This is a genomic window from Pseudomonas sp. 57B-090624 (genome assembly GCF_003234055.1).
Taxonomy (GTDB): domain Bacteria; phylum Pseudomonadota; class Gammaproteobacteria; order Pseudomonadales; family Pseudomonadaceae; genus Metapseudomonas; species Metapseudomonas tohonis.
Genome location: NZ_QKRU01000008.1, coordinates 1 through 56,718 on the forward strand (window position 1 = coordinate 1; position 56,718 = coordinate 56,718).

The window sequence follows — 56,718 nt, forward strand, 5'->3', positions numbered from 1 at the left end:
CCACTCATCCGCTCGACTTGCATGTGTTAGGCCTGCCGCCAGCGTTCAATCTGAGCCATGATCAAACTCTTCAGTTCAATACTGCTTGGGTTTTGAGAAAACCCTAAACTTGGCTCAGCAATCGCAAATAAACTCTCGAATTCACGAGTGTTACTTGTGTTGCTGATAATCAGTCGACTACCAGTCTTACATCACAAGCACCCACACGAATTGCTTGATTCAAATTGTTAAAGAGCAATTTCGATCAAGCCTTTCGTCTCAACCGAGGCCGCGCATTCTACAGCAGCCTTTCTTTCTGTCAAGCTGTTTTTCGAAGAATTTTTTCTTTCTACTCAACGACTTGCGCCTCAGTGAATCTTTCGCTTCACATCAGCGGGAGGCGAATTCTACAGCGTTTCAACCCGCTGTCAACACCTCCTTTTCAGTTTCTTTCGGAGTCATCCGAACGAAACCGGCGACACCTGAAACCAACCTGGCGCCACCCTTCCACCGCATCGATCAAGCCTTGGCCTGACCACCCTCAAGTTACTCAACCCATTGATTTACAAGAGGTTTTTCTTGGATTCCGCTGTGGAAGTGGTGCGCATTATAGGGATACGAAACGGCACGTCAACACTTTATTGAAATCTTTTCGTCATCTTTTCTGCAGGGCCTGGAAACAGGCGCGGAAGCCTCTTCGAAACCATCGGCACTCGAAGCGCCAGGAGAATGCCCCCAGTGACTGCATAGCCCGCCCATTCCGCCATGTCCGCACGTACCACCCAAAGCATATGCAGCAGGGCCAATCCAAGGATCGGATAGATGAGCCGATGCAGTTGCTTCCAGCGCTTGCCAAGTCGACGAATGCTGAAGCGGTTCGACGTCACAGCCAGCGCAAGCAACATCGTGAAAGTCAGTGCACCAACAATAATGTAGGGGCGCTTGCTCAGATCCTTCGCCAACTGGCCCAGGTCCAGCCCAAGCAGAAACACCGCATAGGCACCGATATGGAAAACTGCATAGGTAAAACACCAAAGCCCCAACTGCCGGCGCACCGAAATCCAACCGCCCCACCCCGTAAATTTCTGCAACGGGGTCATACCCAACGTGATGAGTAGCAGCCAAAGCGCTCCCAGCCCAAGTCGATCGACCAGAGCCTTACCCGGATCAGGCCCCAGATCGAAGATCCAGGCTTGGTAAAGCCATAAGGAAGGCGGAACCATCGCCGACAGGAACACCACGACACGCCACAACCGATAACGCATCAGTAGAACTTCCGTAGGTCGAGACCGCTATACAGAGGTGCAACCTCGTCATAGCCATTGAACAGGCGCGTGGGGATCACATTGGGGCTGAACAACCCGCTAGGCAGTCGCCGCTCATGCGCCTGGCTCCAGCGGGGATGGTCCACTTCCGGATTCACGTTGGAATAGAAGCCGTATTCGTTAGGGGCGATGGTCTCCCAGGTCGTTTTGGGCTGATCGGCCACGAGACTGATGCGCACAATGGACTTGATGCTCTTGAACCCATACTTCCAGGGCACCACAAGACGCAAGGGCGCACCGTTCTGGTTGGGCAACACCCGCCCATACATGCCCACGGCTATCAGGGTCAGGGGATGCATCGCTTCATCCATGCGCAGCCCTTCCATATAAGGCCAATCGATCAGCGAGAACCCGGAGCGCACGCCAGCCATTTCTTCTGGAGCCAAGCGTGTTTCAAAACGCACGAACTTCGCATTGCCGGTCGGCTCCACGGACCGCAGCAGTTCGGCCAGAGGAAAGCCCAGCCAGGGGATGACCATCGACCACCCCTCCACACAACGCAGCCGGTATATACGCTCCTCCAACTGATGGGGCTTAACTAGATCTTCTATCGAGTAGGTGCCAGGCTTGCCGACCTCGCCATCGATCTTCACCTGCCAGGGTTCGACCTTGAGATTGTCGGCATAGCGGGCCGGGTCACCCTTGTTGGTGCCGAACTCATAGAAGTTGTTGTAGTGGGTCGCATCCTTGAACGGCGTCACCGCCTCGCCCCCGGCAGTCATGGCTTGCCAGCGCGCATCCTGCAACTTGCCCGAGAACCAGGCAGGTGCAGCCGCAGGTTCCACATCGGCATAGGCTGATGGGTCGGCGGCATTGATGGGCAGGGATGACAGCAAAGCAGCAGCGCCAGCTCCTGTCATGAAGGTACGACGCGACAGGTAGATGGCTTCAGGGGTGACTTCGTCTTCGCGGGAAGAGGACGCTGCGGGAGTTCGGATCAGCATGACGGCTCCACAGTTAGGACATAGGTTGCCCAGTAGACTGCGGAGCCGTGCGGAAATTACATCACTCGACGCGTTGGCGGCGACGCAGTTGCAGCAAGTATTGCACCGGTCCGGACGCTGCGTAGGCGAGGAAGATCAGCAGCAGGATACGCGGCGGATCACTGAAGACCACGGCGAACGCCAGCACAACGACCAGGATAGCGACGAAGGGTACGCGCCCTTTCAGGTCCAGGTCCTTGAAGCTGTAGTACTTGACGTTGCTGACCATCAACATCCCCGCAGCGGCTACCAGCAGCGCAACGATGAAGGACATGTTCGAGCCCTTGATGCCGAAGTCGCTGAACGCCCAGACGGTCCCCGCAACCACACCAGCGGCCGCCGGACTGGCCAGACCGATGAAATAGCGCTTGTCGGCCTTGCCGATCTGGGTGTTGAAACGCGCAAGGCGCAGCGCAGCCCCGGCCACATAGATGAATGCCACGGTCAGGCCTACGCTGTTGAGCCCGCTCAAGGCCCACTCGAACGCCAGCAGAGCCGGGGCAACGCCGAAGGCGACCATGTCGGAAAGCGAATCGTATTCGGCACCGAAGGCGCTCTGGGTATTGGTCAGACGCGCGACACGGCCATCGAGGCTATCGAGCACCATGGCGACGAAAATGGTGGCTGCAGCGACCGAAAAATTGCCGTTCATTGCGTTGATGATCGCGTAGAAACCAGCGAACAGGTTCGCGGTGGTGAACAGATTGGGCAGCAGGTAGATGCCGCGATGACGGACCTTTCGCCCTTCATCATCGTGCCCTTCTTCGACATGCTCGTCGATCGGCAGCAGGCTTTCGGCGTCAGAAGCCTCGTTAGGCTCTTCGGGACGGTCACTCATGAACAACATCCTTGCGGGGTATGCGAATGAATTTGACCGGGATGCAACTGGCAGGTTCGCGTCACGTCCCCGGTGATCAGGCTTTATACCAGAAGCGGGAGCGCCATGAAAAAACGCGGCCGTAGCCGCGTTTCTTCTTGAGCGTCGAAGACCTTAGTTCTTGGTCTTGTCGACGATCTTGTTCGCAGAGATCCACGGCATCATCGCACGCAGACGCTCGCCAACCTGCTCGATCGGGTGAGCAGCGTTGTTGCGACGGTAGGCGGTCATCGACGCGTAGTTCGAGGCGCCTTCCTGAATGAACATCTTCGCGTACTCGCCGTCCTGGATGCGCTTCAGAGCATTGCGCATGGCCTGACGGGATTCGGCGTTGATGACTTCCGGGCCGGTCACGTATTCGCCGTACTCGGCGTTGTTGGAGATCGAGTAGTTCATGTTGGCGATACCGCCTTCGTACATGAGGTCAACGATCAGCTTCAGCTCGTGCAGGCACTCGAAGTAGGCCATTTCCGGCGCGTAGCCAGCTTCGACCAGGGTTTCGAAACCGGCCTTCACCAGCTCGACGCAACCGCCGCAGAGAACGGCTTGCTCACCGAACAGGTCGGTTTCGGTCTCGTCCTTGAAGGTGGTTTCGATGATGCCGGTGCGGCCGCCGCCTACGCCGCAGGCGTAGGACAGGGCGACGTTCTTGGCATTGCCGGAAGCATCTTGGTAGATGGCGACCAGGTCAGGGATACCACCGCCCTTGACGAACTCGGAGCGAACGGTGTGGCCCGGGGCCTTCGGCGCAATCATGATCACGTCGAGGTCGGCACGTGGAACGACCTGGTTGTAGTGAATGGCGAAGCCGTGGGCGAAGGCCAGGGTGGCGCCTTTCTTCAGGTTCGGCTCGACTTCTTCCTTGTACAGCTTGGACTGGAATTCGTCGGGGGTCAGAATCATGACCAGATCAGCGGCGGCAACGGCTTCCGGCACGCTCTTCACGGTCAGGCCATGGGCCTGGGCCTTGGCGACGGTGGCGGAGCCCGGACGCAGGCCGACGGTCACGTCGACACCGGAATCCTTCAGGTTGCAGGCATGAGCGTGACCCTGGGAGCCGTAGCCGATGATGGCTACTTTCTTGCCCTGGATGATCGAGAGGTCACAGTCTTTGTCGTAATAAACTTTCATGTTCCTGGCTCTTCTAAAACGAAAGGGATGGGGTGCGCGCACCGCGACATGGGCACATTAAGCGATCCTACCCATTGCGTAAAATGATATATTCGCAACGTCATGTGCCGATATTCGAAATACTCATGGACAGCCACGCACTCAGGCTCTTTCTCTCATTGGCAGACAACCTGCACTTCGGCAAGACCAGCCGCGAGCAGCACGTCAGCCCCTCAGCGTTGAGCCGAAGCATCAAGCAACTCGAAGACGAGGTCGGCGCGCCGCTGTTCGTTCGCGACAATCGCTCGGTCCAACTGACCCGCGAAGGGCAACAGTTCCGCGAATACGCCAGTGAGGTCCTCAGCGGCTGGCAAGCCATCCGCCAGCGCTTCATGCAGGATCAGGTCGACCTGCACGGCGAGCTCTCCCTCTATTGCTCGGTAACGGCAAGCTACAGCTTCCTCTATGACATCCTCAGCAGCTTCCGCCAGGACTACCCCCGCATCGAAATGAAGCTGCACACCGGCGACCCCGCAAAGGCGGTCGAGCGGGTGCAACAGGGGCTGGAGGACCTCGCCATCGGCGCCCGGCCCGACAACCTGCCAGCCGGCGTCGACTTCCAGTCGATCACCCGCTCGGAACTGCGCTTCATCGGCCCCCAATCCCCTCAATTGCTGACGGAGGAGCAACTTAAGCAGCCCACGGCGCAAAGCTGGAGGGACGTGCCGATGATTCTTTCGGAAGAAGGCCTGGCCCGTACCCGCACCGAGCGCTGGCTGAAAAGCCACAGCATCAAGCCACGGATCTATGCGCAGGTGGCCGGCAACGAGGCCATCGTCAGCATGGTAAGCCTGGGGTTCGGCATCGGCGTGGTTCCGCAGATCGTGCTCGACAACAGCCCCCTGACAGCGCGCATCCGCATCTACGATATCCAACCGCCACTGACCGCCTACGACATCGGCCTGTTCGCCCTGGAAAAGCGCCTGAAGGATCCACTGATCGCAGCCTTCTGGAATCGCCGCCAGTAACCGAGGCAATAAAAAACCCCGCACCAGGCGGGGTTTCTCATAAGGCAGCAATCAGATGCTCAGCACCTTGTCGCCCCGGGCGATGCCGGTAACGCCACTGCGTACGGTCTCGAGGATCGACGCGGTACCAATCGCCTGGATGAAGCTGTCCAGCTTGTCGGAGGTACCGGCCAGCTGGATGGTGTAAACGCTACTGGTCACATCGACGATCTGCCCACGGAATATATCGGTGGTGCGCTTGACCTCGGCACGCTGGGCGCCAGTGGCCTTCACCTTCACCAACATCAGCTCGCGCTCGATGTGCGCGCTCTCCGACAGGTCGACCAGCTTCACAACCTCGATCAGCTTGTTGAGGTTCTTGGTGATCTGCTCGATCACGTCGTCCTGGCCCACGGTCGTCAAAGTCAGACGCGACAGGGTCGGGTCTTCGGTCGGCGCGACGGTCAGGCTTTCGATGTTGTAGTTGCGCTGGGAGAACAGGCCCACGACACGGGACAGCGCACCGGGTTCGTTCTCCAGCAACAGGGAAATGATGTGTCGCATGGTCAGGTCCGCTCCGTCTTGCTCAGCCACATATCGCGCATGGCGCCATCCCGGATCTGCATCGGATAGACGTGCTCGCTCGGATCCACCTGGATATCGAGGAACACCAGGCGGTTCTTCAGGGCGAACGCCTCTTCCATCTTCGGCTTCAGATCCTTGAGGTCGGTGATGCGCATGCCCACGTGACCATAGGCTTCTACCAGCTTGACGAAGTCAGGCAGCGATTCCATGTAGGAATGGGAATAGCGGCTGTTGTACTGCATGTCCTGCCACTGGCGGACCATGCCCAGCGCACCGTTGTTGAGGTTGACGATCTTCACCGGCAGGTCGTACTGCAAACAGGTCGACAGCTCCTGGATGTTCATCTGGATGCTGCCCTCACCGGTCACGCAGGCCACGTCGGCATCCGGGAAGTTCAGCTTCACACCCATCGCAGCAGGGAAGCCGAAGCCCATGGTGCCGAGGCCACCGGAGTTGATCCAGCGGTTGGGCTTGTTGAAACGGTAGTACTGCGCGGCGAACATCTGGTGCTGGCCCACGTCGGACGCGACGTAAGCATCGCCCTTGGTGACTTCGCACAGCGTCTCGATGACGGTCTGCGGCTTGATGATGCTGCCGTCGCCCATTTCATAGGGGAACAGGCCACGATCACCGCGCCATTCCTCGATCTGCTTCCACCAGCTGGCGACGGTCTCCTTGTTCGGGGTCTCGCCGATTTCCTTGAGGGTGGCGACCATCTCGGTGAGAACGCTGTCCACCGGGCCCACGATCGGGATGTCGGCCTTGATGGTCTTGGAGATCGACGCCGGGTCGATATCGATGTGGATGATCTTGGCGTTCGGGCAGAACTTGCTCGCGCCGTTGATCACGCGGTCGTCGAAACGCGCACCGACAGCCAGGATCACGTCAGCATGGTGCATTGCCAGGTTGGCCGTGTAGCTGCCGTGCATGCCGAGCATGCCGACGAACTGGCGATCCATCCCCGGATAGGCACCGAGCCCCATCAGCGTGTTGGTTACCGGCACGTTGAGCATCTTGGCCAGTTCGGTCAGCGGCTCGGAAGCACCGCCCATGATCACGCCGCCACCGGCGTACAGGATCGGCCGCTTGGCAGCCAGGAGCATCTCGGCCGCCTTGCGGATCTGGCCGGAGTGACCGCGAACGGCGGGGCTGTAGGAACGCAGCTTGACCTTCTTCGGGTAGCTGTACTCGAACTTCTGGGTCGGATCGCCCATGTCCTTCGGGATGTCGACCACGACCGGGCCGGGACGGCCGGACTGGGCGAGATAGAAGGCCTTCTTGATCACTTCGGGGATTTCCGAAGGATGCTTGATGATGAAGCTGTGCTTCACGATCGGGCGGGAGATACCGACCATGTCGGTTTCCTGGAAGGCGTCGGTGCCCACCATGCCGCTCGGCACCTGGCCGGACAGGACGACCATGGGGATGGAGTCCATGTAGGCAGTGGCGATGCCGGTAATGGCGTTGGTCGCGCCGGGGCCGGAAGTCACCAACACCACGCCGGGCTTGCCGGTGGCGCGTGCATAGCCGTCGGCCATGTGGGTAGCAGCCTGCTCGTGGCGCACCAGGATATGGGTGACGTCACTTTCCTTGAACAGGGCATCGTAGATATGCAGGAGGGCACCACCCGGGTACCCGTAGATGTACTTAACGCCTTCGTCACGCAACGAGCGGACGACCATTTCAGCGCCAGATAAAAGCTCCACGTTGATCACCTCTATAACGCCAGTAAACCGCCCGCGACCGGACGGCCTGAATAGGTTTGCTTGCAAGTAGTCACGTGAACGACGGGTAGTCGGACTACGTCAGCTACTGACTGAGCAAGCATCGGGGCGGCCCCTGAGAGTTGTTGCGGGGCTTTCCCACCCAGCGCGAGGTAACGCGTTGCGGGTGTAACAGGTCGGCGCGGGTATGCACCTCATCGACTATGGCAGCTACCGACTTGCGGCCGGCCCACTGACACAGCGAACCGTGGATTCTTCGGATTGGAGAAGGACAAGTCAAGCAATCCGTGCGTGTTTCTTCGATCGCGGTGCTGTGACACGCAGCAGGATGACGATAGGCGGGTTTTGGTTATAGTAATTGCCAGGTCACGATCGATCACAAGGAAACAGCATGCGTCGCATCATTTTCACGGGCAGCCTGCTGCTCGCCCTGGGCAGTTCCGCCATGGCCAGCCAGGTCTACAAATGGGTGGACGCACAGGGCGTCACCCACTTCGGTGCCCAGCCGCCGCAGGGCCAGGACGCCACGTCGATCAGCACCGGCACTGCGCAACCCAAGGAAGTGAAACCCAGTTTCGAGAACCCCTACCCCGTCCAGCCGAAGGCCGAGGAAAAGGCCGAGCCTGCCAAGCCGGCCGCCCCGGCGAACGCCGGCAGCGACGAAAAACAGAAGGCCATCGACGAGAAGGTCAAGGCCGACGTCGCCAAACAGGAAGCCGAGCGCAAGAAGTACTGCGACACCACGCGAACCAACCTCGCGCAGCTGCAGAACAACCCGCGCCTGCGAGTGGAGGAAGGGGGCCAAATGCGTCGCCTCTCCGAGGAAGAGCGGCAGGCCAAGATTGCGGAAGCCAAGAAGGCGATAGACGAAAACTGTAACTAACCGAAGATTGCTGCGGCGCGCCCGACGCCGCAGCAGACCTCATCCGATCAGACGATCGAACTCACCCAGCGCATCCAGCAACGGACGCACCTCGACGGGGCGCTCGCGATAGGCCATCTCGGCCATGGGGCGAATGCCCGACGCTTGCGGCAGATCATGCCCCGACTCCAGGATGAGTTTCATCCGCGGCAGGAAGATCCACTGCAGCCACTGCTCGAAGGCCAGCGTATCGACGCAGAACGGTTCCTGGCTGGAAAGCGCCTCCTCGCTCGGGGGCACCTCCGCCCACCAACCGAGCACGCGCAACTCACGCTCGATCAGCAGCAATTGATCGGCCACATCGGAAAGGCGCGGATCCATCAGGAACTGACCTTGGCCCGCTGGCGTGCCTGGGCGGCACCTGAAGGATCGCCCTGGCGCTCACGGGACTTGGCGACCAGCTCCCACAGGCCAGCCTGCAATGCGGGGCGGCCATTCGAGAGGCTGAGACCACGGCGGGCAAGCTGCTCGGCCTGGGCGGCATCGCCCTGGGCCAGGCGTACCTCGGCAAGACGATAGAGCACCTGCGGCTCGCGCGGCGCGATGCGCTGGGCACGCTCCAGGCTGGAAGAGGCGCCGTTGAGATCGCCACCACTCTGCTGTTGCTGGGCGGTGGTCAGCAACGCCAGGACCGGGCCATCCAGTTGCTCGTCGGCCGCCAGGCTGCCGCCGCTGGGGATACCGCTCGGCGCGGAAGGCATGCTGTAGCTACCGGTGGAGAGAGGTGCGGAGCTCGAAGGCCCCGGAGTGATCGGGCCGGGCGTGATGGGGCCGGTGCTGATCGAGCCACTGATGGGCGCGCTGGGGGCGGGCATCGCCTGGGCGGAACTGCCACTGGCACCCGGCACCATCACCACCACGCCAGCATCCTGGGCGTCGTACTGCGGCTGCTGTGCGGCGACCGGGGGACGATATCCGCCGCCAGCGCCCTCTTCCTGTTCGGACATCGGGCCACCGGAATCGACCACCGGAATGGCGTTTCGCTGGGGAGTCGCACAGCCGGTCAGCATGACCGCAACGGTCAGGACAGGAATCCACCCTTTATTCACTTCAGATCCTCTTGGTTCATTGCATCCAGCCACGGACCCAGTCCATCACCGAGTCCACTGGCGCACCCATTCCACATGGCTGGCCCGGCGCCGGCTCGCTGCCGCGAATATACGGCATCTGCACCGCACCCGGGCAGCTGGAATCCGAGCCCTGGCCACTGTGCGGATCGATCCACGCCTGCACCACGTTATCCGGCATCGGCATGTCCAGGGGTAGCGGATCGGCCTTGCGCATGAAGCTCGTCCACACCTGCAACGCACCGGTGGCGCCGGTGAGCGGCGTCTTGCCGTTGTCGTCACGGCCGAGCCATACGACAGCCAGCAGATCCTGACTGAAGCCGGCGAACCAGCTGTCACGGGAATCGTTGGTGGTCCCGGTCTTCCCGGCCAGGTTCAGCGAGCTGGGAAGCTGGGTATACACCGAGCGCCCGGTCCCCTCGCGCATGACCCGCTGCATGGCGTTCTGCACCAGGTAGATGGCGCCCGGATCGAAGCGCTGCTGGATCTGGAAGGGATAGCGCTTGAGCGGCTCGCCTTCGGCAGTCAGCACACTGCGAATCCCGCGCAAGGGCGTATTGAATCCACCGCTGGCCAGAGTCTGGTACATGGTCGCCACTTCCATCGGGCTCAGCGCACCAGCGCCGAGCAGCATCGACGGGAAGGCCGGCCACTCGCGTGAAACACCCAGCCGTTCGAGGGTTTTGAGCACGTTCGGCACGCCCAGTTCCAGGCCCAGCTTGGCGGTCGACAGGTTGTAGGAGTTGGCGAGCCCCTGATACAGGTAGATGCTGCCGTGCGCCTGGCGGTCATAGTTCTGCGGCGTCCACACCTGGCCGTCCTGCCCCTTCACCGAGAAGGGCTCGTCCTGCACCCAGCTGGTCAGCGTGTACTGGCTGGGGCGCTCCAGGGCGGTGAGATACACCGCAGGCTTGACCAGCGAACCGATCGGGCGCACGGCGTCGATCGCGCGGTTGAAGCCGGCGAAGCGCGGCTGACGACTGCCCACCAGCGCCTGGACCTCGCCCGTTTCCGGGTTGCTCACCACCATCGCGGACTCGACCTCATCGACCCCCTTGCGGCCAGCCAGGCGCTTGAGCGTCTCGTCGAGCGCGGATTCGGCCTTCAGCTGCAGGATCGGGTCGAAGCTGGTGAAGATGCGCAGCCCCTCTTCGGTGAGGTCCTCGTCGCGGTAATCCTGGCGCAGCTGGCGCTTGACCAGGTCGAGGAAAGCAGGGAACGAGCTGTCCGCCAGGCTGCCGCGCTGGGTCACACCCAGCGGCTTGGCCTTGGCCTCGGCCGCCTCTTCCGGCGTGACGATGCCCTGCTCGGCGAGCAGGTCCAGCACCAGGTTGCGGCGCTCCAGTGCGCGCTCGGGATTACGACGCGGGTTGTACTGGGACGGTCCCTTGACCATACCCACCAGTAGCGCGACCTGATGCAGCTTCAGCTCGGACAGCGGCTGGCTGAAGAAGTACTGGCTGGCGAGCCCGAAGCCATGCACGGCGCGCTGCCCGTCCTGGCCGAGGAACACCTCGTTGAGGTAGGCCTCGAGGATCTCGCGCTTGTCGTAGTGCAGCTCCAGCAGCACCGCCATCATGGCTTCGGTGGCCTTGCGGCTGATGCTGCGTTCGTTGGTCAGGTAGAAGTTCTTCACCAACTGCTGGGTCAGGGTACTGCCCCCCTGGCGCAGCTGGCCGGCGGTGGCGTTGACCCAGATGGCACGGGCGATGGACTTGAGCGAGACACCCCAGTGATTGAAGAACTCGCGATCCTCCACCGCCACCAGGGTCTCCACCAGGTAGGCAGGGACCTGGTCCAGCTTGATCAGCACACGGTCCTCGTGGTGGGCGGGGTAGAGACCGCCGATCAGCAACGGCTCGAGGCGCGCCACGGCCAGGTTGCCACCGTTGGCCTGGGTCAGGCCGGCCACGTAGTCACCGGAGAAGCGCACCTTGATCCGCTGTGCAGGCTCGGGGCCTTCGTAGAACTGGAAGCCACGGGTGTTGAGCTCCACGGCGCTGCCCGCAACGGACGCCGACCCCGGGCCATTGGCGGCGCTTTCACGGCGGTAGCCCAGCGCATCGAGCTCCTTGAGGAAGTCATCCTTGGCCAGCTTCAGGCCCACGAACAATTCCAGCGGCCGTGCATAGACCTTGGCCGGAACCGTCCAGCGCTTGCCGGAGAATTTTTCCTGGACGATGGCATCCAGGTAGATGGCGAATCCCGCCAGCACCACCAGCCCCACGAGGCCGAGCTTCAAGCCCCAGCCAAATAGGGTACGGAGGCCGCTGGAGCGGGGCTTTTTACGGGAGCGGGGGGATCGGGAACGGGTCATGGCGGCGCATTATACGCACTTTGTCCACAGCCAGAAGGCGCCTCCTGACGGTTTGCAGAGTGGTGCACAGCGGCCATAATGCCCCGCTCTGCCAGCATCTCCAGCAAGGAAAGACCGTGAGCCAAGCACTGATTGCCGCCCTGCAAGACCCTGCCCTTTATCCGCATCCTGTGGAAGGCTTCACGGTCATCGAAACGCACATTTCGTGGGTCCTGCTCACCGGCCCCTATGCCTACAAGATCAAGAAGCCGGTGAACTTCGGCTTCCTCGACTTCACCAGCCTGGAGGCCCGCGAGCGCTTCTGCGGTGAAGAGGTTCGCCTCAACCAGCGCCTGACCCATGACCTCTACCTCGACGTCCTGCCCATCACCGGCAGCGAGGCGGCCCCGCAACTGGGTGGCGAAGGCCCCGCCATCGAGTTCGCCATCCGCATGGCGCAGTTCCCCCAGGCCAACCTGCTGAGCGAAGTCCAGGCGCGCGGCGAACTGACCCCGGCGCATATCGACGCCCTGGCGGTACAGATCGCCCAGTTCCACCTGCAGTCCCCCCAGGTCGCCGTCGAGCACCCGCTGGGCACCCCGGAAATGGTCATGGCACCGGTGCAGCAGAACTTCGACCAGATCCGCCCGATGCTCAGCAACAAGGCCGACCTGCAACAGCTCGACGCGCTGGAAGCCTGGGCCCGGAGCAGCTATGAACGCCTGCTGCCGCTGCTGGCCGAGCGCAAGAACAACGGTTCGATCCGCGAATGCCACGGTGACATCCACCTGGGTAACGCCACCCTCATCGACGGTGAAGTGGTGCTGTTCGACTGCATCGAATTCAACGAGCCCTTCCGCTTCACCGACGTCTACGCCGACATCGGCTTCCTGGCCATGGACCTCGAGGATCGCGGCCTCAAGTCGCTGTCCCGTCGCCTGATCAGCCGCTACCTGGAAGAGACCGGCGACTACAAAGGCCTGGAAGTACTGAATTTCTACAAGGCCTACCGCGCCCTGGTCCGCGCCAAGATCGCCCTGTTCAGCCTGGCGCACCAGAGTGACGCCGTGCAGCAGGCCGCCACCCTGCGCCAGTACCGCAACTACGCCAACCTGGCGGAAAGCTACAGCGCCATCCCCTCGCGCTTCCTCGCCATCACCCACGGCGTTTCCGCAGTCGGCAAGAGCCACGTCGCCCTGCGCCTGGTGGAGGCCCTCGGCGCCATCCGCCTGCGCTCCGATGTCGAGCGCAAGCGCCTGTTCGGCCAGCAGCAGGACGGACAGAACGACCTCTATAGCGGCATCTACAGCGCCGAGGCGACGGCACGCACCTACCAGCACCTGCATCAGTTGGCGGAAACCGTCCTGCACGCAGGCTTCCCGGTGGTGATCGACGCCGCCTACCTCAAGCAGGTCCAGCGCCAGGCCGCGCAGGACGTCGCCGAACAGGTCGGCACCCCGGTGGTCATCCTCGACTGCCAGGCCCCCGATACCGTCATCGCCGGCTGGCTGGAGCAGCGCAAACTGCAGGGTGGCGACCCCTCCGACGCCACGCTGGAGGTGGTGCATGCCCAGCAGGCGAGCCGCGAAGCCCTGACCGCCGAGGAGCAGACCCACAGCAAGCGCATCGACACCCACGATGCCAGCAGCCTCGACAGCCTGGTCGAACGCATTCGCCAGCACCTGCCCGGCCTCTGATCGGCCGCGTCATCCCCAACGCGGCGAGCAGTGCTCGCCGCGGCTTCTATACTCCCGGTGAATTCTCACCGGATGAGTAGCGATGACCGCACCCCACCAGCTCGACAATCCGCTCTACCGCCTGCTGCACAACGACGATGTGGCCGGCTTCAACGCACAGAAACCCAAGGAAGGCCCGGTCGACATGGCCTCGGGCGATTTCCGCGGCCTCGACCTGCGAGGCCTTGACGCCGCACGCATCGACTTCACCGGCGCCTACTTCCGGGGCTCCGACTTGCGAGGCCTGGACCTGCGCGAGGCCAGCCTCGAAGGCGCCAGCCTCGCCCACGCACAGATATCCGGCGCCTACTTCCCCACCGAACTGGCGGCCGATGAAATCCTCATGTCGGTGAACTTCGGCACCCGCCTGCGCTACAACACCCACAAATAGCGCCACGCACCCGCTGCGGGCCTTACCCGACCGAGGATCGGCCCCCGGCGGGTCGCACCCGCACGGATGCCGTCTACGCTGATACCCGGGCACAGACGCCGCAGGAAACGCAAGACCGGGGCAAGCCGCGATCGGCGCCGGGCAGGGATGCAGTCACCCGGCTACGCAGTATCAGATGGCCGCTACACTTGCTCGAATCGACCGGGACTGATCCTTCGCGCCCCACCATCGCAAGGAGGCTGGATGAACGACGAACTGCAACACCTGAAGAACCTCGGCAAGACCTCGGCACAGTGGCTGCATGCGGTGGGCATCCACAGCGCCTCCGACCTGCGCCGCCTCGGTGCGGTGGGTGCCTACCGGGCCGTCCGCGCCCGCGGGTTCCGCGCCTCCAAGGTGCTGCTCTACGCCATAGAAGGCGCCCTGCTGGACGTGCACTGGAACGACCTCTCACCCGGGCACAAGGCGGAACTGAACGGGCAGCTGGACGCATTGCCACCCAACAACAAGAGCTAGCTCACAACCTGGGCGAGATAGGATTTACTGCGATGGCGATGCGCCCTATTGTTTCAGGGACGTTCGTGCGTCCAAGCCGCCCAGCCAGTTCAAGGAATTACTGTCATGTACCTACTCGGGGAGCAACCTGCTTACGCCGACCAGCTGATCAACCGACTGCAAAGCATTCCCGGCCAGCTGCTCGATGGGCTCGAGCCCTCGGGCCCGCCGCTGCGCCTCGATGCGGTGGAGGACCTGGCCAAGGTGCTGCCCGGCAACCAGCTGTTCCTCATCGAGAACGGCCTGCTGCATGCGCTCGTCGACGAACGCCCGCTGTTCTACCTCCAGGAGGGCGACCTGGTCGGCCTGCGCCAGGGCATCGAGCTGCCCAGCTGCCGCTACCGCAGCGACGAGCCGCTCAGCCTGGTCCCCTACGCCCGTGGTGACGTGTTCAAGCACATCTACGGCAGCGAGAAGGGCCAGGAGCTGTTCATCCAGTACCTGATAGGCCACACCGCCCTGCTCTCCGACGCACTCGCCCGCCTCAAGCAACCCGAGATCCGCCCCGCCACCGGCTTCCAGCATTTTGCCGCCGGCGAGGAACTGATCCACCAGGGCGACGAAGCCGACCACGTGTTCATCATCATCGAAGGGCATGCCGAAGCCTTCGTCGACGGGCAGAAGGTCGGTGACGTGCAGAAGGACGAGATCTTCGGTGCCATGGCGGTATTCACCCGCGAGAAGCGCAGCGCCACCGTGGTCGCCAGCGAGCCCTGCACGGTGATGGTGATCCCCAAGGACCAGTTCCTCAGCCTGATGCAAAGCAACCCGCGCATCGCCCACAGCCTGATCGAGAGCATGGCCCGCCGCATCGACCTGCTGAACAAGGAAGTCACCCAGCAACGCCTGGCCAAGCCGGCGGAGTGACCTCAGGCGTCCCAACGGAAACCCCGGCCAAGTGCCGGGGTTTGTGCTTTACAGCCCACCTCGACGAGCGAGATGAAAATAATTCGCAGAAAGCGTTGACAGTGAAATGAGAATTGTTATTATTACCGCAACTGATCGCGAGATCAGCCGGTAAGCTGGGAGACCAAGCAGTCGGACTCTTCAGATTATCTCCTCATCAGGCTAATCACGGTTATTGACCCGGCACTTTTGCCGGGTCTTTTTTTGCCTGCGAGAATGTGCCGCCCAGCGCGCCCCGCTACTTCTTCGGCGCGCCTTCCGGCAGGTTGGCGTTTAGCAACAGCGCCAGGCGGATACCCGCTTCCTGCACCCGGCGCTCGGCCAGGGGCAGGAATTTCTTCAGGTAACGGCGATCCAGGGTGTCCTGGCTGCCACCTGCCTCGCCGTCCTCGTCGCCACCCTGGGTGCCGCGACGGGCCCATTCCTCGCTCTTCGACTGCTTGAACGCATCAGGCTTGAAGGCCTTCTTGCCGCCGGTCTTCGGGTACAGGTCGTCGTCACGGACGATGGCGCAGGACTCCCCCGACCAACTCGCGGGCGTACCCGCCTCGGGTTTCGGCAGGTCCTCGGACAGCTTCGCCGTATAGGCCGCCTGGTCCAGGCGCCGGCTGGCCAGCAGGTAGCTGTCCCAGACGCTGTGCAGGTTGTAGTCGCGGCCGCCGACCACCACCGGGAAGTCGTTGCCGCCCTTGTCCAGGCGGTAGCTGTTGTGCAGCGGCTGGTGGATATCACCCACGAAGTGCACCACGAACATCAGCGCCATGACCTTCTGGTTGTCGCTCGCCTTGGGGTCGGCCAGCAGCGCGGCGTTGCGCTCGATGGCCGCCACCACGCACTGGCCGTCCGGGCAATCGCGCGGAGCCTGGTAGGTGCAGTCGTCGGTCTTGTAGTTGATGTAGTGCTGCGCGCGGGTCTGCTCCCAGAGCGCCTGGAAGTCGGGCATGTTGCGCAGGTTGTCGGCCCAGCTGGCGACGGCGGAGAGGTGCTGCTGGCGCACCAGCGCCAGCAGGCGATCGGCCTCCGCCTTGGCCGCTGGCGTCAGTTGCGCTTCGGCGATATCCGCCACCACCGCGTGGCCCAGCTGACCCCAGGCACCCGCCTGCGCGCCCCAGAGCAGGCTGCCGATGAAGAGACCGGCGCCCAGCGCCCGACGAAATCCGTTGTGCTGCATGTTTCCTCCTAATGGCTGTGCCCAGGCATGAAGCGCCCCCGGGCGCGCCTGGACGTCGCACCCACGCGCAAGGAAATGGTTCAGTGATCGAGGGTCATGGCGTCCAGCGTCAGGCGCACCATGTCGTGGAAGTCGTCCTGGCGCTGCTCGGCCGTCAGCTTCTCGCCGCTGATCAGGTGGTCGCTCACCGTCAGCACCGCCAGGGCCTGGCGTCCCAGTTCCGCCGCCACGCCATAGAGGCCCGCAGCCTCCATTTCCACCGCCAGCACGCCCATGCCCGTCATGCGCGCGGCCCAGGCCGGGTCCGGCTCGTAGAACAGGTCGGCGGAGAACACATTGCCCACGTGCACCGCCTGCCCGCTTTCGTCGGCGCGGCGCACGGTGCGCTCCAGCAGCCGGTAGTCGGCCAGGGCGGCGAAGTCGAAGCCGCCGAAACGCTTGCGGTTGACCACCGAATCGGTGGACGCGCCCTGGGCGATCACCAGGTCGCCGACCTTCACGCCGTCCTGCAACGAGCCGCAGCTGCCGACACGGACGATGCGCTGCACGCCGTACTGGCTGAACAGCTCATGGGCGTATATCGACAGCGAGGGAATGCCCATTCCCGAGCCCATCACCGAGATGCGCTTGCCCTGGTAGAAGCCGGTGAAGCCCAGCATGTTGCGCACCGCATTCACCTGGCGGACGTCCGTCAGGTAGGTATCGGCGATCATCTTTGCCCGCAGCGGGTCGCCCGGCATCAGCACGGTTTCGGCGAAGTCGCCCGCCAGGGCGGTGATATGGGGAGTGGCCATCTACAGGTTTCCGGATTCAGGTTTGAGGAAGGACTCGCCATGCGTGCAGGCCGGCAGGTCGAAGAAGGTGGCCAGGCTCTGGCCGATGTCGGCGAAGCTGCCGCGCTCGCCCAGGCTGCCGGGCGTGATGCCGGCACCGAAGGCCAGTACCGGGATGTGCTCGCGGGTGTGGTCGCTGCCCGGCCAGCTCGGGTCGCAGCCGTGGTCGGCAGCCAGCACCAGCACATCGCCCTCCCCCATCGCCGCCAGCAGTTCAGGCAGGCGACGGTCGAAAGCCTCCAGCGCCAGCGCGTAACCGGCGATGTCGCGGCGGTGGCCGAAGAGCATGTCGAAATCGACGAAGTTGGCGAACACCAGGGTGCGTTCCGGCGCTTGCGCCAAGGCCTGCAACGTGGCCTCGAACAGCGCCTCGTTACCGTCGCCCTTGTACAGCCGGCTGATGCCCCGGTGGGCGAAGATGTCGCCGATCTTGCCCACCGCGAACACCTGCCCGCCCGCCTCCACCAGCCGGTCCAGCAGGGTGGGCGCGGGGGGCGGCACGGCGTAGTCACGGCGGTTGCCGGTGCGACGGAAATCGGCAGCGGAGGTGCCGACGAAGGGCCGCGCGATCACCCGGCCGATGTTCCAGTCATCGCACAGCCCACGGGCGATCTCGCACAGCTGGTAGAGCCGCTCCAGGCCGAACGCCTCCTCGTGGGCGGCGATCTGGAACACGCTGTCCGCCGAGGTGTAGCAGATGGGCTTGCCGCTCTGCAGGTGCTCCTCGCCGAGCGCCTCGAGGATGGTGGTGCCCGAGGCGTGGCAGTTGCCGAGGATGCCCGGCAGGCCGGCGCGCTCGATCAGCGCATCCAGCAGCTCGGGCGGGAAGCTGTTCTCTTTCTCGGCGAAGTAGCCCCAGTCGAACAGCACCGGCACCCCGGCCATCTCCCAGTGGCCGGACGGCGTGTCCTTGCCGCTGGACAGCTCGCGGGCATGGCCGTGGGCACCGATGACGGGCGCCTCGGGATCGAAGCCCGGCGCATAGGCGCCAGCACTGGCTGCCGCTGCATGGCCCAGCCCCATGCGCTCCAGGTTGGGCAAATGCAACGGGCCGCTACGCAGGGGACCATCCGCTTCGCCACGGGCACAGGCTTCGGCGATGTGCAGCAGCGTGTTGGCACCCTGGTCGCCGAAGCGCACGGCATCGGCCGTAGCACCGATGCCGAAGGAGTCGAGGACCAGCAACAAGGCTCTGCCCATGGTCCGCTCCTAGTAACGCTGGCCGATCAGCTCGGCGACCTGCGCCTCGCCGTCGCCCAGTTGGTAGGCCGCGCGCAGGGCCGCCGCCGCACGCTCGGCGCTGGCGGCATCCCGCGCATGCACCAGCCCCAGCGGCTGCTCACCCCCCACCCGCTCGCCGGGCAGCGCCAGCGCACTGAAGCCCACCGCCGGGTCGACCTCGTCCTCCGGGCGCTTGCGACCGCCGCCCAGGGCGACCACCGCGAGCCCGACGGCGCGGGTATCCACCGCCTGGACGATACCCCCGCGCTCGGCATGCACCGGGTGCACCACAGGCGCCCAGGGCAGGTGGCGCCAGGGCTCGCGGTGCAGGCCCCGGGGGCCGCCCAGGGCATCGACCATCAGGTTGAAGCGTTGCAGCGCCGCGCCGTCGCGCCAGGCCTGCAGCAGGCGCTCGCGGGCCTGGGCGCAGTCCTCCGCCAACCCGGCGGCCACCAGGGTTTCCTCGGCCAGCACCAGGGTCACCTCCCACAGGCGCGGGCTGCGCACCTCGCCCTTGAGCAGGGCCAGCGCCTCTTCCACTTCCAGGGCGTTGCCAGCACTGCGGGCCAGCGGCTGGTTCATGTCGGAGATCACCGCACGGGTGCGCACGCCGGCGCCATTGGCCACCGCCACCAGGCTGCGCGCCAGCAGGTCGGCCTGCTGCGGATCGCTCATGAAGGCGCCGTTGCCGCTCTTCACGTCCATGATCAGCACGTCGAGCCCGGCGGCCAGTTTCTTCGCCAGGATGGACGCGGTGATCAGGTCAACCGACTCCACCGTTCCGGTGACATCGCGAATGCCGTACAGGCGCTTGTCCGCCGGCGCCAGGTCGGCGGTCTGGCCGATGATGGCGCAGCCCACCTCGGCCACCACCGCACGCAAGCGCTCGGGGTCGGGCCGGGTGCAGTAGCCGGGGATGCTTTCCAGCTTGTCCAGGGTGCCACCGGTGTGCCCCAGGCCGCGCCCGGAGATCATCGGCACGTAGCAGCCGCAGGCCGCCAGCAGCGGCGCCAGCACCAGGCTCACCAGGTCGCCCACGCCACCGGTGGAGTGCTTGTCCACCACCGGGCCGGGCAGGTTCCATTCCAGCACCTGGCCGGAGTCGCGCATGGCAGTGGTGAGGGCGATGCGCTCGTCCAGGCTCATGCCCTTGAGCAGCACCGCCATGGCGAAGGCGGCCACCTGGCCCTCGCTGAGGCTGGAATCGCTGATGCCTTCGACGAAGCGGCGGATGTCCTCACCCGCCAGCTCCAGCCCATCGCGCTTGCGACGGATCACTTCCTGCGCCAGCCACATATCAGTAGCCCTCCGATACAGCGGCATCGGCCTGGCCGAGCACCCGCAGCAGGTCGCCGAGCAGGCTGGAGGCACCGAGGCGCAGGTGACGGGCATCGATCCAGTCCAGGCCCAGCTCAGCGGCCGCCAGTTCGATATAGCGGCGTGCATCGGCCAGGGTGCGGATGCCCCCGGCCGGCTTGAAGCCCACCCGACCGCCCATCTCGCGAATCACCTCGAGCATCAGCGCCGCGGCCTCGGGCGTGGCATTGACCGCCACCTTGCCGGTGCTGGTCTTGATGAAGTCGGCACCGGCGGCGATGGCATCGCGGCTGGCCTGGCGGATCAGCTCCGGGTCGGCCAGTTCGCCGGTTTCGAGTATCACCTTGAGCAGCACCCGCTCCCCGCACGCGGCCTTGCAGGCAGCGACCATCTCGCGGCCACGCTCGGCATCGCCGGCCAACAGCGCGCGATAGGGGTAGACCAGGTCCACTTCATCCACGCCATCGAGCACCGCCGCAGCGGTCTCGCGCACGGCGGCGGCGATGTCGTCGGCGCCCTGGGGGAAGTTGGTCACGGTGGCGATGCGCAGGTCACCGGCGCCCAGCGCCTCCAGGGTGCGCCGGGCGAAGCCGATGAAGCGCGGGTAGATACACAGCGCCGCCACCCGCCCCTCGGCGGTCAGTGCGCGCTGGCAGAGCGCGGCGATGGCGGCTTCGTCGTCATCGTCGTTGAGCGAAGTCAGGTCCAGCAGGCCGATGGCCAACCGGGCCAGTTCGGTATCCGTCAATTGAGTCATTCGGAACATTCCCCAGGGATGCGCCATGAGCCGGCATCCCGTTGCAGTGATTCAGAGCGAAACGAACAGTCCGGCCAGAGCCGCACTCATCAGGTTAGCCAGGGTGCCGGCGATCATCGCACGCACCCCGAGCCGGGCGAGGTCCTTGCGGCGGTTGGGCGCCATTACCCCCATGCCGCCCAGCAGGATGCCGATGGAGGACAGGTTGGCGAAGCCGCACAGGGCGAAGGTGACGATCACCTGGGTGTGGGCGCTGAGCACCTCGACACCGGCGGCCGACGCCTGGATCGGATTGATGTAGCGGGCGAAGTCGACATAGGCGACGAACTCGTTGAGCACGATCTTCTGGCCGATGAAGCCGCCGGCCTGGATGGCTTCGGCCCAGGGCACGCCAAGCAGCCAGGCCACCGGAGCGAAGGCGTAGCCCAGCAGCAATTGCAGGGTCACGCCGGGGTAGCCGACGAAGCCGCCGAGCCAGCCCATCAGGCTGTTGAGCACCGCCACCAGGGCGATGAACACCAGCAGCATCGCGCCCACGTTCAACGCCAGCTGCAGGCCGCTGGACGCACCGGCGGCGGCCGCGTCGAGCACGTTGGCCGGACGGTCGTCGGCGTAGCCTTCGATCAGGTCCGGCCGGTCCTGGGGCGTCTCGCTCTCGGGCTCCATCAGCTTGGCCATGAGCATGCCGCCGGGCGCCGACATCAGGCTCGCGGCGATCAGGTACTTGAGGTCAACACCGAGGCTGGCGTAGCCGATCATCACCGAGCCGGCGGTGGAGGCCAGGCCGCAGACCATTACCGAGAACAGCTCGGAGCGGGTCATGTGCGGGATGTAGGGCCGCACCACCAGCGGCGCCTCGGTCTGGCCGAGGAAGATGTTGGCGGTGGCCGAGAGCGACTCGGTGCGGCTGGTGCCCATGGCGCGCTGCAAGGCGCCACCGATCACCGAGATGATCACGTCCATGACGCGCAGGTAGTAGAGCACCGCGATGAAGGCGCTGAAGAACACGATCACCGGCAGCACCTTGATGGCGAAGACGAAGCCGCCCCCGCCGAACAGGTCGAACATCTTCGTGCTGTTGAGGCCGCCGAAGAGGAAGTCGATGCCCTTGGTGGCGCTGTCCTCCAGGCTGCTGACCACATTGGACATGGCCGCCAGGGAGTTCTGCCCCCAGGGCACGTAGAGCACGAAGGCGGCGAAGCCCGCCTGCAGCACGAAGGCCGTGCCGACCGTGCGCAGGTTGATGGCGCTGCGCTTGGAGGACAACAGGTACGCGATTACCAGCAACATCAGGATGCCGAGCATGCCGATCATGAAATGGATTCCCCGGAAGAAAGGTGCGTCGTTGTTCTTGTCGTCGTTCTAGAGGGCGAAGGCGCCGGGCAGCAGCTCGTCGACGCGCCACAGGCGGGTCGATTCCGGGTCGCTGCCGCAGCAGATCACCGGGCAGTCGGCCGCCATCAGCTCGCTGATCACCTGGCGGCAGGCGCCGCAGGGGCTGATCACCGGAACCTCCGGGGCGAACACCAGCAACGCCTTGAAGCTGCGCGGCGCATGGCCCTGGCTGATGGCGGCGAACAGCGCGCTGCGCTCGGCGCAATTGGTCAGGCCGTAGGAGCCGTTTTCCACGTTGCAACCGAGGATCACCTGGCCGTCATGGGTGAGCAGCGCCGCCCCGACGGGGAATCGGGAATAGGGGCTGTAGGTACGTGCCGCCGCCTCGATGGCCTGGGGCAACAACCGCTCGCACAGAGCGGATCGAGCAACATCGTTCATGGGTACCGTCCGGGACTCTGGGTCGCCTTCTTTATGGTTATCGGGCGCCCGTCGTGCGGGCGCCTCCTTGTCGCAAACCGCTATTCCCGCTGACTGACCGCAACATCCACACGGCGGATGCGTCCCGCGCCCTCGGCCGCCCCCGCCGGGCTGCCGGCCTGGTCCCGGGACACCAGGTAGTCGATCAGCGCGTCCAGGTCGGAAATGCCGCTGTCGCGGTGCTCCGTCCCTTCGCGGAACAGGCTGAAGCCGTCGCCGCCCTCCGCCAGGAAGGCGTTGGAAACCACCCGGTAGCGCCCATCCGCCAGCACCGGCTGGCCATCCAGGCGCAGGCTGTCGGCGAGCACGCGCTGCCCGGGCGGCCTGCCCGCATCCCACTGGTAGGTGAAGGACGAGGAGACCTGCAGCGGTGTGAAGCCACCCCCGCCCCGCCACTGCTGCTCCAGCAGCGCCACCAGCTGCGCGCCGCTCAGGGTCAGCAGGTGCAGGGTGTTGTTGAAGGGCTGCGAGCCGGCCACCTGGGAGTAGCTGACCGTCTCCAGCCCCTGCTCCAGTGCCAGGTCGCCACGGATGCCGCCCGGGTTCATCAGCGCCAGCTGCGCGCCCTGCGAGCGGGTCGCGGCGAGCTGCGCATCGGCGATCAGGTCGCCCATGGCCGACTCGCCCGCCTCGTTCATTTCGCGACGCACTTCGGGGGCCGCCAGGCGGGCGATGGGCCGCGCCAGCACCACGGCGCTGCGCGCCTCGATCTCGCCCTGCAGCGCGGCGAGCTTCTCGTCCGGTGCATAGCGCGTCGGGTCGGCCAGCAGGTTGCGGGCCTCGACGCGGGTCACCTTGTGGGTCCCTGGCGTCACGTCCAGCGTGAGCCGGGTCAGCAGGTGGCCGTAGGAGGAGCCCTGGGTCACCGGGAGCTTGCCCACCTGGCACAGGTAGCCCTGGTGGCTGTGGGCGCTGATCAGCAGGTCCACTGCCGGGTCCAGGCGCTTGGCCACCTCGACTATGTCCCCACCCAGTTGCTGGCAAGCGGGCTTGTCGAAGGGCTCCGGCGTGCTGCCGCCCTGGTGCACCACGGCGACGATGGCGTTGGCACCGGCGGCCTTGATCTCGGGGATCAGCGCATTGATCGAATCGGCCTCGTCACGCACCTCCAGCCCGGCCAGGCCGCTGGGGCGGACCACGCTGGCGACATCGCGCAGGATCGCGGCGACGAAGGCCACCTTGACCCCCTTCACCTCCTCGATGCGGTAGGCCGGCAGCAGTGGCTTGCCGGTGGTGCTGTCCACCAGGTTGGCGGCCAGGTAGTCGAACCCGGCGCCCTTGTAGTCACCCCGGAAGCTGCAGGCCTTCTCCGGACGCGGCGACTCGCAGCCGCCGTGAATCTGCCGCAGCAGCTCGGCCTTGCCCAGGTCCAGCTCGTGGTTGCCCACGGCGGTGAAGCGCAGGCCCATGGCCTTGAGCGCCTCCAGGCTGGGCTCGTCGGCCCACATGGCGGAGATCGGCGGGCTGCCGCCCACCAGGTCACCAGCGCCGATGAACAGCAGCTGCGGGTCCTGCTTGCGCAGCTCCGCCAGCATGCCGCCGAGGGTGGCGATGCCGCCGGCGTTCACCGAGAGCGTCTTGCCGGGGTTGGCCGGGTCCGGGTAGCGGAAACTGCTGCCCTGGATGTAGCCGTGGAAATCGTTGATCGCCACCAGGTTCACCGCCACCGGCTGCACAGCTTCCTGCCCGCAACCGGCCAGGCCGGCGAGCAGGAGTGCGCCCAGCAAGCGGCTGCGGGCAAGGGAACGGGACATGCGTGACTCCCCTGCGCGCATCAGGCCGGCTGCAACTGGCCGTTGGCGACCGGCGCCGCCGTGCGGACCACGGTGCCCATGCCGGCACGCAGCAGGAGGATCTTCAGGTGGTCGGTGATGCGCTCGACGCGGTCCTGGAAGTGGTTGTGGAAGATCATCGCCACCAGGGCGATGGCGATACCCAGCGCGGTGGCGAACAGGGCGGTACCGATGCCCTTGGACACTTCGCCCGGGTCGGAGACGCCGGCCTCGGCCAGGGCGCGGAAGGTGTCGATGATGCCGAGGATGGTGCCCAGCAGGCCCAGCAGCGGCGCCGCGGTGACCACGGTCTCGAGGATCCACAGGCCGTGCATCAGCTTGCCGCGGGTGGCGATGTAGATGGATTCGCTGAGGTCTTCCAGGTCCTTGTGGGAGCTGACCGCGCCCTTCTGCTCGAACAGCTGGTCGATCATCTCCAGCGGCAGGCTCTTGCGGCCGTTCAGCGCGGCCGGCAGCTCGTCGATGCCGTGCATGCTCGGCACCAGCGCCGCTTCCAGCTTCACCGCCTGGCGCAGGCTGTAGGCGAAGAAGATGCCGCGTTCCACGGCGATGAAGGCCGCCAGGGCGGCGGCGCCGTACATCACGTAGAAGGTGATGTCGTGCAGCAGATCCATATTCATGTGGTACCTCCAGCGAACTCAGGTGTGCCGGAGGGCCCGAAGGCCCTGCGGACTTCGGGGTGGATTAGAAGGAGCCTTCGAAGCTGACCGAAACGGTGCGTTCCTCGCCGATGGTGTAGTACGGCGAGCTGCCGAACGCCGAGGCACTGCCCTGCGAGTAGGTCACGGCGTTGAACTGGGTGGTGCGCACGCCGGAGAGGTATTCCTTGTCGAACAGGTTGTTCACCGACAGGCGAACCGCCGCGCTCTTCAGCGCCGTGCCCTGCACCGGCAGGTGCACGCCCAGGTTGAGGTCGGCGATGGCGTAGTCGGGGATGCTCTCGTCGTTGGTCAGGTCGCCGTACTGGCGGCTGACGTACTTGCCGACGATGTTCCCGTAGTACAGGCCGTCGTCGTAGCCCAGGCTCAGGTTGAGCATGTTCTTCGGCACACCGGCCACGGTCTTGCCCTCGGTGGGCAGGTCCACGCCGCGGTAGCGCACGCTGTCCTTCTGCTCGGCCTCGGTATAGGTGTAGGAGGCGTAGTAGTTGAAGTTGTGCGGCAGCAGGCCGCTCCACTCCAGCTCAAGGCCCTGGTTGACCACGTCGCCGACGTTGAGCATCACGTAGTCGCCGGCCTCGTCGCGGCTGGAGACCTGGCGGTTCTCGAAGGTCAGGTAGAACAGGGTGGCGCTGAGGGCCATGTCCTCGACGGCATAGCGCCAGCCGAATTCATGGTTCCAGCTCAGCTCGGGCTCGAGGCTGATGGAATCGCCCTTGTTGTAGAGCACGTAGTTCGGCGGCGTGCGCATGTTGCGGGTGAGGTTGTAGAAGACCTGGTTCTCGTCATCCAGCAGGTACTGGGCGCTGAAGCTCGGCAGCAGCTCGTGGTAGGTCTTGTTGCGCTTCTCTTTCTTCTCGGTGAGGCTGCCGCGGTTGTCGCCCTTGCGCTCGGAGTAGTCGTAGGCGATGCCGGCGGTCAGGGTCAGGTCCGGGGTCACCGACCAGACGTCCTGGGCGAACAGCTTGTGCGCCGGGGTCACGGTGAAGTAGTTGCGGCCCTGGATCACGTTGCCGTTGGCGTCGCGCGCCTGCTCGGAGTCGTGGTAGCCGGCCCAGATATCCACAGGCTTGCCATCCGGGGTGAGCGGCACGAAGGGCTGGGTCTGGCGCTGGCGGGCGCGCTCGTACCAGTAGCCGGTGCTGAAGCTGTGCTCGTCGTTGATGTCCCACTTGATGCTGGTGTTGATGCCGGGGCGCCAGGTCTCGGTGATCGAGGGCCGGTAGTAGAGGCCGCTGTTGGGCGTGCCGTCGGCGTTGAGCTGGCCCGATGTCGGCAGGTTGCCCAGGTTGTAGTTGCCACCAGTGTTGCTGGTGCCACGGTTCAGCGAATAGGGGCCGGTGAAGCTGCCGAAGCTGCCGCCGTTGGCCCAGTAGTAGTAGGGCGCCACGGTGAGCAACACGTCGTCACGCAGCTGGAAGCGGCCGGTCAGCGAGGCGGTGACGTTTTCGAAGGGGTTGCGCATCAGCACCGAGTAGCCGGTGCCGCGGGTCACGCCGTTCACCGAGCTGCCGCTGCCGGTCATGATCTTGCCGTTGCTGTTGTAGCGCGGGTCGTCCAGGTAGTCGAAGTCGCGGCCGTAGGTCTTGAACTGGGCCTTGCTGGGGTTCGAGTAGTTGTAGTTTTCCTGCTTGTGGTAGTTGATCACCGCATTCAGGGAGTTGCCTTCGCCATCCTCGAACAGGCTGTTGAGGGTGACCTTGTCGGCACGCAGCACGCCTTCGCCGCGCCACTTGTCACCCTCGGTGTGGGACGCCGAGATGTAGTTGCTGAAGCCGTTGTACTTGCCGGTGTTCAGGCGCACGAAGGTCTTGCGCAGGTTGTTGCTGCCGATGGTCTGCTTGCCGAAGACGCCGAAGTCCTTCTCGGGGCGCAGGGTCACCAGGCCGATGTTGCCGCCGGAGGAGCCGATGTGCGGCGCATCGATCTCGGAAGAGCCCTGGGTGGCGAAGACTTCGCCCAGGTTCTCCGGGTCGCCCAGCAGGTTCGGGTAGAGGTTGTAGTTGCCCGAATCGTTCACCGGAATGCCGTCGAGGGAAACGCCGACCTGGTCGGAGTTCATCCCGCGCATGGTGAAGTTGAAGCCGCTGAGGCCGCTGGAGTCATCGCTGGAAACGTTGACCCCCGGGGTGTACTTCAGCTTGTCGATGGCGTTGCCGGTGGCGGTCATCTTCTCCAGGGCTTCCTTGGTCACGGTAGAACGCGACTTCGGCGCGCTCTCCACCACCATCTGGCCATTGCCCAGGTTCTGCCCGGTGACCTTCACCTTGCCCACGTCAACGGAATTGCCGGACTCGTCAGCCGCCAGGGCCGCCATCGTCCATCCCCCCAGGCCAGCGGCCAGGAACATTGCAAATAACTTATTAAACTTCACGGACCAAACTCCTCGATAAAAAGGAACGCCTTCGTTTATTGGTTTAGTTATGGGTACTTGATCACTCGACGTTGTAACTAAAGGTCGCGGTAAAACGCTGTTTGTCTTTTCCCTGGAAGGCTTCGCTCGGGAAAGGCGAAACTTTTTCCAATCGACGCAAACTTGTTTGTGCAGCCTTGTTCAGCAACATGTTCGTTGCCTTGCTTTCAATGCCCGCATCCAGGACATTTCCCACTCGGTCCACCAACAGCCAGACCACCACGTTGCCTTCGGGGCGCTGCAACGACGCCTCGCGACCACGCGGGTATTGCTTGTACTTCTCCAACTCCTTGCGCAGGGCGGCGGTGTACACACCCTCCAGTGCCGCGCTGTCGACGCGCGGTTGCGGCGGCGCCACCGGCACGCTCACCGGGGCCGGCGCGGGCGTCGGGGCCGGTGCCGGCGCGGCCTTGGCCACCACGGGCGGTGCGGGCTTGGGCTCCTGCTTGACCACCTGCGGCTTGGGCTTCTCCACCTGCTTCACCACGGGCTTGGGCACCGGCTTGGGAACGGGCTTGGGCTTCGGCGGCTCGATCACCACCGGCTCCTCGACCTCGGGCTCGGGCAGCGGCTCGGGTTCCGGCTGCGGCGCCTCGACCACGGGTTCCGGCTCGGGCGGTGGCGGCATGAAATCGGCCGGATCCACCAGCGCGATTTCCACGGCGCTGTCGTCGTACTTGGGTTTCATCTGCAAGCTCTGCGAACTGGCGGAATAAACGAATACGAGAAGCAGGCAAGCCGCCGGCACACACGCAATGAACTTGCGAGTTCGATAGATAGGAAACATGGCGTCAGGATTTACGCGTGGCGATGGAAACGGAAGAGAAGCCATTGCCCTTGAGCAAGTCCATCACCGCCACCAGGCGCTTAACTTCCACGCCCTGGTCGCTATTGATGATGATGACCAACTTCTCGGCCGTGCCTTCCAGCACTTTCAACTGTTCGACCAGCAGGCTCTCGCTGACATCCTGGCCATCGAGCTGCAACTTCTCGTCGAGCCCCAGGGTGATCACCGCCTTGTTCTGCGGCTTCAGCTGCTGGGCATGGGCGGCCGTCGGCAACTGCGTCTTGATGCCTACGGCGGGAATCACGTTGAGACTCACCAGCACGAAAAACACCAGCAGGAACATCATCACATCGATCATCGGGATGATCTCGATGTGGGCCTTCTTCTTCTTCGCAACATCCCAGCTACGCATGAGGACACAACCTCCCACAGTCATCAGCGATGGGCGGCCTCAACCTGCCCTCATTTGATCCTGACCATCAACGCAGGATTGGCGCGAATGATGGCGAGTTCATGTAACGCTTTGATGACAGCACGGAGCGTGCCAGAAACTGACTTCACAATCAGTATTGAAATAAGCGTTTGATTTGCATGGCCCGCAGCAGAGGCTCCTGGCCAATGAATGCCGATCAGGTCACACCTGTCCATGCCCCAATCTGGCGACTTCCACGAAAAGCCCGCACCAAGTTGTCTCAACAGACAGGATCAAACGGATATCGTCCGACAATTTATCAACCTGTCATCTCCGTCAGGTTTCATGGGGGCAGCCGCAGCGCGCGACGCAAGCCTTTCCGCGCCTGTGGCGGCATGCCGGTTGCTAGCCAACCGACGAGCAACCCATCGACGGAGTACGCAATGCGCAAGACGATCCACGCCCTGGCCCTGGCCGTAGCGACAACCCTGCCTGCCGCCTTGCTGGCGGAGGAAATACTGCCTTCGGAGGTGCACTGGGTTTCGGTCGAGGAGATCGGCAGCAGCCTGTCGGGGCAGGCGCCCATCAGCGTCGCTTTCGATATCGACGACACGCTGCTGTTTTCCAGCCCCTGCTTCTACCACGGCAAGCAGAAGTACTCGCCAGGCAGCGACGCCTACCTGCACGACATGCGCTTCTGGCAGGAAACCAACGGCGGTTGCGACCGCTACTCGCTGCCCAAGGAGGTGGGGCGCAGGCTGATCGACCTGCACCAGGCCCGGGGCGACCGCATCTTCTTCATCACCGGCCGGCCGAACACACCCGGGGAGAAGCTCAGCGAGATCCTCCAGCAGACCTTCGCCATCAAGGCGATGAACAAGGTGATCTTCTCGTCCGGCCCGGAGAAGGCCGCGTTCATCCGCCAGCAGGGCATCGCGCTCTACTACGGCGATTCGGACAGTGACATCCGCTCGGCGCGGGACGCCGGCATCCGCGGCGTCCGGGTGATGCGCGCCGCCTCCTCGACCAACCAGCCGCTACCGGAGAACGGAGCGCTGGGCGAGGAGGTGATCATCGACTCGGATCACTGAGCCGGCTTCATCCGCTCGCGCAACTCGGCGCAGTGATCCTTGGCCGGCAGCGCGGCGGTGTACCAGACGTAGTCGGCGCTGCCCGGCTCCACGGTCTTGCCGGCCTCGGCGAGGATCAGCACCGCACTGCCCTGCCCCGCTCCGAGATCGGCCAGGTGCAGCGGCACGCCCAGGTCGCGGCGCACATGGAAGGCACCGGCGAACAGCAGCGCCGGTTGCGGGGCCGCCAGCAGGCGCTCGGCCATGCGCCGGTCACGCTGCTGCTGCACGGCGAGCATGGCCGGGAACTGGCTCTCCGGCAGCAGCCCGCAATGGGATTCGCGAATCTGCTCGCGCAGGGCGTCCTGGACGGTGGCCGTGGTCGAGGCGGTGCCGCTGAGCGCTGGCTGCTCACCATAGATGCGCATGATCTCGCTGCGATCCAGGTTCGCCGCCAGCAGCGGGTAGGGCTGGGCCAGCGCATGGCGCACGATCGGGCCGTACAGCGCCCAGTCCCAGTTCCTCTGCCAGGCCAGCGCGCTTTCCAGCTCACCTTCATCGGCGCCGGAACGGATACGTGCGTGCACGGCATCCACCTTGGCCTGCTGGTCGGGGTTGAGCATTTCCAGCAGCAGGCTGCCCTGGCTGCGACGGCCTTCCAGCGCCTGCAGCAACCACAACTGCAGGGCGTGGTGGTCGGGGTTGTCGTGCTGTTCGCCCACCAGCACGCGCGGCGCCTCGGCGAGGCGGTCGAGCAATTGCCGTGGACTCAGGGTCTGGCCACTGCGCAGGTCGCGGATGACACCGAGATCGGCATGCTGGCGGGCCTCCGGGCTCTGCCACTGGGGCAAGGGCGGGGTGGCCTGGCACGCCGCCAGGGACGCGATGACGAGCAGGAGAAGCAGGCGCATGGATGGATTCCTCGGGTTCGTTCAGCGCGCGACGATCAGGGGATGGCCGCGTTCCGGGTGGCGCTGCACCAGCACGTCGAGGCCGAACACGGCCTTCAACGGCTCGGGTTGCAGCACCTCGTCGGGCGTGCCCAGCACATGGGGGCGCCCGTCGCAGAGCAGCAGCAGGCGGTCGCAGTAGCGCGCCGCCAGGTTCAGGTCATGAAGGATCACCAGCACCGCGGCGCCACGCCCGGCGAAATCACGCACCGCCTGCAGGGTGGTGTGCTGGTGCAGGGGGTCGAGCATGGAGGTGGGCTCGTCCAGCAGCAGGTGCTGCCCCTGCGCGCCCGGCCACAGCTGTGCCAGCACCCGCGCCAGGTGCACGCGCTGGCGCTCGCCGCCGGACAGCGCCAGGTAGCTGCGCCCGGCCAGGTGCGCGGCATCGGCCGCCTCCAGGGCTTCGCCGATGATTTCCGCATCGCGCACGCGGCCCGTCGCGTGGGGCAGGCGGCCCATGCCGACCACTTCCTCGACGCGGAAGCCGAAGTTCAGGGTCGAGCTCTGCGGCAACACCGCCAGGCGCTGGGCACGTTGCGGGCCGGCCCATTCGGCAAGCGGGCGGCGCTCCAGGCTGACCTGGCCGGCGGCCAGGGCCAGCTCGCCGCTCAACGCGCCAAGCAGGGTGCTCTTGCCCGCGCCGTTGGGGCCGAGCACGCCCAGCACTTCGCCGGGGCGCAGCTCCAGGTCCACGCCCGCCAGCACCACGGTGCTGCCACGGTGCACTTCAAGCTGTTCGACACGCAGCATCAGTGACGCCCCCGCAGCAGCAGATAAAGGAAGAATGGCGCGCCGATCAGCGCGGTGACGATGCCGATGGGCATCTCCGCCGGCGCCAGCACCAGGCGCGCGGCCAGGTCGGCGAACAGCAGCAGGCTGGCACCGGCCAGTGCCGAGGCCGGTAGCAGGACACGGTGATCCGGCCCGGCGACCAGGCGCACCAGGTGCGGCACCACCAGGCCGATGAAGCCGATCAGCCCGGCAGCAGCCACCGCAGCACCGACGCCCAGCGCCGTGCACAGCACCAGCTCGCGCTTGAGCTTCTCCACCTCGAAGCCCAGGTGGCGCGCCTCGGACTCGCCCAGCAGCAAGGCGTTCAGCGCCTTGGCACGGCGCGGCAGCCACAGCGCCACCGCCCCGGTGATCAGCAGCAGCGGCCACAGCCGCGCATAGCTGGCGCCATTGAGGCTGCCCAGGTTCCAGAAGGTCAGGGTGCGCAGCGTGGCGTCGTCCGCCAGGTAGGTGAACAAACCGATGCAGGCGAAAGCCAGGGCGTTGAGGGCGATGCCGGCGAGCAGCATGGTCACCACGCTGGTCTGCCCGTCGCGCCGGCCGAGGCGGTAGACCAGCGCCGTCACCCCCAGGCCACCGGCGAAGGCGCAGGCGGACAGCAGGTAGGGCGCGATGTTCTCGGGCAGCCCGCCGAGGGCCGCACCACCGACGATGGCCACCGCCGCGCCGAGGGCCGCGCCACTGGAAACGCCGACCAGGCCGGGGTCCGCCAGCGGGTTGCGGAACAGGCCCTGCATGGCCACGCCAGACAGCGCCAGCACCGCGCCGACGGCGAGGCCCAGCAGGGTGCGCGGCAGGCGGATCTGCCCGAGGATCAGTTCGGCCTGCTCCAGGCCTGCGGGCGCGAGCGGCATCCCGGCCAGGCGCAGGGCCGCGCGCAGGGTGTCGCCCAGGGGCAGGCTCACCGGGCCGAGGGCCAGGGACAGCCACAGGGCGAGCGCGAGCAAGGCGCCCAGTGCGATGAACAGGGGGCGCGAATGTACAGCTGGGGTCATGGCTGGTTCTGGCTGTTGGCGGTCAGGGCCGGTGCCTGAGGATAAAAGCCCGCGGACAGCGCGGCCACCCCATCCGGCAGGCGCGGGCCGAGGCCGCCCACCAGCAGGGTCGGGTCCAGCGGCAGCAGGCGGCCCTGCTTGCCGGCACGGGTCATGGCCAGGGCGGGGTTCTGCTTGAGCAGCGCGGCCTTGGCTTCCTCGCCTTCGAGGCGGCGATCGGCGAACACCACCACGTCCGGGTCCAGCGCCGCCAGCGCCTCGTTGGAGATCGCCTTGTAGCCGAGGTGATCGGTGATGTTCCGGCCACCGGCCTGCTCGATGATCCAGGCGGCGGCGGTGTCCTTGCCGGCAGCCATGGGGTTGCTGCCGGCATGGCCGAGCAGCAGCAGGACGCGCGGCGCCTCCTGCGTGCGCCGGGTCTCGGCGACCCACCGGGCCTGTTGCTCGAAGCGCTGGCTGTAGTCGGCGAAGACCTTTTGCGCGCGGGCCTCGTCACCCAGCAGGCCGCCGATCAGCGTGAGGTTCTTCTCCAGCACCGGCAGCTCGGCCCTGGACGGCAGCAGTTCGATGCGCACCCCCGCTGCCTTGACCTGCTCGATCACCGGCGGCGGGCCCATTTCCTCGGTACCCAGCAGCATGTCCGGGCGCAGCGAGAGGATGCCCTCGGCGGCCAACTGGCGCTGGTAGCCGATGCTCGGCAGCGACTTCAGCGAGGCGGGATGGAGGCTGGTGGTGTCGACGCCCACCAGCTTGCTCTCGCCACCCAGCGCCACCACCCATTCACTGAGGGAGCCCCCGGCGCTGACCCAGCGTTGCGGCAACGGATCGGCGGCATGCGCCGCTTGGCTCAGGAACAGGCCGGCGCACAGGCCGGCAAGGGAAACAGCAACACGCATCCTATGACTCCTTCAGATTCAGGCGGAACGACGCCCCGGCAGGGGCGGGGCGTCGGGATGGATCGGGCCGGAGCTCGGCCAGGCGTCAGAGCGCCGGGGCGGTCTCGGCCAGGGCACGCCAGTCTTCCCGCTCCGGGATGCCCGGCTTGCGCGCGCCGAACAGTTGCAGCACCAGCTCGCCTTCGGCATCGAAGGCTTCCCAACTGGTGATCACGCCGTCGCTGCTGGGCTTGCGTACCCGCCACAGCTCGGTCACGCCCGGGGTCTTCAGGTGCAGGTTGAACTCGGGGTCGAGCACGTTGAACCAGGTGTCCATCCACTTCAGGTTCTGCACCGGGCCGCTGTGGATCTGGATGCAGTGGCGGTTGCCGACGAACACCATGATGGGGATCTGCTTATCCCCCGCCGCCTCCAGCAGGCGCGGCAGTTCGGCGGTGTCCAGCTTCTCGGCCCATTCGGTGCCGGCCAGGCGCAGGGCCTGGGTGCGTGCCGCGCCGTGCTTCTTCAGCAGGGCGAAGAAGTGGTGGGTGTCCTTGAGGGCTGACCAGCCTTCACGCAGGCTGGCGACGTCGATCTCGGCATCGGGCTTGACCGGCTCGGCGGCGGGCAGCGGCTGCAGGTCCAGCTCGGCGCTCTGTTCCTCGGCCTGGAAGCGCTCGACCAGCGGCGCCCAGGCGGCGACTTCGCTGCGCTCGGTGAGGAACACCTTGTGCACGGCCACGCCCTGCCTGTCGAAGATCTGGATGCTGCGCTGAGTGCCGCGCGGGGTTTCTTCGGCCACGGCGAACACGCTGGACCAGCCACCGAGGAACAGGCGCAGGTCGATGTCGGCGGACACCACCAGGCCCATCTGCCCGTTGGCCATGACCGAGACCTCGCGGTACACGCCCTTGCGCTCATGCACGCAATGCTCGTTGCGGGTCAGCGCCATGATGGGGCCCAGCTCACCCAGCGCGGGCAGCAGGCTCGCCCACTCGGGGCGCAGGCGCACGGCATCCACGCCCAGGCGGCTGGCGGTGAGCTCGCCCTCGCTGACCGAGAGGCGCTCGGCGGCGTCACGGGCACGCAGGCGCGGCTCCTCGCCACGCAGCGTCTGCCAGGCCTGGTAAAGGGCGGGGCCCGCCGTGGCGGTTTGGTTGAGGGCAGTCATGGTGTCACTCCTTCAGGATCAACGGCTCGCCGTAAGGGCGAATTCAATGGGTATTCTCACGCGGCTCGGCACCGGCTCGCCGTCCTGGACCTCAGGACGGAAGCGCCAGCTGGCGACCGCGTTCATGGCCGCTTCGTCGAGGCTCTCGATGCCTGACGAACGCAGCAATTTCATCTCCCGCAGCCCACCGCGCTCGTCCAGGCGCACCTCCACCAGGACCACGCCCTGCTGGTTGCGACGGCGCGCCTGGGCCGGGTAGATCGGGGGCTTGGGCGGTGTGAGGAAGGAAGGCTGGTCGATGACCACCTCGGCCTTCGGCGACTTGGCGGCCTGCCGGGCGGGTGCCGACTGCGGGGCCGCGCTGGGCGTCGAAGGTGCCACTTGCGCCACGCTCGGCTCGCTGCTGGAGCGGGACTGTGGGTGCGGCTGCGGCTCACTGCGCACGACCTTGCGCGCGGGCACTTCGGGACTGACCAGGCGCGGCTTTACGGCAACGGGCCTGGCTTCCGCGACCGGGTGGCTCTGTGGTTCCACCTTGCGGGGAGCCGGTACCGGGCGCGCCACGGGCTCAGCCACGGCAGGCGCCGGTTCGACCAGGCTGACCAGGTGCACCACGTCCGCCCGGGCCTCTCCCCGGGCGATAGCCGGCTCCGCCCGCAGATCGTGCAGGAGCCATGCAAGCCCCCCGTGTGCGATAAGCGACAGCGCGAGGCAGAGTGGAATACGCGGCATGTTCAAGCCCGAACTCACAAATACGAATCAATTTGATAATTGTTTGCATTTGACTGTCAACCTCATTATGTTCGCCACCGATGCCAACCTGCGATCACCAGAGAGGCCGGCGAAAGCGATGACCAGGACGGCCATCGGGAAAGGCACCCGCGGCATGACGCCCGTGGCTTCCAGCCACACCAGAAGTGCCCGGCCGGCCCCTGGACGCGCCTTGAACCCGGGAGTCCATCCATGTCGCCTCGCCCCCCCTTCGCCCGCCGCCCCTGGCTGGCCCTGCTGCTCCTGTCGCCCTCCCTCGCCCTGGCCGCGGAAAAGACCGCGACCCAGTTCGACACCGTCACGGTGACCGCCACCCGCAGCGAGCAGACGCTCGACCAGGTGCCGAACACGGTGTCGGTAATGACTGAACGAGAGATCGACCAGAAGAACGTAAAAAATATTCAGGACCTGGTGCGTTACGAGCCGGGTGTGTCGGTCGGCGGGACGGGCAGCCGCTTCGGCCTGTCCGGCTTCACCATCCGGGGCATCGGCGGCAACCGCGTGCTGACGCAGGTGGACGGCGTGAGCATGCCGGACGCCTTTTCCTTCGGCGGCTTCCTCAGCGCACAGCGCGACTACGTGGACCCGGACACCCTCAAGCAGGTGGAGATCATCCGTGGCCCGGCCAGCTCGCTGTACGGCAGCGACGCCATCGGCGGCGCGGTGAGCTTCCTCACCAAGGATGCGGCCGACTACCTGGACGAAGGCGATGACACCTACGCCCGCCTGAAGACCGGCTACGACGGCTCCGACGACAGCTGGCTGCGCAGCACCACCCTCGCCGCCCGCCAAGGCAACGTCGATGGCCTGGTGCACATCGGCCGCCGCACCGGCCAGGCACTGGACACCCAGGGCGACATCGGTGGCATCGGCGCGACCCGCGAGGAAGCCAACCCGGTCGACTACACCACCGACAACCTGCTCACCAAACTCGGCTGGAACTACGCCGAAGGCCAGCGCCTGCAACTGACCTACGAGCGCTACCAGGACGACACCGACACCAAGGTTTTGAGCAACTACAGCAACACCGCCACCATCCGTACCCAGGATGCGCGCGACAGCGTCGACCGCGAGCGCTATTCGCTACTGCACACCCTGCAGCTGGACAGCCCCATAGCGGACAACCTGCAGAACCAGCTCAGCTACCAGGACAGCCAGACCCGCCAGCGCACCTACGAGAACCGCGTCGTCACGGGTTCGGCGCGCTTCCGCACCCGCGACTCCCACTACGAGGAGAAGCTCTGGGTGCTCAACAGCAAGCTGGACAAGTCCTTCAGCATCGCCGGCAGCCAGCACACCCTGGTCTACGGCACCGACCTCAAGCGCCTGAAGAACGCCGACCTGCGCGAAGGCGGCGAGACCGTCATCGCCACCGGGGTCAACACACCGGTGCTGCCGACCAGCGACTTCCCGGACCCGACCACCAACGAATACGCGGCCTTCATCCAGGACAACATCGAGATCGGCCGCTGGACCCTGCTGCCGGGCCTGCGCTACGACTACTACGCGATGAAGCCCCACGCCACCACGCGTTACCTCAACAGCCAGGCGACCGACGCCAACCCGAGCGACTTCACCGACTCGGCCGTATCCCCCAAGTTCGGCGTGACCTACCAGGTCGACGACCAGCACAGCGTGTACGGCCAGTACGCCGCCGGCTTCCGCGCCCCGCAGGCGATCGAGATCTTCGGCGAGTTCATCAACCCGGGCATGTACCGCACCCTGGCCAACACCAACCTCAAGGCCGAGACCAGCGACAGCTTCGAACTGGGCCTGCGCGGCAAGTACGAGATCGGCAGCTTCGGCGCCGCGCTGTTCTACAACCGCTACGACGATTTCATCGAGCAGGTATCCCGCGCCTCCAGCGTGCCGGGCTTCCCCTTCGGCGAGTTCCAGTACGTCAACCGCGACCGGGTGACCATCCGTGGCTTCGAAGCCAAGGGCGAGCTCTTCCTCGACAAGCTCGGCATGCGGGCCGGCTGGCGCGCCATGAGCTCCGTGGCCTACGCACGGGGCAAGGACGAAGGCACCGGCCAGCCGATCAACAGCGTCGACCCGCTCAAGGGCGTCTTCGGCCTGGGGTATGCACAGCCCAATGGCAAGTTCGGCGGTGACCTGAGCTGGACCCTGGTGGCGGCCAAGGAACGCATCGACCGCACCCAGACCGTCGGCCAGTACCAGAGCTCGGGCTACGGCCTGCTGGACCTGAACGGCTGGTGGCAGGTCACCGAGGCGTTCTCGGTCAACGCCGGGTTGTTCAACCTCACCGACAAGGACTACTGGCAGTGGGGCGATGTGCGTGGGCTCACCGAGAACAGCCCCAGCCTGCAGCGCTACACCCAGCCCGGCCGCCATGCGGCGGTCAACCTGATCTGGGAGATCTGAGCCCTTTCAGCGCAGGGACGCGCGCCCTCTTGGCAATCCATGGCAGCGCGGGATAATGCCCGCCTGCCGTGGAGACGCCGATGATCCTGCTATGCCGCCCCGACGAGTTGGCCGAAGGCCAGAGCCGGGGCTTTCTGATCGATGACCTGAAGCTGCTGCTGGTTCGCCGGGAGGGCCGGGTCCATGCCTATGAAAACCGCTGCCCGCACCGGGGCATTCCCCTGGAATGGCAACCGGACCGCTTTCTCGACGACAGCGGCAGCCTGATCCAGTGCGCCACCCACGGAGCGCTGTTCCTTGTCGAATCCGGTGAATGCGTGGCCGGGCCTTGCGCTGGGGAGTCCCTGCGCGCCCTCGTCTGCAGCGAGGACGAGCACGGCATCTGGCTGGCGCGTTAGCAGGCTGCTGAACAACTAACTGCGTTGCCGCTGCGGCGTTGAAAACGCCCTCAAATGCTCATTTACCCTACGTAAACTTCGCTTTTTCGGCCGTTTTCGCCTTGCGTCGGCTGCCTCGTCTACGTTTTTCAAAGGCCTGCTAGCCGAGCACCTGCAACTTGCGCTGCAGCACCAGCCCTTCAGGGCTGACCTCGGCGCCATAGGCGAGCACCTCCACCCCGGCGGCCTTGGCATCGGCCAGGGCGGCGGCGTAGGCCGGGTCGATTTCCACCGCTGCGCGCACGGCCTCGATGCCGGAGAGGTTGACGCAGTAGAACTGCACCGCGCGCATGCCCTGGCGCGCCAGCGCCGCCAGCTCGCGCAGGTGCTTGCTGCCCCGCACAGTGACGGCGTCGGGGAAGGCCGCCACGGCGGTGCCGTCGAAGCCCAGGGTCACGCTCTTCACTTCCACGAACACCTCGCCCGCCGGGTAGTCCAGGCGGAAGTCGGCGCGGCTGTTCTCCACGCCGTAGGCGACCTCGCGCTTGAGCGCGGTGAAGCCGGCCAGTTCGGGAATCAGGTCGGCGCGCAGGGCCTCCTCGACCAGGGCGTTGGCCCGTGCGGTGTTCACGCAGGCCAGGCGCCCCTGGGGCGTTTCGGTGATTTCCCAGGTGCCGGGGAGCTTGCGCCTGGGGTCGTTGGAGCGGCTGAACCAGACCCGGCAGCCTTCGCTCATGCAGTTGAGCATCGAGCCGGTGTTCGGGCAGTGGATGGTCAACAGCTCGCCGTCGAGGGTCTCGATGTCGGCGAGGAAGCGCTTGAAGCGGCGCAGCAGGCGGCCCTGCTCCAGGGGCGGTACGAACTTCATGCCGTCAGCGCTGCCCAGGTCTGCAGGCCATGGGCGATGCGCCGCACCGCTTCCTCCAGGCGCGGCAGGCTCTGGGTGTAGGCGAAGCGCACGTGCTGGTTGGCCAGGTGGCGGCCGAAATCCAGGCCCGGGGTGAAGGCCACGTGCTCGGTCTCGATGAAGTGCCGGCAGAAGGCGTAGGCGTCCTGGGTGAAGGCGGAAACATCCGCATATAAATAGAAGGCACCTTCGGGCTCGACGGCGATGCGCAAACCGAGCTCGCGCAGGGCGGGCAGCAGGTAGTCGCGACGGCGGGCGAACTCGATGCGGCGTTCTTCGAGTATCGCCAGGGTGCCCGGCTCGAAGCAGGCCAGGGCAGCGTGCTGGGCCATGGAGGGGGCACTGATGTAGAGGTTCTGCGCGAGCTTCTCCAGCTCGGGCACTGCATCACGGGGCGCCACCAGCCAGCCGAGGCGCCAGCCGGTCATGCCGAAGTACTTGGAGAAGCTGTTGAGCACGAAGGCGCCGTCATCCACCTCCAGCACGCTGGCGGCATCCACGCCGTAGGTGAGGCCGTGGTAGATCTCGTCGACCACCAGGTGACCACCCTTGGCTTTCAGCGCGGCGGAGAGGCCGGCCAGCTCGTCGCGGGTGAGCAGCGTACCGGTGGGGTTGGCGGGCGAGGCGACCAGGGCGCCGACGCTGTCGCCATCCCAGTAGCGCTCCACCAGGTTCGGCGTCAGCTGGTAGCGGCTCTCGGGGCCGACCGGTACCAGTTGCGCGGCGCCCTCGACCAGGCGCAGGAAATGGCGGTTGCAGGGGTAGCCCGGGTCGGCGAGCAGCCAGTGGCGCCCCGGGTCGACCAGCAGGCTCGCGGCCAGCAACAAAGCCCCCGAACCACCGGGAGTAATCAGGATGCGTTCGGGGTCGATATCCAGGTCGTAGCGATCGCCATAGAACCCGGCGATGGCGCTGCGCAGTTGCGGCAGGCCCCGCGCGGCGGTGTAGCGCGTGTGGCCGGCAGCCAGGGCAGCCTGCCCGGCCTGCACGATGGGCGCGGCGGTGCTGAAGTCCGGCTCGCCGATCTCCAGGTGGATGACGTCATGCCCCTGCGCCTGCAAATCGTTGGCGCGGGCCAGCAGGGCCATCACGTGGAAGGGTTCTATGGCACGGCTGCGTGCACTGTATGACTGGGCCATCGGCCTTCCTTTATTAACGCAAAGAGCGGATTCTACCGAATGGTCCGGGAAGGCTGCAGCAACCACGATAACTGGGAGTAGCGTGCCCGGAGTCGATCTGGTAAGTTCGCCCGCTTGCAGTCGCAGGGCCGGGTTACCGGCGATGGACCAGAACCTGCGCAATGGATTAGAGAAAGTGAGAGGCGGCCATTCATGCCCACCAAAGCAAAGCAACAGAGCAGCCAACTGATCCGTGGTTTCGAGCCTTACCAGGAAACCAAGGGTGAGGAGTACATGAGCGACCGCATGCGCGCTCACTTCACCAGCATCCTCAACAAGTGGAAAGTTGAGCTGATGGAAGAGGTGGATCGTACCGTGCACCACATGCAGGACGAAGCCGCCAACTTCCCCGATCCGGCCGACCGCGCCAGCCAGGAAGAAGAGTTCAGCCTGGAGCTGCGTGCACGCGATCGCGAGCGCAAGCTGATCAAGAAGATCGACGAGACCCTGCAACTGATCGAAGACAACGACTACGGCTGGTGCGACTCCTGCGGCGTCGAGATCGGCATCCGTCGTCTCGAGGCACGCCCCACCGCCACGCTCTGCATCGACTGCAAGACGCTGGCGGAGATCAAGGAAAAGCAACTCGGTTCCTGATCCCAGAACGGGGCGCTACGGCGCCCCGTTTCGTTTCCGCAGGCCCGCCTTCCAATGAGTTCTCCCACCTACATCGGCCGCTTCGCCCCGACGCCCAGCGGCTTTCTGCATTTCGGTTCCCTCGTCGCCGCCCTCGCCTCCTACCTCGATGCCCGCTCGGTCGGCGGCCGCTGGCTGCTGCGCATGGAGGACCTCGACCCGCCGCGCGAGGTACCCGGCGCCCAGGACGCGATCCTGCGTACCCTGGAAAGCTACGGCTTCGAGTGGGACGGCGAATGCGTGCGCCAGAGCGATCGCCACGATGCCTACGCCCAGGTGCTCGACCGCCTCTTCGACCAGGGCCTGGCCTACGCCTGCACCTGTTCGCGCAAGCAGCTCGAAGGCCACCAGGGGGTCTACCCCGGTTTCTGCCGCAATGCGCTGCACCCCCGGCATGACGCTGCGATCCGCCTGCGCGTGCCGGAGCTGATCTACGGTTTCACCGACCGTGTGCAGGGCGAGTTCCGCCAGCACCTGGGGCGCGAGGTGGGGGACTTCGTCATCCGCCGCCGCGACGGCCTCTACGCCTACCAGTTGGCCGTGGTGCTGGACGACGCCTGGCAAGGCATGACCGACGTGGTACGCGGCGCCGACCTGCTCGACTCCACGCCGCGCCAGCTCTACCTGCAGGAACTGCTGGGCCTGCCGCAGCCGCGCTACCTGCACGTGCCACTGATCATCCAGCCCGACGGGCACAAGCTGGGCAAGTCCTATCGCTCCCCGCCGTTGCCGCCCGACCAGGCCGGCCCACTGCTCAACCGCGCCTTGCGCGCGCTCGGCCAGCGCCCACCGGATGAACTCGCCGAGGCCACCCCTCGCGCGGTGCTCGGCTGGGGCATCGCCAACTGGGACGCCACGCGCATCCCGGGCAGCCGCACGCTGGCCGAAGCGCAGCTGCGCTAGGGTCATCTCTCCCCTCGCACCGGCATCGGGCATTCGCTACCATCGCCGCACTCCCGATGCGAGATGCGGCATGTATATCTACCGACTGGTTCTGCTCCTGGTGGTGGGGATCTATCTGTTTTCCCCGGCCATCATGGACTGGTGGATCGACCCCAATGGGGCCTGGTACCGCCCCTACCTGCTCTGGCTGATCCTGATCGTGGTCACTTTCATCCTCCAGAGCCAACGCGATGCTGACGAGCTTTAGCCTGAGCCAGCTGATCCTCATCAGCGCGGCTTACCTGTTCACCCTGTTCGGCGTCGCCTGGCTCAGCGATCGCGGCTTCGTGCCTCGGCGCATCGTCCGCCACCCGCTGACCTACACCCTGTCGCTGGGCGTCTACGCCAGCGCCTGGGCCTTCTATGGCACGGTCGGGCTGGCCTACCAGTACGGCTACGGCTTCCTCGCCAGCTACCTCGGCATTTCCGGCGCCTTCCTCCTCGCGCCGGTGCTGCTCTACCCCATCCTGCGCATCACCCGCACCTACCAGCTGTCCTCGCTGGCGGACCTCTTCGCCTTCCGCTTCCGCAGCACCTGGGCCGGCTCGCTGACCACGCTGTTCATGCTCGTGGGCGTGCTGCCGCTGCTGGCGCTGCAGATCCAGGCGGTGGCGGACTCCATCGGCATCCTCACCCGCGAGCCGGTGCACGACCGCGTGGCCCTGGGCTTCTGCGCGCTGATCACGCTGTTCACCATCCTCTTCGGCGCGCGCCACATCGCCACCCGGGAGAAGCACGAGGGCCTGGTGTTCGCCATCGCCTTCGAGTCGCTGGTCAAGCTCACCGCCCTGGGGGGCATCGGCCTCTATGCGCTCTATGGCGTGTTCGGCGGGCCCCATGAACTGGAGCTGTGGCTGCTGCAGAACCAGGCGGCACTCTCCACCCTGCACACCCCGCTGCAGGAAGGACCGTGGCGCACGCTGCTGCTGGTGTTCTTCGCCTCGGCCATCGTGATGCCGCACATGTACCACATGACCTTCACCGAGAACCTCAACCCCCGCGCCATGGTCAGCGCCAGCTGGGGCCTGCCGCTGTTCCTGCTGCTGATGAGCCTGGCGGTGCCGTTGATCCTCTGGGCCGGCCTCAAGCTCGGCGCCACCACCAACCCGGAGTACTTCACCCTGGGCCTGGGCATCGCCGTGAACAGCGACGCCCTGGCCCTGCTCGCCTATGTCGGCGGGCTGTCGGCGGCCAGCGGCCTGATCATCGTGCTGACCCTGGCGCTGTCGGGCATGGCGCTCAACCACCTGGTGCTGCCGCTCTACCAGCCGCCGTCCGAGGGCAACATCTACCGCTGGCTGAAATGGACGCGCCGGGCGCTGATCGTCGCCATCATCATGGCCGGCTACGGCTTCTATCTATTGCTGGGCGCCGAGCAGGATCTCTCCAACCTCGGGATCGTCGCCTTCGTCGCCACCCTGCAATTCCTTCCCGGCGCGCTGTCGGTCCTCTACTGGCCGACCGCCAACAGCCGCGGCTTCATCGCCGGCCTGCTGGCCGGCATCGGCGTCTGGCTGTTCAGCATGCTGCTGCCGCTGGTGGGCAACCTTCAGGGCATCTACCTGCCGCTGTTCAACGCCATCTACGTGCTCGACGACACCAGCTGGCACATCGCGGCGATCGCCTCGCTGGCGGCCAACGTCCTGGTCTTCACCCTGGTATCGCTGTTCACCGACGCCAGCGCCGAAGAGCGCGGCGCCGCCGAAGCCTGCGCGGTGGACAACGTGCGCCGCCCGCAGCGCCGCGAACTGGTGGCCGGCTCGCCCCAGGAGTTCTCTGCGCAACTGGCCAAGCCGCTGGGTGCGAAGACCGCACAGAAGGAAGTGGAGCAGGCCCTGCGCGACCTGCACCTGCCCTTCGACGAGCGCCGCCCCTATGCGCTGCGCCGCCTGCGCGACCGCATCGAGGCCAACCTGTCGGGATTGATGGGGCCGAGCGTGGCCCAGGACATGGTGGAGACCTTCCTGCCCTACAAGTCCGGCAGCGAGAGCTACGTCACCGAGGACATCCACTTCATCGAGAGCCGCCTGGAGGACTACCACTCGCGCCTCACGGGCCTTGCCGCCGAGCTGGACGCCCTGCGCCGCTACCACCGCCAGACGCTGCAGGAACTGCCGATGGGCGTGTGCTCGCTGGCGAAGGACCAGGAGATCCTCATGTGGAACCGGGCGATGGAGGAGCTCACCGAGATCCCCGCCCAACGCGTGGTGGGCTCGCGCCTCTCGGCCATCAGCGAACCCTGGAAGGGGCTGCTGGAAAGCTTCATCAACCTGCCCGACGAACACCTGCACAAGCAGCGTCTGCAACTGGAAGGCCAGGCACGCTCGCTGAACCTGCACAAGGCCGCCATCGACGAACCCCTCGCCCCGGGTAACACCGGCCTGGTACTGCTGGTGGAAGACGTTACCGACACCCAGTTGCTGGAAGACAAGCTGGTGCATTCCGAGCGCCTGGCCTCCATCGGCCGCCTCGCCGCCGGTGTCGCCCACGAGATCGGCAACCCCATCACCGGCATCGCCTGCCTGGCGCAGAACCTGCGCGAGGAGCGCGAGGGCGACGGCGAGCTGACCGAGATCAGCAGCCAGATCCTGGAGCAGACCAAGCGCGTGTCGCGCATCGTCCAGTCACTGATGAGCTTCGCCCACGCCGGCGGCCGCCAACAGGCCACCGAGCCTGTGTGCCTGGCCGACGTGACCCAGGACGCCATCGGCCTGCTGTCGCTGAACAAGCGCAGCGTCGACGTGGAGTTCTTCAACCTCTGCGATCCGGAGCACGTCGCCGAGGGCGATCCGCAACGCCTGGCCCAGGTACTGATCAACCTGCTTTCCAATGCCCGGGATGCATCACCGCCCGGCAGCGCGATACGCGTGCGGAGCGAAATCTCCGACCACGCGGTCGACCTCGTGGTGGAGGACGAGGGGAGCGGGATTCCCAAGGCGATCATGGACCGACTGTTCGAGCCGTTCTTCACCACCAAGGACCCGGGCAAGGGGACCGGCCTGGGCCTCGCGCTGGTCTATTCGATCGTGGAAGAGCATTATGGCCACATCACCATCGAAAGCCCGGCCGACCCCGAGCAACAGCGCGGCACCCGAATCCGGGTGACGTTGCCACGATTTGTCGAAGCGACGTCCGCTGTGATCTGAGACCGTCGAGAGAGCTGAATTTAATGCCACATATTCTCATCGTCGAAGACGAAACCATTATCCGTTCTGCCTTGCGCCGCCTGCTTGAACGCAACCAGTACCAGGTCAGCGAAGCCGGCTCCGTCCAGGAAGCCCAGGAGCGCTACAGCATCCCCGGCTTCGACCTGATCGTCAGCGACCTGCGCCTGCCCGGCGCCCCGGGCACCGAGCTGATCAAGCTCGCCCAGGGCACCCCGGTCCTGATCATGACCAGCTACGCCAGCCTGCGCTCGGCAGTCGATTCGATGAAGATGGGCGCGGTGGACTACATCGCCAAGCCCTTCGACCACGACGAGATGCTCCAGGCCGTGGCGCGCATCCTCAAGGAGCGCCAGGAAGGCAAGGGCGCCCCGGCCGAACGCAGCGGCAGTTCGCGCGGCACCGAAAAAGCCGCATCGGGTGGTGCCGCAGCCGACGGCGAAATCGGCATCATCGGCTCCTGCGCCTCGATGCAGGAGCTGTACAGCAAGATCCGCAAGGTCTCGCCCACCGACTCCACCGTGCTGATCCAGGGCGAATCCGGTACCGGCAAGGAGCTGGTCGCCCGCGCCCTGCACAATCTTTCCCGCCGCGCCAAGGCGCCGCTGATTTCGGTCAACTGCGCCGCGATCCCTGAGACCCTCATCGAATCCGAGCTCTTCGGCCACGAGAAAGGTGCGTTCACCGGCGCCAGCGCCGGGCGTGCCGGCCTGGTCGAGGCGGCCGATGGCGGCACCCTGTTCCTCGACGAGATCGGCGAATTGCCGCTCGAAGCCCAGGCGCGCCTGCTGCGCGTGCTGCAGGAAGGCGAGATCCGCCGTGTCGGTTCAGTGCAATCTCAGAAGGTCGACGTGCGCCTGATCGCCGCGACCCACCGCGACCTCAAGACCCTGGCCAAGACCGGCCAGTTCCGCGAAGACCTCTATTACCGTCTCCATGTGATTTCCCTGAAGCTGCCCGCCCTGCGCGAGCGCGGCAACGACGTGATCGAGATCGCCCGCGCCTTCCTCGCCCGCCAGTGCACCCGCATGGGACGTGAGGACCTGCGCTTCGCCCACGACGCCGAGCAGGCCATCCGCCATTACCCCTGGCCGGGCAACGTGCGCGAGCTGGAGAACGCCATCGAGCGCGCGGTGATCCTCTGCGAGAGCCCGGATATCTCGGCCGACCTGCTGGGCATCGACATCGAGCTGGACGACCTGGACGACGAGGACTTCCTCGATGCTCCGGTCCAGGCGACCAGCAGCAGCCACGAGCCGACGGAGGATCTGTCGCTGGAGGACTACTTCCAGCACTTCGTGCTCGAGCACCAGGATCACATGACCGAAACCGAGCTTGCCCGAAAACTGGGCATCAGCCGCAAGTGCCTGTGGGAGCGCCGCCAGCGCCTCGGAATCCCGCGCCGCAAATCGGGGGCCGCCACCTCCTGAAGGCGCGAGCCCGGTGACAGAGCGGTGCGGACGGAGTTCCCCGCTTTGTTACCGCGTTAATCTCTCGTAACAAAAGCCGGGTCTTAAGGTAACGAAAGCCCGGCTTTTTTGTACCCGCCCGCCAACCCCAAAACGCCGCAAACCCTTGATTTACAAGGAATCGCAAAAGTTGGCACGGCATCTGCTTTATCTCTGGCACAACAACAATAACAAACGTGTAACCCCACAATAAGAACAAGACGTACCGACTCCAGCACAACAAAAACAAAACCGCGGAGGCGCAGCTAACTGATTCTTTTGGAGAGGAGTTGCCTTTGGGGCTCGCCCCACGACCAGGCTGAGAACAATAAAACTGTCATGAGACAGCGCCTGAACTGGTTGGATCACGGAATGATCATGGCACCGTCAGCGTCCAAAGCAATCCGTTTGCTATTGACCCTCGATTCGAGGGCATTTCCAGAGGCCACGAACCTGCTGGAACGGGTCGAACAACAAAAACACCAAGCCCGACACAACAATAAAAACAAAGCACGCACCAATTTGGGGGGGAGCTTCGGCTCCCCCAGTAGCTTTGACACACCCCCGCCGCTTCCTTCACCATCTCCCGACCCAGTGCTAGAATCCGCGTCCATCGTGCGGTCTTGTCCAATTCTGGCCGTCCATTCCGCAAAACAGTGCATCCCATGCTGAAGAAGCTGATCCAGTCTTTTCGCTCTCCCCTGCGCCGCTCCCAGCATCCCCGCAGCACACCCGAAGTATTGAGCAATCGCCAGCACTCGCTGGAACGTGCGGATATCAGCCGCAATGCCGTTAACGTAGTCGAGCGCCTGCAGAAAGCCGGCTACCAGGCCTACCTGGTCGGTGGCTGCGTGCGTGACCTGCTGCTGAACCTGGAGCCCAAGGACTTCGACGTGGCCACCAGTGCCACGCCCGAACAGGTCCGCGCCGAATTCCGCAACGCCCGGGTCATCGGCCGTCGCTTCAAGCTGGTCCACGTGCATTTCGGCCGTGAGATCATCGAGACCGCGACCTTCCGGGCCAATCATCCCCAGGGTGCCGACGAGGAGGACAGCAACCAGTCCTCGCGCAACGAGAGCGGCCGCATCCTGCGGGACAACGTCTACGGCAACCAGGAAGAAGACGCGCAGCGCCGCGACTTCACCATGAACGCCCTCTACTACGACCCGGTCACCGAGCGCATCCTCGACTACGCCCACGGCGTGCACGACATCCGCAATCGCCTGATCCGCCTGATCGGCGACCCCGAGCAGCGCTACCTCGAAGACCCGGTGCGCATGCTTCGCGCCGTGCGCTTCGCCGCCAAGCTCGACTTCGAGATCGAGAAACACAGCGCCGCCCCCATCCGCCGCCTGGCGCCGATGCTGCGCGACATCCCGTCCGCCCGCCTGTTCGACGAGATCCTCAAGCTGTTCCTCGGCGGCAAGGCCGAGCGCACCTTCGAGCTGCTGCTGGAATACGACTTGTTCGCCCCGCTGTTCCCGGCCGCTGCGGCGTCCCTGGAACGCGACCCGGAATACGCCGGCGCCCTGATCCGCCAGGCCCTGGCCAACACCGACGAGCGCATCCGCCTGGGCAAGCCGGTCACCCCCGCCTTCCTCTTCGCCGCGTTGCTCTGGCCGGCCCTGCCCATCCGTGCTGCCCTGCTGCAGGAAAAGGGCATGCCGCCGATCCCGGCCATCCAGGAAGCGGCCCACGGGCTGATCCTAGAACAGTGCCAGCGCACCGCCATTCCCAAGCGCTTCACCATCCCGATCCGCGAGATCTGGGACATGCAGGAACGCCTGCCGCGCCGCAGTGGCAAGCGCGCCGACCTGCTGCTGGAGAACCCGCGCTTCCGCGCCGGCTACGACTTCCTCCTGCTGCGCGAAAGCGCGGGCGAGGAGACCGACGGCCTGGGCGACTGGTGGACCGACTACCAGGACGCCAGCGACAGCGAGCGCCGCGCCATGATCCGCGACCTCAGCGGCAAGGACGATGGCAACGGTGCACCGCGCAAGCGTCGTCGTGGCGGCAGCCGTCGCAAGCGCGGCCCGCGTGAAGGTTCGGCTCCCGCCAGCGAGTGATGATGGAACGCATCTATATAGGGCTCGGCAGCAACCTCGCCGAGCCTGCCGCGCAACTGGCCAGCGCCCTGCAGGCCATGGCCGCGCTGCCTCGCACCCGCCTGGCGGCCGTCTCCTCGCTCTATGCAAGTGACCCGCTCGGCCCACCCGAGCAACCCCGCTACGCCAACGCCGTGGCCGCCCTGGACTCCGAACTCGCTCCCCTGGAACTGCTCGACGGCCTGCAGGCGATCGAACTCGCCCAGGGCCGTGTGCGCAAGGACGAGCGCTGGGGCCCACGCACCCTCGATCTGGATATCCTGCTGTTCGGCGAGCACGCGATCGACCTGCCGCGCCTGCAGGTCCCGCACTACCACATGCACGCCCGCGCCTTCGTCCTCTATCCCCTCGCGGAGGTAGCCGGAGAGACCCTCAGGCTGCCGGACGGCCGTGCCCTGCGGGCCCTTCTCGATGCCTGTCCCTTCGAGGGGCTGGAGGTCGCGGGGGCCCTTCCGGGCATGGCGGTAACGCCGTAACAGATCGGTAACACCTGCAATTGACACCATGCCCCACCATCGGGACTATAAGCGTCCCGTTGCCCCGTGCCGGTGCAGAATCGGTACCGATGAGGACGTTTTCATGCCTGATGTGACCCTGACCACCCTTCAAGAGCTGAAGCACAAAGGCGAGAAGATCGCCATGCTCACAGCCTATGACGCCACCTTCGCCCAGGCCGCGAGCCAGGCAGGTGCCGATGTCCTGCTGGTGGGCGACTCCCTTGGCATGGTCCTGCAAGGCCATGACAGCACCCTGCCGGTGAGCGTCGCCGACATGGCGTACCACACCGCCGCCGTGAAGCGCGGCAACCGGGGCGCGCTGATCATCGCCGACCTGCCGTTCATGGCCTACGCCACCCTGGAGCAGACCTTCGCCAACAGCGCAGCCCTGATGCAGGCCGGCGCCCACATGGTGAAGCTGGAAGGCGCCGCCTGGCTGGCCGAGCCCATCCGCCTGCTGGCAGAGCGCGGCATCCCGGTATGCGCGCACCTGGGCCTCACCCCGCAAGCGGTGAACATCCTCGGTGGCTACAAGGTGCAGGGCCGCCAGGAAGCCCAGGCCCGCCAGCTGCGCGCCGACGCCATGGCCCTGGAACAGGCTGGCGCCGCCATGCTGCTGCTCGAATGCGTCCCCAGCGAACTCGCCGCCGAAATCACCCAATCGGTGAAGATTCCGGTCATCGGCATCGGTGCCGGCAGCGCCACCGACGGCCAGGTGCTGGTCATGCACGACATGCTCGGCCTGTCCCTCACCGGTCGTGCGCCCAAGTTCGTGAAGAATTTCATGGAAGGCCAGGCCAGCATCCAGGCCGCCATGGCCGCCTACGTGAAGGCCGTCAAGGACGTCACCTTCCCTGCCGCCGAACACGGATTCTCCGCATGATTACCGTCAAGACCGTTCGCGAGTTGCGCGCCGCCGTGGCCCGTGCTCGCGGCGAAGGCAAGCGCATCGGCCTGGTGCCGACCATGGGCAACCTCCACGCCGGCCACGCCGCGCTGGTGGAGAAAGCCGCCCAACGCGCCGACTTCGTCGTCACCAGCATCTTCGTCAACCCGCTGCAGTTCGGCCCCAGCGAAGACCTGGCCAAGTACCCGCGCACCCTGCAGGCCGACCAGGAGAAACTGGTCGCCGCCGGCTGCCACCTGCTGTTCCACCCGGACGTCGAGGAGATGTACCCCGACGGCATGGCCGACCAGACCCGTGTCAGCGTTCCCCTGGTTTCCGAAGGGCTCTGCGGCGCCAGCCGCCCGGGCCACTTCGAAGGTGTCGCCACCGTGGTCAGCAAGCTGTTCAACATGGTCCAGCCGGACCTCGCCCTGTTCGGCGAGAAGGACTTCCAGCAACTCGCGGTGATCCGCAAGCTGGTCCGCGACCTCAACCTGCCGATCCAGGTCATGGGGGAAGCCACGGTCCGCGCCGAGGACGGCCTGGCCCTCTCCTCGCGCAACGGCTACCTGGACGAACAGCAACGCGCCGCAGCGCCGGCCCTGTACCGCACCCTCAAGCAACTGGCCGCGTCCGTGAGCGCCGGCGACAGCGACTTCGCAGCCCTGGAAGCCCAAGGCCGCGAGGCGCTCGAGAAGGCCGGTTTCCGCCCCGACTACCTGGAAGTCCGCGAAGCCGCCAGCCTGCGCCCGGCGCGTCCCGGCGACCAGGAGCTGGTGATACTGGCCGCCGCCTACATGGGCAGCACCCGGCTGATCGACAACCTCGCCTTCAACCGTCACGTGAAGGCCTGAAACCCGCGCCCGGCAAGGCTTGCCCGCCCCCCGGGGTTCGGGCAAACTCTGCCGCCGCCAGCGTCCAGACAAGGAAAACGCCATGCACGCCATCATGCTCAAGGCCAAGCTGCACCGCGCCGAAGTCACCCACGCGGTGCTCGACTACGAAGGCTCCTGCGCCATCGACGGTGAATGGCTGGACCTCGCCGGCATCCGCGAGTACGAACAGATCCAGATCTACAACGTCGACAACGGCGAGCGCTTCACCACCTATGCCATCCGTGGTGAAAACGGCTCGCGCATGATCTCCGTCAACGGCGCCGCCGCACACAAGGCCAAAGTAGGCGACCGGGTCATCATCTGCGCCTACGCCCACTACAGCGAAGCCGAGCTGGCCAACTTCAAGCCGCGCATGCTCTACATGGCACCCGGCAACGAGCTGAGCCACACCAGCAACGCCATCCCGGTCCAGGTCGCCTGAACCCTGACCCGCTAGACTGAAAGCCCGGAACACTCCGGGCTTTTTCGTGTTCATAACCAAGTTGATTGCTTGAAGGCACGCCATGAACCACCACCTCAATCCCCTCGACGTCACCCAACTGCCCAGCTGGGGCGCGCTGTCCGCGCACCGTGAGGAGCTGGCCGGCTTCAAGATGCGCCAGGCCTTCCAGGAAGACGGCGAGCGCTTCAAGCGCTTCACCCTCAGTGCCTGCGGCCTGCTGCTGGACTTCTCCAAGAACCTGATCCGCGAAGACACCCTGGCCCTGCTCGTGAAGCTGGCCGAGGAAGCCCAGCTCGGGGAAGCCATAAAGGCGATGTTCCAGGGCGAGGTGATCAACGCCTCCGAGCGTCGCCCCGTGCTGCACACCGCGCTGCGTCGTCCCATCGGCGACAAGGTGCGGGTGGACGGCAAGGACGTGATGCCCGAGGTGCACCGCGTGCTGCACCAGATGACCGAGCTGGTGGGCTACGTGCACAACGGCCTGTGGCGTGGCTACACCGAGAAACCCATCACCGACGTGGTCAACATCGGCATCGGCGGCTCCTTCCTCGGCCCGCAGCTGGTTTCCGAGGCGCTGCTGCCCTTCGCCCAGAAAGGCGTGCGCTGCCACTACCTGGCCAACATCGACGGCAGCGAATTCCGCGAGCTGGCCTGCAAGCTCAACGCCGAGACCACGTTGTTCATCGTCTCCAGCAAGTCCTTCGGCACCCTGGAAACCCTGAAGAACGCCCAGGCCGCCCGCGCCTGGTACCTGGCCCAGGGCGGCAGCGAGGAAGAGCTCTACCGCCACTTCATCGCCGTTTCCAGCAACAAGGAAGCGGCCATGGCCTTCGGCATCCGCGAGGAGAACATCTTCCCGATGTGGGACTGGGTGGGCGGCCGCTACTCGCTGTGGTCGGCCATCGGCCTGCCGATCGCCATGTCCATCGGCATCTCCAACTTCAAGGAGCTGCTGTCCGGCGCCTACAGCATGGACCAGCACTTCCAGACCGCGTCCTTCGAGCGCAACATCCCGGTGATCCTGGCCCTGCTGGGCGTCTGGTACGGCGACTTCTGGGGCGCCCGCAGCCACGCGATCCTGCCCTACGACTACTACCTGCGTAACTTCACCGACCACCTGCAGCAGCTGGACATGGAATCCAACGGCAAGACCGTGCGCCAGGACGGCAGCCCGATCACCGCCGGTACCGGCCCGGTGATCTGGGGTGGCGTCGGCTGCAACGGCCAGCACGCCTACCACCAGCTGCTGCACCAGGGCAGCCACCTGATCCCCGCGGACTTCATCGTCCCGGTCTCCAGCTACAACCCGGTCGCCGACCACCACCAATGGCTGTTCGCCAACTGCCTGTCGCAGAGCCAGGCGATGATGCTCGGCAAGTCCCGCGAGGAAGCCGAGAACGAGCTGCGCGCCAAGGGCCTGGACGAAGCCGAGGTGCAGCGCCTGGCACCGCACAAGGTGATCCCCGGCAACCGCCCCAGCAACACCCTGGTGATGGAGCGCATCAGCCCCCGTCGCCTGGGCGCGCTGATCGCCATGTACGAACACAAGGTCTACGTGCAGAGCGTGCTCTGGGGCATCAACGCCTTCGACCAGTGGGGCGTGGAACTGGGCAAGGAACTGGGCAAGGGCGTCTACTCGCGCATCGTCGGCAGCGAGGAAACCCCGGCCGAAGACGGCTCCACCCAAGGCCTGATCGACTTCTTCCGCGGCCGTCACCGCGGCTGATGCCCGCGCCGCACCCGGCCCCGGGTGCGGCGCCTCCCCACCTCGCCGCTAGCGGCAGAAGCGCTGGCGGTACTCGCTCGGCGTCACGCCCAACCCCTGCACGAAAGCCCTCCTGAGGTTGTATTCGTTGATGAAGCCGGTGCGCTGCGCCGTGCGCTTGAGCGATGCCGCCCCGTCCTCCAGCAACCGGCAGGCCGCCTCCAGGCGCATCTGGAACAACAGGCGCGCCGGGCCGATCCCCAGCTCGTCCTTGCAGTGCCGGTGCAGCGTGCGTGACGAGACCGCGACGGCCGCCGCCATCGCCTCGATATCCAGGTCCTCCTGAAGATGCTCGCGCAACCACGCCGAAAGCCGCTCCACCAGCCCACCCGGAGGGGCCTGCTGGGCCAGCAACTCGGCGCTGAACTGACGCTGCCCGCCCGGCCGGCGCAGGTACACCACCAACCCTCGGGCCACCTGCAGGGACACCTCGCGCCCCAGGTCCTCCTCCACCAGGCTCAGGCACAGGTCGATGCCCGCCGTGACCCCCGCCGAGCTGTAGAAGGCGCCGTCGCGCACGAACAGTGCGTCCTCCAGCACCTGCGCCCGCGGTAGCAAGCGCTGCAACAGCGACGCATAGCGCCAGTGGGTGACCACCTGGCGCCCTTCCAGCAGCCCGGCGCGGGCAAGCAGGAAGGCACCGGTGCACACCGAGCAGCAGCGTCGCGCCACACCGGCTACCGCCACCAGCCAGGCGGCGAGCGCGGCCGACCCCATCGCCCGCTGCACGCCATGCCCGCCGGCCACCAACAGGGTGCAACCCACCAGCTCGGCCACGGGTGGCAGCGCCTCGGCCTGCAGCTGCAAGCCGGTGGAGGAGCTCACCAGGCCCGCCTCCAGCGCCACGGTACGCAGGCGGTAGGGCCGCATCGCGCCCGCCGGCAGCTGCTCGCCCGCGGCAGCGAAGACCTCGGCGGGGCCGGTGGCATCGAGCAGCTGGAAATCGGTGAAGACCAGCAGCACCACGAGATGCGGCGCCGGTTCGTCGGCAATGGACATGGGCACCTCGCGGGCCATCGCAACGCTGAAAAGGATTGGCGGATTTTCATCCATGCCTGTCATTCGCGCCAGAGACGGGTGCCTCACACTGGGCCAGCCCCCAATCGACAGGACCCTTTCCATGATCCGCCTCGCCTGGCTACTGCTCGCCGGACTCGCCCTTGGCCACCCCCTGCCCTTGCTCGCCGCTGAAGATCCCGACCGGCTCCCCGCCTACCCGCAGCGCTTCGACCGCGAACGCCCGCTGGTGGCGGTGATCGGCGAGAACGGCATGACCGAGCTGGTGGATTACGTCATCCCCTACGGATTGCTTTCCCGGTCCGGGGTGGCCGAGGTCGTCGCGCTCTCCACGCGCCCCGGGGCGATGCAGATGATGCCGGCGCTGCGCCTGCTGGCCGATGCCGATATCGACGCCTTCGACCGCCGCCACCCCGAAGGCGCCGACTACGTGATCGTGCCGGCGGTGCACCACAGCGACGACCCGACGCTGCTGCGCTGGGTCAGGCAGCAGGCCGACAAGGGCGCGACCCTCGTCGCCATCTGCGACGGCGTGCTGGTGGTCGGCAACGCCGGGGTGCTCCAAGGGCGCCGTGCCACCGGCCACTGGTATTCGCGCAGCCAGCGCGAAAGCGACTTCCCCGACACCCGCTGGGTGGACGACCGCCGCTACCTGGCCGACGGCAAGGTGATCACCACGGCGGGAGTCAGCGCCGCCCTGCCCGCCACCCTGGCCCTGGTGGAAGCCATCGGCGGCCGCGACAAGGCACGGGCGCTGGCAGGAGAAATAGGCCTGCCGGGCTGGTCGTCACGGCATGACGGCGCCAGCTTCCAGCTCGGCGCGAGTGGCTACCTGACGGCTGCCGGCAACCTCCTCGCCTTCTGGAGGCACGAGGAACTGGGCCTGCCGGTGCAGCCGGGCGTGGACGAGATGGCCCTGGCCCTGCGTGCCGACGCCTGGTCACGGACGTTCCGCTCCGAGGCACTGGCCCTGGCCGAGACGGCCGAGCCGATCCGCACGCGCAACGGCCTGGTCCTGCTGCCCGAGCCCGTGCAGGCGCACCCGGGAATCCCCCGCCTGGCTGCGGACGACGCACCGCTGGCCCAGCTCTTCGACAGCACCCTGGCAGCCATCGCCGAGCGTTACGACCCGGGCACCGCCGAGCTGGTGGCGCGCCAGCTGGAATACACGCCAGGCCTGAACGAATGATTCCAGAGGGGGTTCAAACGCCTTGTGACGCCGACCGCCACTTGAACCGAGCAACTGCTTGGGTGCACCCTAGCCGGCACCGCGGTAACACAAGAACAAGGACCCCGCCTCATGTACGAAATCAGCCTTCATGCCGTGCCCGATGAGGTGCGCAAGCGCGCCTTCATCGACAACGACGCCTACCTGCGTCTCTACCAGCAGTCCGTGGACAACCCCGAGGAATTCTGGAGCGAGCAGGCCACGGCGTTCCTCGACTGGTTCAAGCCCTGGGACCAGCTGCACAGCAGCGACCTGCGCCAGGGCCAGGCCGAGTGGTTCAAGGGCGGCAAGCTCAACGTCAGCTACAACTGCATCGACCGCCACCTGGAGAATTGTGCCGAACAGGTCGCCATCATCTGGGAAGGCGACAACCCCACCGAGTCCGCGCAGATCACCTACCGCAAGCTGCACCAGCACGTCTGCCGCCTGGCCAACGTGCTCAAGGCGCGGGGCGTGAAGAAGGGTGATCGCGTGTGCATCTACATGCCGATGATCCCCGAGGCGGCCTACGCCATGCTCGCCTGCTCGCGCATCGGTGCCGTGCATTCGGTGGTGTTCGGCGGCTTCTCCCCCGACGCCCTGCGGGACCGCATCCTCGACGCCGACTGCCGCGCGGTGATCACCGCCGACGAAGGCGTGCGCGGCGGCAAGTACGTGCCCCTGAAGCAGAACGTCGACAAGGCGCTGAAGGACTGCCCGGACGTCTCCACCGTCGTCGTGGTCGAGCGCACCCAGGGCGAAGTCGCCTGGGTCGAGGGCCGCGACATCTGGTACCACGAGGCCCTGCGCGGCGCCCCGGACGAGTGCGCACCGGAATGGATGGACGCCGAGGACCCGCTGTTCATCCTCTACACCTCCGGCTCGACCGGCAAACCCAAGGGCGTGCTGCACACCACCGGCGGCTACCTGCTGGGCGCGGCGATGACCCACAAGTACGTCTTCGACTACCACGAGGGCGACATCTACTGGTGCACCGCCGATGTCGGCTGGGTCACCGGCCACAGCTACATCGTCTACGGCCCCCTGGCCAACGCCGCCACCACCCTGATGTTCGAAGGCGTGCCCAGCTACCCCGATGCATCGCGCTTCTGGCAGGTGATCGACAAGCACCAGGTGAACATCTTCTACACCGCCCCCACCGCCCTGCGCGCCCTGATGCGTGAAGGCGACGCGGCCGTACGCAGCACCTCGCGTGCCAGCCTGCGCCTGCTCGGCAGCGTCGGCGAGCCGATCAACCCGGAAGCCTGGGAGTGGTACTTCCACGTGGTGGGCGAGAAGCGCTGCCCCATCGTCGACACCTGGTGGCAGACCGAGACCGGCAGCATCCTCATCACCCCGCTGCCCGGCGCCACGGCGCTGAAGCCCGGCTCGGCCACCCGCCCCTTCTTCGGCGTGCAACCGGTGCTGCTGGACGAACAGGGCAAGGAGATCGAAGGCGCCGGCTCCGGCGTGCTGGCGATCAAGGCCAGCTGGCCGAGCCAGATCCGCAGCGTCTACGGCGACCACAAGCGGATGATCGAAACCTACTTCTCCGCCTACCCCGGCTACTACTTCACTGGCGACGGCGCACGCCGCGACGA

The 56,718-nt window shown here is 65.8% G+C and carries 52 protein-coding genes and 1 rRNA gene (1 of these 53 only partly in view); 22 read left to right on the forward strand and 31 right to left on the reverse strand.

What is annotated here, in order from left to right; genetic code table 11:
- The 5 genes from DMX10_RS05265 to ilvC form a co-directional block, all read right to left on the reverse strand.
- A 16S ribosomal RNA gene (locus tag DMX10_RS05265) occupies window positions 1–77 on the reverse strand; the annotation flags it as partial.
- A 540-nt stretch (window positions 78–617) separates the two neighbouring features.
- Entirely contained in the window at window positions 618–1,244 is a 627-nt protein-coding gene (gene msrQ / locus DMX10_RS05275; protein WP_111260109.1) for a protein-methionine-sulfoxide reductase heme-binding subunit MsrQ, read from the reverse strand.
- Window positions 1,244–2,248, reverse strand: coding sequence for a protein-methionine-sulfoxide reductase catalytic subunit MsrP (msrP, locus tag DMX10_RS05280; protein ID WP_111260110.1), 1,005 nt, complete (start codon window positions 2,246–2,248; stop codon window positions 1,244–1,246). Before msrP ends, msrQ begins: the two co-directional genes overlap by 1 nt.
- Window positions 2,249–2,309: 61 nt before the next feature.
- A complete protein-coding gene (gene pssA, locus DMX10_RS05285; protein WP_111260111.1) occupies window positions 2,310–3,125 on the reverse strand; it encodes a CDP-diacylglycerol--serine O-phosphatidyltransferase in 816 nt (271 codons plus the stop codon).
- Window positions 3,126–3,278: 153 nt separating this feature from the next.
- Window positions 3,279–4,295 (reverse strand): ketol-acid reductoisomerase, encoded by a 1,017-nt coding sequence (gene ilvC, locus DMX10_RS05290; protein WP_016494721.1) that lies wholly within the window; start codon window positions 4,293–4,295, stop codon window positions 3,279–3,281.
- Window positions 4,296–4,420: 125 nt separating this feature from the next.
- Here ilvC and ilvY point away from each other — a divergent pair, with 125 nt between their 5' ends.
- Entirely contained in the window at window positions 4,421–5,302 is an 882-nt protein-coding gene (ilvY, locus tag DMX10_RS05295) for an HTH-type transcriptional activator IlvY (protein WP_111260112.1), read from the forward strand.
- 51 nt (window positions 5,303–5,353) lie between these two features.
- Here the strand turns inward: ilvY and ilvN are convergent, their stop codons facing one another.
- Both ilvN and DMX10_RS05305 read right to left on the reverse strand, forming a co-directional pair.
- Window positions 5,354–5,845 carry an acetolactate synthase small subunit gene (gene ilvN / locus DMX10_RS05300; RefSeq protein ID WP_021219285.1) on the reverse strand — a complete coding sequence of 164 codons (492 nt, stop codon included), beginning with the start codon at window positions 5,843–5,845 and terminating at the stop codon, window positions 5,354–5,356.
- A 2-nt stretch (window positions 5,846–5,847) separates the two neighbouring features.
- The gene (locus DMX10_RS05305; RefSeq protein ID WP_111260203.1) at window positions 5,848–7,572 is read right to left on the reverse strand and encodes an acetolactate synthase 3 large subunit; all 1,725 of its coding nucleotides are present in this window, start codon (window positions 7,570–7,572) and stop codon (window positions 5,848–5,850) included.
- A gap of 409 nt (window positions 7,573–7,981) precedes the next feature.
- Here DMX10_RS05305 and DMX10_RS05310 point away from each other — a divergent pair, with 409 nt between their 5' ends.
- Window positions 7,982–8,473 carry a DUF4124 domain-containing protein gene (locus DMX10_RS05310; protein ID WP_111260113.1) on the forward strand — a complete coding sequence of 164 codons (492 nt, stop codon included), beginning with the start codon at window positions 7,982–7,984 and terminating at the stop codon, window positions 8,471–8,473.
- Window positions 8,474–8,512: 39 nt separating this feature from the next.
- Here the strand turns inward: DMX10_RS05310 and DMX10_RS05315 are convergent, their stop codons facing one another.
- The 3 genes from DMX10_RS05315 to mrcB are packed head-to-tail and all read right to left on the reverse strand — an operon-like array spanning window position 8,513 to window position 11,896.
- Window positions 8,513–8,833 (reverse strand): YqcC family protein, encoded by a 321-nt coding sequence (locus DMX10_RS05315; protein ID WP_111260114.1) that lies wholly within the window; start codon window positions 8,831–8,833, stop codon window positions 8,513–8,515.
- On the reverse strand, window positions 8,833–9,561 hold the full coding sequence (locus DMX10_RS05320; protein WP_111260115.1) for a tetratricopeptide repeat protein: 729 nt from the start codon (window positions 9,559–9,561) through the stop codon (window positions 8,833–8,835). Before DMX10_RS05320 ends, DMX10_RS05315 begins: the two co-directional genes overlap by 1 nt.
- Window positions 9,562–9,577: 16 nt before the next feature.
- Window positions 9,578–11,896 carry a penicillin-binding protein 1B gene (gene mrcB / locus DMX10_RS05325; RefSeq protein WP_111260116.1) on the reverse strand — a complete coding sequence of 773 codons (2,319 nt, stop codon included), beginning with the start codon at window positions 11,894–11,896 and terminating at the stop codon, window positions 9,578–9,580.
- Window positions 11,897–12,012: 116 nt separating this feature from the next.
- Here mrcB and DMX10_RS05330 point away from each other — a divergent pair, with 116 nt between their 5' ends.
- The 4 genes from DMX10_RS05330 (at window position 12,013) to DMX10_RS05345 (ending at window position 15,424) form a co-directional block, all read left to right on the forward strand.
- Window positions 12,013–13,572, forward strand: coding sequence for a bifunctional aminoglycoside phosphotransferase/ATP-binding protein (locus DMX10_RS05330; protein ID WP_111260117.1), 1,560 nt, complete (start codon window positions 12,013–12,015; stop codon window positions 13,570–13,572).
- A gap of 82 nt (window positions 13,573–13,654) precedes the next feature.
- Window positions 13,655–14,002: a pentapeptide repeat-containing protein gene (locus DMX10_RS05335; RefSeq protein ID WP_111260118.1), complete on the forward strand. Its 348-nt coding sequence runs from the start codon at window positions 13,655–13,657 to the stop codon at window positions 14,000–14,002.
- A 243-nt stretch (window positions 14,003–14,245) separates the two neighbouring features.
- Entirely contained in the window at window positions 14,246–14,518 is a 273-nt protein-coding gene (locus DMX10_RS05340) for a TfoX/Sxy family protein (RefSeq protein WP_111260119.1), read from the forward strand.
- Between the two features lie 105 nt (window positions 14,519–14,623).
- Window positions 14,624–15,424, forward strand: a complete 801-nt coding sequence (locus tag DMX10_RS05345) for a cyclic nucleotide-binding domain-containing protein (protein WP_021219294.1) — start codon at window positions 14,624–14,626, stop codon at window positions 15,422–15,424.
- A gap of 277 nt (window positions 15,425–15,701) precedes the next feature.
- Here the strand turns inward: DMX10_RS05345 and DMX10_RS05350 are convergent, their stop codons facing one another.
- From DMX10_RS05350 to DMX10_RS05405, 12 genes are all read right to left on the reverse strand, one after another.
- Window positions 15,702–16,634, reverse strand: coding sequence for a S1/P1 nuclease (locus DMX10_RS05350; RefSeq protein ID WP_111260120.1), 933 nt, complete (start codon window positions 16,632–16,634; stop codon window positions 15,702–15,704).
- An 80-nt stretch (window positions 16,635–16,714) separates the two neighbouring features.
- Window positions 16,715–17,428, reverse strand: coding sequence for a purine-nucleoside phosphorylase (gene deoD / locus DMX10_RS05355; RefSeq protein WP_111260121.1), 714 nt, complete (start codon window positions 17,426–17,428; stop codon window positions 16,715–16,717).
- Entirely contained in the window at window positions 17,429–18,667 is a 1,239-nt protein-coding gene (locus DMX10_RS05360; protein WP_111260122.1) for a phosphopentomutase, read from the reverse strand.
- Window positions 18,668–18,676: 9 nt separating this feature from the next.
- A complete protein-coding gene (gene deoA / locus DMX10_RS05365) occupies window positions 18,677–19,984 on the reverse strand; it encodes a thymidine phosphorylase (protein ID WP_111260123.1) in 1,308 nt (435 codons plus the stop codon).
- A gap of 1 nt (window position 19,985) precedes the next feature.
- Window positions 19,986–20,762 carry a deoxyribose-phosphate aldolase gene (deoC, locus tag DMX10_RS05370; RefSeq protein WP_178082922.1) on the reverse strand — a complete coding sequence of 259 codons (777 nt, stop codon included), beginning with the start codon at window positions 20,760–20,762 and terminating at the stop codon, window positions 19,986–19,988.
- Between the two features lie 51 nt (window positions 20,763–20,813).
- Entirely contained in the window at window positions 20,814–22,076 is a 1,263-nt protein-coding gene (locus tag DMX10_RS05375) for a NupC/NupG family nucleoside CNT transporter (protein WP_178082923.1), read from the reverse strand.
- Window positions 22,077–22,124: 48 nt separating this feature from the next.
- Window positions 22,125–22,538 (reverse strand): cytidine deaminase, encoded by a 414-nt coding sequence (gene cdd / locus DMX10_RS05380; protein ID WP_031287624.1) that lies wholly within the window; start codon window positions 22,536–22,538, stop codon window positions 22,125–22,127.
- An 80-nt stretch (window positions 22,539–22,618) separates the two neighbouring features.
- Window positions 22,619–24,331, reverse strand: coding sequence for a bifunctional UDP-sugar hydrolase/5'-nucleotidase (locus DMX10_RS05385; RefSeq protein WP_111260126.1), 1,713 nt, complete (start codon window positions 24,329–24,331; stop codon window positions 22,619–22,621).
- Window positions 24,332–24,351: 20 nt separating this feature from the next.
- Window positions 24,352–24,990: a MotA/TolQ/ExbB proton channel family protein gene (locus DMX10_RS05390; protein ID WP_111260127.1), complete on the reverse strand. Its 639-nt coding sequence runs from the start codon at window positions 24,988–24,990 to the stop codon at window positions 24,352–24,354.
- A gap of 64 nt (window positions 24,991–25,054) precedes the next feature.
- Window positions 25,055–27,403, reverse strand: a complete 2,349-nt coding sequence (locus tag DMX10_RS05395) for a TonB-dependent receptor domain-containing protein (RefSeq protein ID WP_178082924.1) — start codon at window positions 27,401–27,403, stop codon at window positions 25,055–25,057.
- A 61-nt stretch (window positions 27,404–27,464) separates the two neighbouring features.
- A complete protein-coding gene (locus DMX10_RS05400; RefSeq protein WP_111260129.1) occupies window positions 27,465–28,229 on the reverse strand; it encodes an energy transducer TonB in 765 nt (254 codons plus the stop codon).
- A 4-nt stretch (window positions 28,230–28,233) separates the two neighbouring features.
- Entirely contained in the window at window positions 28,234–28,641 is a 408-nt protein-coding gene (locus tag DMX10_RS05405) for a biopolymer transporter ExbD (protein ID WP_021219306.1), read from the reverse strand.
- Window positions 28,642–29,084: 443 nt separating this feature from the next.
- Here DMX10_RS05405 and aphA point away from each other — a divergent pair, with 443 nt between their 5' ends.
- Window positions 29,085–29,732 carry an acid phosphatase AphA gene (gene aphA, locus DMX10_RS05410; protein WP_111260130.1) on the forward strand — a complete coding sequence of 216 codons (648 nt, stop codon included), beginning with the start codon at window positions 29,085–29,087 and terminating at the stop codon, window positions 29,730–29,732.
- Here aphA and DMX10_RS05415 read toward each other — a convergent pair.
- From DMX10_RS05415 to DMX10_RS05440, 6 genes are all read right to left on the reverse strand, one after another.
- Entirely contained in the window at window positions 29,726–30,622 is an 897-nt protein-coding gene (locus DMX10_RS05415; protein ID WP_111260131.1) for a ChaN family lipoprotein, read from the reverse strand. The two genes, aphA and DMX10_RS05415, sit on opposite strands and share 7 nt — an antisense overlap.
- A gap of 21 nt (window positions 30,623–30,643) precedes the next feature.
- Window positions 30,644–31,411 carry a heme ABC transporter ATP-binding protein gene (locus DMX10_RS05420; RefSeq protein WP_111260132.1) on the reverse strand — a complete coding sequence of 256 codons (768 nt, stop codon included), beginning with the start codon at window positions 31,409–31,411 and terminating at the stop codon, window positions 30,644–30,646.
- Window positions 31,411–32,448, reverse strand: a complete 1,038-nt coding sequence (locus tag DMX10_RS05425; RefSeq protein ID WP_069561603.1) for an iron ABC transporter permease — start codon at window positions 32,446–32,448, stop codon at window positions 31,411–31,413. Before DMX10_RS05425 ends, DMX10_RS05420 begins: the two co-directional genes overlap by 1 nt.
- Window positions 32,445–33,344 (reverse strand): hemin ABC transporter substrate-binding protein, encoded by a 900-nt coding sequence (locus DMX10_RS05430; protein WP_111260133.1) that lies wholly within the window; start codon window positions 33,342–33,344, stop codon window positions 32,445–32,447. Before DMX10_RS05430 ends, DMX10_RS05425 begins: the two co-directional genes overlap by 4 nt.
- Window positions 33,345–33,429: 85 nt before the next feature.
- The gene (locus DMX10_RS05435; protein WP_111260134.1) at window positions 33,430–34,494 is read right to left on the reverse strand and encodes a hemin-degrading factor; all 1,065 of its coding nucleotides are present in this window, start codon (window positions 34,492–34,494) and stop codon (window positions 33,430–33,432) included.
- A gap of 18 nt (window positions 34,495–34,512) precedes the next feature.
- Window positions 34,513–35,106, reverse strand: coding sequence for an energy transducer TonB (locus DMX10_RS05440; RefSeq protein WP_158545576.1), 594 nt, complete (start codon window positions 35,104–35,106; stop codon window positions 34,513–34,515).
- A 351-nt stretch (window positions 35,107–35,457) separates the two neighbouring features.
- Here DMX10_RS05440 and DMX10_RS05445 point away from each other — a divergent pair, with 351 nt between their 5' ends.
- Both DMX10_RS05445 and DMX10_RS05450 read left to right on the forward strand, forming a co-directional pair.
- Window positions 35,458–37,650, forward strand: coding sequence for a TonB-dependent hemoglobin/transferrin/lactoferrin family receptor (locus DMX10_RS05445; protein WP_111260136.1), 2,193 nt, complete (start codon window positions 35,458–35,460; stop codon window positions 37,648–37,650).
- Between the two features lie 80 nt (window positions 37,651–37,730).
- The gene (locus tag DMX10_RS05450; RefSeq protein WP_111260137.1) at window positions 37,731–38,048 is read left to right on the forward strand and encodes a Rieske (2Fe-2S) protein; all 318 of its coding nucleotides are present in this window, start codon (window positions 37,731–37,733) and stop codon (window positions 38,046–38,048) included.
- Window positions 38,049–38,187: 139 nt separating this feature from the next.
- Here the strand turns inward: DMX10_RS05450 and sfsA are convergent, their stop codons facing one another.
- On the reverse strand, window positions 38,188–38,895 hold the full coding sequence (sfsA, locus tag DMX10_RS05455; RefSeq protein ID WP_111260138.1) for a DNA/RNA nuclease SfsA: 708 nt from the start codon (window positions 38,893–38,895) through the stop codon (window positions 38,188–38,190).
- On the reverse strand, window positions 38,892–40,073 hold the full coding sequence (locus tag DMX10_RS05460; RefSeq protein WP_111260139.1) for a pyridoxal phosphate-dependent aminotransferase: 1,182 nt from the start codon (window positions 40,071–40,073) through the stop codon (window positions 38,892–38,894). Before DMX10_RS05460 ends, sfsA begins: the two co-directional genes overlap by 4 nt.
- 192 nt (window positions 40,074–40,265) lie before the next feature.
- Here DMX10_RS05460 and dksA point away from each other — a divergent pair, with 192 nt between their 5' ends.
- The 11 genes from dksA to pgi all read left to right on the forward strand — a co-directional run bounded on the left by dksA (window position 40,266) and on the right by pgi (window position 52,854).
- A complete protein-coding gene (gene dksA / locus DMX10_RS05465) occupies window positions 40,266–40,709 on the forward strand; it encodes an RNA polymerase-binding protein DksA (RefSeq protein ID WP_015478905.1) in 444 nt (147 codons plus the stop codon).
- Window positions 40,710–40,763: 54 nt separating this feature from the next.
- Window positions 40,764–41,651 (forward strand): tRNA glutamyl-Q(34) synthetase GluQRS, encoded by an 888-nt coding sequence (gene gluQRS, locus DMX10_RS05470; protein ID WP_111260140.1) that lies wholly within the window; start codon window positions 40,764–40,766, stop codon window positions 41,649–41,651.
- A gap of 70 nt (window positions 41,652–41,721) precedes the next feature.
- A complete protein-coding gene (locus tag DMX10_RS05475; RefSeq protein ID WP_003095129.1) occupies window positions 41,722–41,898 on the forward strand; it encodes a hypothetical protein in 177 nt (58 codons plus the stop codon).
- Window positions 41,882–44,836: a sensor histidine kinase gene (locus DMX10_RS05480; protein ID WP_111260141.1), complete on the forward strand. Its 2,955-nt coding sequence runs from the start codon at window positions 41,882–41,884 to the stop codon at window positions 44,834–44,836. Before DMX10_RS05475 ends, DMX10_RS05480 begins: the two co-directional genes overlap by 17 nt.
- Before the next feature lie 23 nt (window positions 44,837–44,859).
- Window positions 44,860–46,284 carry a sigma-54 dependent transcriptional regulator gene (locus DMX10_RS05485; protein WP_111260142.1) on the forward strand — a complete coding sequence of 475 codons (1,425 nt, stop codon included), beginning with the start codon at window positions 44,860–44,862 and terminating at the stop codon, window positions 46,282–46,284.
- Window positions 46,285–46,967: 683 nt separating this feature from the next.
- Window positions 46,968–48,368 (forward strand): polynucleotide adenylyltransferase PcnB, encoded by a 1,401-nt coding sequence (locus tag DMX10_RS05490; protein WP_111260143.1) that lies wholly within the window; start codon window positions 46,968–46,970, stop codon window positions 48,366–48,368.
- A 2-nt stretch (window positions 48,369–48,370) separates the two neighbouring features.
- Entirely contained in the window at window positions 48,371–48,883 is a 513-nt protein-coding gene (gene folK / locus DMX10_RS05495) for a 2-amino-4-hydroxy-6-hydroxymethyldihydropteridine diphosphokinase (protein WP_111260144.1), read from the forward strand.
- 103 nt (window positions 48,884–48,986) lie between these two features.
- Complete coding sequence (gene panB, locus DMX10_RS05500; protein WP_111260145.1) at window positions 48,987–49,787, forward strand: 3-methyl-2-oxobutanoate hydroxymethyltransferase; 801 nt, start codon at window positions 48,987–48,989, stop codon at window positions 49,785–49,787.
- Window positions 49,784–50,644: a pantoate--beta-alanine ligase gene (gene panC, locus DMX10_RS05505; protein ID WP_111260146.1), complete on the forward strand. Its 861-nt coding sequence runs from the start codon at window positions 49,784–49,786 to the stop codon at window positions 50,642–50,644. Before panB ends, panC begins: the two co-directional genes overlap by 4 nt.
- Before the next feature lie 82 nt (window positions 50,645–50,726).
- A complete protein-coding gene (panD, locus tag DMX10_RS05510; protein WP_003457244.1) occupies window positions 50,727–51,107 on the forward strand; it encodes an aspartate 1-decarboxylase in 381 nt (126 codons plus the stop codon).
- 82 nt (window positions 51,108–51,189) lie between these two features.
- Window positions 51,190–52,854, forward strand: coding sequence for a glucose-6-phosphate isomerase (gene pgi, locus DMX10_RS05515; protein ID WP_111260147.1), 1,665 nt, complete (start codon window positions 51,190–51,192; stop codon window positions 52,852–52,854).
- 48 nt (window positions 52,855–52,902) lie between these two features.
- On the opposite strand, the gene DMX10_RS05520 is transcribed toward pgi, so the two are convergent.
- Complete coding sequence (locus DMX10_RS05520) at window positions 52,903–53,892, reverse strand: GlxA family transcriptional regulator (RefSeq protein ID WP_218281311.1); 990 nt, start codon at window positions 53,890–53,892, stop codon at window positions 52,903–52,905.
- 121 nt (window positions 53,893–54,013) lie between these two features.
- On the opposite strand from DMX10_RS05520, the gene DMX10_RS05525 reads away from it, so the two are divergent.
- Window positions 54,014–55,099, forward strand: coding sequence for a DJ-1/PfpI family protein (locus tag DMX10_RS05525; protein ID WP_218281312.1), 1,086 nt, complete (start codon window positions 54,014–54,016; stop codon window positions 55,097–55,099).
- Between the two features lie 111 nt (window positions 55,100–55,210).
- Window positions 55,211–56,718, forward strand: partial view of an acetate--CoA ligase gene (gene acs, locus DMX10_RS05530; RefSeq protein WP_111260150.1) — the 5' portion only. 430 nt of this gene lie beyond the right edge of the window; the window shows 1,508 of its 1,938 coding nt (coding positions 1–1,508); it begins with the start codon at window positions 55,211–55,213; its stop codon lies beyond the right edge, outside the window.

Excerpts from the sequence above, each read along its gene's own strand:
- msrQ (WP_111260109.1), bottom strand. The coding sequence starts at position 1,244 with ATGCGTTATCGGTTGTGGCGTGTCGTGGTGTTCCTGTCGGCGATGGTT.
- msrP (WP_111260110.1), bottom strand. The coding sequence starts at position 2,248 with ATGCTGATCCGAACTCCCGCAGCGTCCTCTTCCCGCGAAGACGAAGTC.
- pssA (WP_111260111.1), bottom strand. The coding sequence starts at position 3,125 with ATGAGTGACCGTCCCGAAGAGCCTAACGAGGCTTCTGACGCCGAAAGC.
- ilvC (WP_016494721.1), bottom strand. The coding sequence starts at position 4,295 with ATGAAAGTTTATTACGACAAAGACTGTGACCTCTCGATCATCCAGGGC.
- ilvY (WP_111260112.1), top strand. The coding sequence starts at position 4,421 with ATGGACAGCCACGCACTCAGGCTCTTTCTCTCATTGGCAGACAACCTG.
- ilvN (WP_021219285.1), bottom strand. The coding sequence starts at position 5,845 with ATGCGACACATCATTTCCCTGTTGCTGGAGAACGAACCCGGTGCGCTG.
- DMX10_RS05310 (WP_111260113.1), top strand. The coding sequence starts at position 7,982 with ATGCGTCGCATCATTTTCACGGGCAGCCTGCTGCTCGCCCTGGGCAGT.
- DMX10_RS05315 (WP_111260114.1), bottom strand. The coding sequence starts at position 8,833 with ATGGATCCGCGCCTTTCCGATGTGGCCGATCAATTGCTGCTGATCGAG.
- mrcB (WP_111260116.1), bottom strand. The coding sequence starts at position 11,896 with ATGACCCGTTCCCGATCCCCCCGCTCCCGTAAAAAGCCCCGCTCCAGC.
- DMX10_RS05335 (WP_111260118.1), top strand. The coding sequence starts at position 13,655 with ATGACCGCACCCCACCAGCTCGACAATCCGCTCTACCGCCTGCTGCAC.
- DMX10_RS05340 (WP_111260119.1), top strand. The coding sequence starts at position 14,246 with ATGAACGACGAACTGCAACACCTGAAGAACCTCGGCAAGACCTCGGCA.
- DMX10_RS05345 (WP_021219294.1), top strand. The coding sequence starts at position 14,624 with ATGTACCTACTCGGGGAGCAACCTGCTTACGCCGACCAGCTGATCAAC.
- DMX10_RS05350 (WP_111260120.1), bottom strand. The coding sequence starts at position 16,634 with ATGCAGCACAACGGATTTCGTCGGGCGCTGGGCGCCGGTCTCTTCATC.
- deoD (WP_111260121.1), bottom strand. The coding sequence starts at position 17,428 with ATGGCCACTCCCCATATCACCGCCCTGGCGGGCGACTTCGCCGAAACC.
- DMX10_RS05360 (WP_111260122.1), bottom strand. The coding sequence starts at position 18,667 with ATGGGCAGAGCCTTGTTGCTGGTCCTCGACTCCTTCGGCATCGGTGCT.
- deoA (WP_111260123.1), bottom strand. The coding sequence starts at position 19,984 with ATGTGGCTGGCGCAGGAAGTGATCCGTCGCAAGCGCGATGGGCTGGAG.
- deoC (WP_178082922.1), bottom strand. The coding sequence starts at position 20,762 with ATGACTCAATTGACGGATACCGAACTGGCCCGGTTGGCCATCGGCCTG.
- DMX10_RS05375 (WP_178082923.1), bottom strand. The coding sequence starts at position 22,076 with ATGATCGGCATGCTCGGCATCCTGATGTTGCTGGTAATCGCGTACCTG.
- cdd (WP_031287624.1), bottom strand. The coding sequence starts at position 22,538 with ATGAACGATGTTGCTCGATCCGCTCTGTGCGAGCGGTTGTTGCCCCAG.
- DMX10_RS05385 (WP_111260126.1), bottom strand. The coding sequence starts at position 24,331 with ATGTCCCGTTCCCTTGCCCGCAGCCGCTTGCTGGGCGCACTCCTGCTC.
- DMX10_RS05390 (WP_111260127.1), bottom strand. The coding sequence starts at position 24,990 with ATGAATATGGATCTGCTGCACGACATCACCTTCTACGTGATGTACGGC.
- DMX10_RS05400 (WP_111260129.1), bottom strand. The coding sequence starts at position 28,229 with ATGTTTCCTATCTATCGAACTCGCAAGTTCATTGCGTGTGTGCCGGCG.
- DMX10_RS05405 (WP_021219306.1), bottom strand. The coding sequence starts at position 28,641 with ATGCGTAGCTGGGATGTTGCGAAGAAGAAGAAGGCCCACATCGAGATC.
- aphA (WP_111260130.1), top strand. The coding sequence starts at position 29,085 with ATGCGCAAGACGATCCACGCCCTGGCCCTGGCCGTAGCGACAACCCTG.
- DMX10_RS05415 (WP_111260131.1), bottom strand. The coding sequence starts at position 30,622 with ATGCGCCTGCTTCTCCTGCTCGTCATCGCGTCCCTGGCGGCGTGCCAG.
- DMX10_RS05420 (WP_111260132.1), bottom strand. The coding sequence starts at position 31,411 with ATGCTGCGTGTCGAACAGCTTGAAGTGCACCGTGGCAGCACCGTGGTG.
- DMX10_RS05425 (WP_069561603.1), bottom strand. The coding sequence starts at position 32,448 with ATGACCCCAGCTGTACATTCGCGCCCCCTGTTCATCGCACTGGGCGCC.
- DMX10_RS05430 (WP_111260133.1), bottom strand. The coding sequence starts at position 33,344 with ATGCGTGTTGCTGTTTCCCTTGCCGGCCTGTGCGCCGGCCTGTTCCTG.
- DMX10_RS05435 (WP_111260134.1), bottom strand. The coding sequence starts at position 34,494 with ATGACTGCCCTCAACCAAACCGCCACGGCGGGCCCCGCCCTTTACCAG.
- DMX10_RS05445 (WP_111260136.1), top strand. The coding sequence starts at position 35,458 with ATGTCGCCTCGCCCCCCCTTCGCCCGCCGCCCCTGGCTGGCCCTGCTG.
- DMX10_RS05450 (WP_111260137.1), top strand. The coding sequence starts at position 37,731 with ATGATCCTGCTATGCCGCCCCGACGAGTTGGCCGAAGGCCAGAGCCGG.
- sfsA (WP_111260138.1), bottom strand. The coding sequence starts at position 38,895 with ATGAAGTTCGTACCGCCCCTGGAGCAGGGCCGCCTGCTGCGCCGCTTC.
- DMX10_RS05460 (WP_111260139.1), bottom strand. The coding sequence starts at position 40,073 with ATGGCCCAGTCATACAGTGCACGCAGCCGTGCCATAGAACCCTTCCAC.
- dksA (WP_015478905.1), top strand. The coding sequence starts at position 40,266 with ATGCCCACCAAAGCAAAGCAACAGAGCAGCCAACTGATCCGTGGTTTC.
- gluQRS (WP_111260140.1), top strand. The coding sequence starts at position 40,764 with ATGAGTTCTCCCACCTACATCGGCCGCTTCGCCCCGACGCCCAGCGGC.
- DMX10_RS05475 (WP_003095129.1), top strand. The coding sequence starts at position 41,722 with ATGTATATCTACCGACTGGTTCTGCTCCTGGTGGTGGGGATCTATCTG.
- DMX10_RS05480 (WP_111260141.1), top strand. The coding sequence starts at position 41,882 with ATGCTGACGAGCTTTAGCCTGAGCCAGCTGATCCTCATCAGCGCGGCT.
- DMX10_RS05485 (WP_111260142.1), top strand. The coding sequence starts at position 44,860 with ATGCCACATATTCTCATCGTCGAAGACGAAACCATTATCCGTTCTGCC.
- DMX10_RS05490 (WP_111260143.1), top strand. The coding sequence starts at position 46,968 with ATGCTGAAGAAGCTGATCCAGTCTTTTCGCTCTCCCCTGCGCCGCTCC.
- folK (WP_111260144.1), top strand. The coding sequence starts at position 48,371 with ATGGAACGCATCTATATAGGGCTCGGCAGCAACCTCGCCGAGCCTGCC.
- panB (WP_111260145.1), top strand. The coding sequence starts at position 48,987 with ATGCCTGATGTGACCCTGACCACCCTTCAAGAGCTGAAGCACAAAGGC.
- panC (WP_111260146.1), top strand. The coding sequence starts at position 49,784 with ATGATTACCGTCAAGACCGTTCGCGAGTTGCGCGCCGCCGTGGCCCGT.
- panD (WP_003457244.1), top strand. The coding sequence starts at position 50,727 with ATGCACGCCATCATGCTCAAGGCCAAGCTGCACCGCGCCGAAGTCACC.
- pgi (WP_111260147.1), top strand. The coding sequence starts at position 51,190 with ATGAACCACCACCTCAATCCCCTCGACGTCACCCAACTGCCCAGCTGG.
- DMX10_RS05520 (WP_218281311.1), bottom strand. The coding sequence starts at position 53,892 with ATGTCCATTGCCGACGAACCGGCGCCGCATCTCGTGGTGCTGCTGGTC.
- DMX10_RS05525 (WP_218281312.1), top strand. The coding sequence starts at position 54,014 with ATGATCCGCCTCGCCTGGCTACTGCTCGCCGGACTCGCCCTTGGCCAC.